General features: G+C 63.1%; 55 protein-coding genes (1 of these 55 running past the window's edge). 23 read left to right on the top strand and 32 right to left on the bottom strand.

Annotated elements, in window-relative coordinates; all coding sequences use genetic code 11:
* Positions 1-192: the beginning of an NAD(P)H-dependent oxidoreductase gene (locus BN1121_RS15920; RefSeq protein WP_005353460.1), read on the bottom strand. It extends 477 nt beyond the left edge of the window; the window shows 192 of its 669 coding nt (coding positions 1-192); the start codon lies at positions 190-192; its stop codon lies beyond the left edge, outside the window.
* Between the two features lie 407 nt (positions 193-599).
* Between BN1121_RS15920 and BN1121_RS15915 the strand changes: the two genes are divergently transcribed.
* Positions 600-1,913, top strand: a complete 1,314-nt coding sequence (locus BN1121_RS15915) for a sodium-dependent transporter (protein WP_043598058.1) — start codon at positions 600-602, stop codon at positions 1,911-1,913.
* A 31-nt stretch (positions 1,914-1,944) separates the two neighbouring features.
* Here the strand turns inward: BN1121_RS15915 and BN1121_RS15910 are convergent, their stop codons facing one another.
* From BN1121_RS15910 to BN1121_RS15875, 8 genes are read right to left on the bottom strand one after another with little or no spacing between them, the layout of a single operon-like run.
* Positions 1,945-2,703, bottom strand: coding sequence for a DUF3379 family protein (locus BN1121_RS15910; RefSeq protein WP_005353474.1), 759 nt, complete (start codon positions 2,701-2,703; stop codon positions 1,945-1,947).
* Positions 2,696-3,208, bottom strand: a complete 513-nt coding sequence (locus BN1121_RS15905) for a sigma-70 family RNA polymerase sigma factor (RefSeq protein WP_043157579.1) — start codon at positions 3,206-3,208, stop codon at positions 2,696-2,698. Before BN1121_RS15905 ends, BN1121_RS15910 begins: the two co-directional genes overlap by 8 nt.
* A 56-nt stretch (positions 3,209-3,264) precedes the next feature.
* On the bottom strand, positions 3,265-4,692 hold the full coding sequence (locus BN1121_RS15900; RefSeq protein WP_052450259.1) for a BatD family protein: 1,428 nt from the start codon (positions 4,690-4,692) through the stop codon (positions 3,265-3,267).
* Positions 4,686-6,089 (bottom strand): tetratricopeptide repeat protein, encoded by a 1,404-nt coding sequence (locus BN1121_RS15895; RefSeq protein ID WP_005353485.1) that lies wholly within the window; start codon positions 6,087-6,089, stop codon positions 4,686-4,688. Before BN1121_RS15895 ends, BN1121_RS15900 begins: the two co-directional genes overlap by 7 nt.
* Positions 6,086-7,024 carry a VWA domain-containing protein gene (locus tag BN1121_RS15890; RefSeq protein WP_005353487.1) on the bottom strand — a complete coding sequence of 313 codons (939 nt, stop codon included), beginning with the start codon at positions 7,022-7,024 and terminating at the stop codon, positions 6,086-6,088. Before BN1121_RS15890 ends, BN1121_RS15895 begins: the two co-directional genes overlap by 4 nt.
* Positions 7,021-7,467, bottom strand: a complete 447-nt coding sequence (locus BN1121_RS19055) for a hypothetical protein (protein ID WP_005353489.1) — start codon at positions 7,465-7,467, stop codon at positions 7,021-7,023. The genes BN1121_RS15890 and BN1121_RS19055 overlap by 4 nt, the downstream gene beginning before the upstream one ends.
* The gene (locus BN1121_RS15880) at positions 7,452-8,291 is read right to left on the bottom strand and encodes a DUF58 domain-containing protein (protein ID WP_043598095.1); all 840 of its coding nucleotides are present in this window, start codon (positions 8,289-8,291) and stop codon (positions 7,452-7,454) included. The genes BN1121_RS19055 and BN1121_RS15880 overlap by 16 nt, the downstream gene beginning before the upstream one ends.
* A gap of 11 nt (positions 8,292-8,302) precedes the next feature.
* Positions 8,303-9,235, bottom strand: a complete 933-nt coding sequence (locus BN1121_RS15875; RefSeq protein ID WP_005353491.1) for an AAA family ATPase — start codon at positions 9,233-9,235, stop codon at positions 8,303-8,305.
* A 186-nt stretch (positions 9,236-9,421) separates the two neighbouring features.
* Here BN1121_RS15875 and fadI point away from each other — a divergent pair, with 186 nt between their 5' ends.
* From fadI to BN1121_RS15855, 5 genes are all read left to right on the top strand, one after another.
* A complete protein-coding gene (gene fadI / locus BN1121_RS15870) occupies positions 9,422-10,732 on the top strand; it encodes an acetyl-CoA C-acyltransferase FadI (protein ID WP_005353492.1) in 1,311 nt (436 codons plus the stop codon).
* A gap of 19 nt (positions 10,733-10,751) precedes the next feature.
* Positions 10,752-12,878, top strand: a complete 2,127-nt coding sequence (gene fadJ, locus BN1121_RS15865; protein ID WP_005353493.1) for a fatty acid oxidation complex subunit alpha FadJ — start codon at positions 10,752-10,754, stop codon at positions 12,876-12,878.
* A 160-nt stretch (positions 12,879-13,038) separates the two neighbouring features.
* Positions 13,039-13,179 (top strand): TIGR02808 family protein, encoded by a 141-nt coding sequence (locus tag BN1121_RS19545; RefSeq protein ID WP_005353494.1) that lies wholly within the window; start codon positions 13,039-13,041, stop codon positions 13,177-13,179.
* A gap of 82 nt (positions 13,180-13,261) precedes the next feature.
* Positions 13,262-13,816 (top strand): YaeQ family protein, encoded by a 555-nt coding sequence (locus BN1121_RS15860; RefSeq protein WP_005353496.1) that lies wholly within the window; start codon positions 13,262-13,264, stop codon positions 13,814-13,816.
* 1 nt (position 13,817) lies between these two features.
* Complete coding sequence (locus BN1121_RS15855; RefSeq protein ID WP_005353499.1) at positions 13,818-14,705, top strand: AEC family transporter; 888 nt, start codon at positions 13,818-13,820, stop codon at positions 14,703-14,705.
* A 62-nt stretch (positions 14,706-14,767) separates the two neighbouring features.
* Here the strand turns inward: BN1121_RS15855 and BN1121_RS15850 are convergent, their stop codons facing one another.
* A complete protein-coding gene (locus tag BN1121_RS15850) occupies positions 14,768-15,040 on the bottom strand; it encodes a hypothetical protein (protein WP_005353501.1) in 273 nt (90 codons plus the stop codon).
* Positions 15,041-15,192: 152 nt separating this feature from the next.
* Between BN1121_RS15850 and BN1121_RS15845 the strand changes: the two genes are divergently transcribed.
* Entirely contained in the window at positions 15,193-15,840 is a 648-nt protein-coding gene (locus BN1121_RS15845; RefSeq protein ID WP_005353504.1) for a DedA family protein, read from the top strand.
* A 58-nt stretch (positions 15,841-15,898) separates the two neighbouring features.
* On the opposite strand, the gene BN1121_RS15840 is transcribed toward BN1121_RS15845, so the two are convergent.
* Positions 15,899-17,188, bottom strand: coding sequence for a D-amino acid dehydrogenase (locus BN1121_RS15840; protein ID WP_081606437.1), 1,290 nt, complete (start codon positions 17,186-17,188; stop codon positions 15,899-15,901).
* A 72-nt stretch (positions 17,189-17,260) separates the two neighbouring features.
* On the bottom strand, positions 17,261-18,154 hold the full coding sequence (locus BN1121_RS15835; protein ID WP_043157568.1) for a LysR substrate-binding domain-containing protein: 894 nt from the start codon (positions 18,152-18,154) through the stop codon (positions 17,261-17,263).
* Positions 18,155-18,305: 151 nt separating this feature from the next.
* Here BN1121_RS15835 and metE point away from each other — a divergent pair, with 151 nt between their 5' ends.
* The 3 genes from metE to glgC all read left to right on the top strand — a co-directional run bounded on the left by metE (position 18,306) and on the right by glgC (position 22,704).
* The gene (gene metE / locus BN1121_RS15830) at positions 18,306-20,588 is read left to right on the top strand and encodes a 5-methyltetrahydropteroyltriglutamate--homocysteine S-methyltransferase (RefSeq protein WP_005353518.1); all 2,283 of its coding nucleotides are present in this window, start codon (positions 18,306-18,308) and stop codon (positions 20,586-20,588) included.
* A 137-nt stretch (positions 20,589-20,725) separates the two neighbouring features.
* Complete coding sequence (locus BN1121_RS15825; protein WP_005353521.1) at positions 20,726-21,238, top strand: hypothetical protein; 513 nt, start codon at positions 20,726-20,728, stop codon at positions 21,236-21,238.
* A 152-nt stretch (positions 21,239-21,390) separates the two neighbouring features.
* Positions 21,391-22,704, top strand: coding sequence for a glucose-1-phosphate adenylyltransferase (gene glgC, locus BN1121_RS15820; protein WP_043157571.1), 1,314 nt, complete (start codon positions 21,391-21,393; stop codon positions 22,702-22,704).
* A gap of 60 nt (positions 22,705-22,764) precedes the next feature.
* Here glgC and BN1121_RS15815 read toward each other — a convergent pair whose 3' ends face one another.
* Both BN1121_RS15815 and BN1121_RS15810 read right to left on the bottom strand, forming a co-directional pair.
* Positions 22,765-23,328 (bottom strand): lipoprotein, encoded by a 564-nt coding sequence (locus BN1121_RS15815; RefSeq protein ID WP_005353524.1) that lies wholly within the window; start codon positions 23,326-23,328, stop codon positions 22,765-22,767.
* Positions 23,329-23,406: 78 nt separating this feature from the next.
* Entirely contained in the window at positions 23,407-24,297 is an 891-nt protein-coding gene (locus BN1121_RS15810; RefSeq protein WP_005353526.1) for a LysR substrate-binding domain-containing protein, read from the bottom strand.
* A gap of 117 nt (positions 24,298-24,414) precedes the next feature.
* Here BN1121_RS15810 and BN1121_RS15805 point away from each other — a divergent pair, with 117 nt between their 5' ends.
* Positions 24,415-25,380 carry a TDT family transporter gene (locus BN1121_RS15805; RefSeq protein ID WP_005353528.1) on the top strand — a complete coding sequence of 322 codons (966 nt, stop codon included), beginning with the start codon at positions 24,415-24,417 and terminating at the stop codon, positions 25,378-25,380.
* Between the two features lie 85 nt (positions 25,381-25,465).
* Here the strand turns inward: BN1121_RS15805 and BN1121_RS15800 are convergent, their stop codons facing one another.
* Positions 25,466-26,842 carry an amino acid permease gene (locus BN1121_RS15800; protein ID WP_005353530.1) on the bottom strand — a complete coding sequence of 459 codons (1,377 nt, stop codon included), beginning with the start codon at positions 26,840-26,842 and terminating at the stop codon, positions 25,466-25,468.
* A 352-nt stretch (positions 26,843-27,194) separates the two neighbouring features.
* Here BN1121_RS15800 and BN1121_RS15795 point away from each other — a divergent pair, with 352 nt between their 5' ends.
* A complete protein-coding gene (locus tag BN1121_RS15795; RefSeq protein WP_043157583.1) occupies positions 27,195-27,464 on the top strand; it encodes a hypothetical protein in 270 nt (89 codons plus the stop codon).
* Between the two features lie 115 nt (positions 27,465-27,579).
* On the opposite strand, the gene ppsR is transcribed toward BN1121_RS15795, so the two are convergent.
* Positions 27,580-28,392, bottom strand: coding sequence for a posphoenolpyruvate synthetase regulatory kinase/phosphorylase PpsR (gene ppsR, locus BN1121_RS15790; RefSeq protein ID WP_005353536.1), 813 nt, complete (start codon positions 28,390-28,392; stop codon positions 27,580-27,582).
* 268 nt (positions 28,393-28,660) lie between these two features.
* Here ppsR and ppsA point away from each other — a divergent pair, with 268 nt between their 5' ends.
* Complete coding sequence (ppsA, locus tag BN1121_RS15785) at positions 28,661-31,033, top strand: phosphoenolpyruvate synthase (protein ID WP_043157573.1); 2,373 nt, start codon at positions 28,661-28,663, stop codon at positions 31,031-31,033.
* A 63-nt stretch (positions 31,034-31,096) separates the two neighbouring features.
* Here ppsA and BN1121_RS15780 read toward each other — a convergent pair whose 3' ends face one another.
* The 3 genes from BN1121_RS15780 to BN1121_RS15770 all read right to left on the bottom strand — a co-directional run bounded on the left by BN1121_RS15780 (position 31,097) and on the right by BN1121_RS15770 (position 35,268).
* Positions 31,097-32,446, bottom strand: coding sequence for a S8 family peptidase (locus tag BN1121_RS15780; RefSeq protein ID WP_043598056.1), 1,350 nt, complete (start codon positions 32,444-32,446; stop codon positions 31,097-31,099).
* Between the two features lie 120 nt (positions 32,447-32,566).
* On the bottom strand, positions 32,567-33,145 hold the full coding sequence (locus BN1121_RS15775; RefSeq protein ID WP_005353558.1) for a PhnA domain-containing protein: 579 nt from the start codon (positions 33,143-33,145) through the stop codon (positions 32,567-32,569).
* Between the two features lie 122 nt (positions 33,146-33,267).
* Entirely contained in the window at positions 33,268-35,268 is a 2,001-nt protein-coding gene (locus BN1121_RS15770) for a methyl-accepting chemotaxis protein (RefSeq protein ID WP_005353561.1), read from the bottom strand.
* A 254-nt stretch (positions 35,269-35,522) separates the two neighbouring features.
* Here BN1121_RS15770 and BN1121_RS15765 point away from each other — a divergent pair, with 254 nt between their 5' ends.
* Positions 35,523-35,711 carry a hypothetical protein gene (locus tag BN1121_RS15765; protein WP_005353564.1) on the top strand — a complete coding sequence of 63 codons (189 nt, stop codon included), beginning with the start codon at positions 35,523-35,525 and terminating at the stop codon, positions 35,709-35,711.
* A gap of 5 nt (positions 35,712-35,716) precedes the next feature.
* Here BN1121_RS15765 and lpxH read toward each other — a convergent pair whose 3' ends face one another.
* Genes lpxH through BN1121_RS15750 form a run of 3 tightly spaced genes read right to left on the bottom strand, consistent with a single transcriptional unit; the run spans position 35,717 to position 37,550 of the window.
* Positions 35,717-36,448, bottom strand: a complete 732-nt coding sequence (lpxH, locus tag BN1121_RS15760) for a UDP-2,3-diacylglucosamine diphosphatase (RefSeq protein ID WP_005353565.1) — start codon at positions 36,446-36,448, stop codon at positions 35,717-35,719.
* On the bottom strand, positions 36,445-37,053 hold the full coding sequence (locus tag BN1121_RS15755; protein ID WP_005353566.1) for a DUF4269 domain-containing protein: 609 nt from the start codon (positions 37,051-37,053) through the stop codon (positions 36,445-36,447). Before BN1121_RS15755 ends, lpxH begins: the two co-directional genes overlap by 4 nt.
* The gene (locus BN1121_RS15750) at positions 37,053-37,550 is read right to left on the bottom strand and encodes a peptidylprolyl isomerase (protein ID WP_005353568.1); all 498 of its coding nucleotides are present in this window, start codon (positions 37,548-37,550) and stop codon (positions 37,053-37,055) included. The genes BN1121_RS15755 and BN1121_RS15750 overlap by 1 nt, the downstream gene beginning before the upstream one ends.
* A gap of 200 nt (positions 37,551-37,750) precedes the next feature.
* Between BN1121_RS15750 and cysS the strand changes: the two genes are divergently transcribed.
* Positions 37,751-39,127 (top strand): cysteine--tRNA ligase, encoded by a 1,377-nt coding sequence (cysS, locus tag BN1121_RS15745; RefSeq protein WP_005353569.1) that lies wholly within the window; start codon positions 37,751-37,753, stop codon positions 39,125-39,127.
* 102 nt (positions 39,128-39,229) lie between these two features.
* Here cysS and BN1121_RS15740 read toward each other — a convergent pair whose 3' ends face one another.
* Entirely contained in the window at positions 39,230-39,628 is a 399-nt protein-coding gene (locus BN1121_RS15740; protein ID WP_005353571.1) for a sulfocyanin-like copper-binding protein, read from the bottom strand.
* A gap of 262 nt (positions 39,629-39,890) precedes the next feature.
* Here BN1121_RS15740 and BN1121_RS15735 point away from each other — a divergent pair, with 262 nt between their 5' ends.
* A complete protein-coding gene (locus BN1121_RS15735) occupies positions 39,891-40,451 on the top strand; it encodes a hypothetical protein (protein WP_005353572.1) in 561 nt (186 codons plus the stop codon).
* A gap of 62 nt (positions 40,452-40,513) precedes the next feature.
* Here the strand turns inward: BN1121_RS15735 and BN1121_RS15730 are convergent, their stop codons facing one another.
* From BN1121_RS15730 to BN1121_RS15715, 6 genes are all read right to left on the bottom strand, one after another.
* A complete protein-coding gene (locus tag BN1121_RS15730) occupies positions 40,514-40,873 on the bottom strand; it encodes a lysozyme inhibitor LprI family protein (protein WP_005353584.1) in 360 nt (119 codons plus the stop codon).
* 542 nt (positions 40,874-41,415) lie between these two features.
* Complete coding sequence (locus BN1121_RS19540) at positions 41,416-43,143, bottom strand: ATP-binding protein (protein WP_082038250.1); 1,728 nt, start codon at positions 43,141-43,143, stop codon at positions 41,416-41,418.
* 8 nt (positions 43,144-43,151) lie between these two features.
* Positions 43,152-44,174, bottom strand: a complete 1,023-nt coding sequence (locus BN1121_RS19535) for an SIR2 family protein (RefSeq protein WP_082038249.1) — start codon at positions 44,172-44,174, stop codon at positions 43,152-43,154.
* 309 nt (positions 44,175-44,483) lie between these two features.
* A complete protein-coding gene (locus BN1121_RS15725) occupies positions 44,484-44,894 on the bottom strand; it encodes a YkvA family protein (protein ID WP_005353590.1) in 411 nt (136 codons plus the stop codon).
* 282 nt (positions 44,895-45,176) lie between these two features.
* Entirely contained in the window at positions 45,177-45,464 is a 288-nt protein-coding gene (locus tag BN1121_RS15720; protein ID WP_005353593.1) for a hypothetical protein, read from the bottom strand.
* A gap of 471 nt (positions 45,465-45,935) precedes the next feature.
* On the bottom strand, positions 45,936-46,658 hold the full coding sequence (locus BN1121_RS15715) for a TerC family protein (protein ID WP_005353601.1): 723 nt from the start codon (positions 46,656-46,658) through the stop codon (positions 45,936-45,938).
* 317 nt (positions 46,659-46,975) lie between these two features.
* On the opposite strand from BN1121_RS15715, the gene glnK reads away from it, so the two are divergent.
* The 3 genes from glnK to BN1121_RS15700 all read left to right on the top strand — a co-directional run bounded on the left by glnK (position 46,976) and on the right by BN1121_RS15700 (position 49,292).
* Positions 46,976-47,314 carry a P-II family nitrogen regulator gene (gene glnK, locus BN1121_RS15710; protein WP_005353604.1) on the top strand — a complete coding sequence of 113 codons (339 nt, stop codon included), beginning with the start codon at positions 46,976-46,978 and terminating at the stop codon, positions 47,312-47,314.
* Between the two features lie 18 nt (positions 47,315-47,332).
* Complete coding sequence (locus BN1121_RS15705; protein WP_005353614.1) at positions 47,333-48,574, top strand: ammonium transporter AmtB; 1,242 nt, start codon at positions 47,333-47,335, stop codon at positions 48,572-48,574.
* Between the two features lie 106 nt (positions 48,575-48,680).
* Complete coding sequence (locus BN1121_RS15700) at positions 48,681-49,292, top strand: START domain-containing protein (protein ID WP_005353616.1); 612 nt, start codon at positions 48,681-48,683, stop codon at positions 49,290-49,292.
* On the opposite strand, the gene BN1121_RS15695 is transcribed toward BN1121_RS15700, so the two are convergent.
* The 3 genes from BN1121_RS15695 to BN1121_RS15685 form a co-directional block, all read right to left on the bottom strand.
* On the bottom strand, positions 49,283-49,795 hold the full coding sequence (locus tag BN1121_RS15695) for a macro domain-containing protein (protein WP_005353622.1): 513 nt from the start codon (positions 49,793-49,795) through the stop codon (positions 49,283-49,285). The two genes, BN1121_RS15700 and BN1121_RS15695, sit on opposite strands and share 10 nt — an antisense overlap.
* A gap of 46 nt (positions 49,796-49,841) precedes the next feature.
* On the bottom strand, positions 49,842-50,324 hold the full coding sequence (locus BN1121_RS15690; RefSeq protein WP_005353628.1) for a tetratricopeptide repeat protein: 483 nt from the start codon (positions 50,322-50,324) through the stop codon (positions 49,842-49,844).
* Between the two features lie 69 nt (positions 50,325-50,393).
* Complete coding sequence (locus BN1121_RS15685) at positions 50,394-51,263, bottom strand: LysR family transcriptional regulator (RefSeq protein ID WP_043157576.1); 870 nt, start codon at positions 51,261-51,263, stop codon at positions 50,394-50,396.
* Positions 51,264-51,362: 99 nt separating this feature from the next.
* Between BN1121_RS15685 and BN1121_RS15680 the strand changes: the two genes are divergently transcribed.
* From BN1121_RS15680 to BN1121_RS15665, 4 genes are all read left to right on the top strand, one after another.
* Complete coding sequence (locus BN1121_RS15680) at positions 51,363-52,811, top strand: glycoside hydrolase family 1 protein (RefSeq protein WP_043598051.1); 1,449 nt, start codon at positions 51,363-51,365, stop codon at positions 52,809-52,811.
* A gap of 44 nt (positions 52,812-52,855) precedes the next feature.
* The gene (locus tag BN1121_RS19530) at positions 52,856-53,056 is read left to right on the top strand and encodes a hypothetical protein (protein ID WP_005353638.1); all 201 of its coding nucleotides are present in this window, start codon (positions 52,856-52,858) and stop codon (positions 53,054-53,056) included.
* A gap of 86 nt (positions 53,057-53,142) precedes the next feature.
* Entirely contained in the window at positions 53,143-53,349 is a 207-nt protein-coding gene (locus BN1121_RS15670) for a hypothetical protein (protein ID WP_005353640.1), read from the top strand.
* A gap of 207 nt (positions 53,350-53,556) precedes the next feature.
* Positions 53,557-54,078, top strand: a 522-nt coding sequence (locus BN1121_RS15665) for a PAS domain-containing protein (RefSeq protein ID WP_043598049.1), incomplete at its 3' end; no start/stop codon positions are given.

The raw sequence follows: 54,078 nt of genomic DNA, 5'->3' as shown, positions 1-54,078 counted from the left end.
GAGCTTGAGAAAGTCCGGGTCCTTGGCGAGTTGAAAGTTACGCCTGTCTGATACCGGTTCAAAGCCCATGGCATAGAGATCGCTGGTCATCACTGTGTGGCCGGCGGCTTCCAGCGTCTCGATGGCGGTCTCGAACAGCGCGCCGTTGAAGCTCTGGGGCTCGGGATGGGCATAGACGATCAGTACTCTCATGACACTCTCCTGGGATGCTTTGGCTCAGCATACCGACAGGGCGTGATGAACCCAACGTTGCCGGTGACAAGCTGGGCGCCGGATCACAAGGGAGTGGGGCAGGGGAGGATAGGGTCTGGCCTGGTGCAACTGGACAAAAGTGCTACAAGAATTGATCTTTTTCGTTATTCAACCTGCCATTTCAAAAAAAATAAGAAATTTGTGTCAATTAATCTTTCCGTGGTTTAGTCTGATGGCCGATATCATCAGGAGTGTTCCCATGTCGCTGTTTACGCTGTCGTTTGGTCGATTTTTTAACCGCTTCTTCGCGGTGGCCTGACGCATACGCTGCATGTGGAGCAAACAGGGTCGCCAAGAGCGGCCCTTTTTATTGGAGTCGATGTGATGAAGTGTTCCCCGGAGGTTGTATGAGCCAGGTACAGTGGTCTTCCCGTGTCGGGCATGTGTTGGCGGCGGCGGGCTCGGCCATCGGTTTGGGGGCTATCTGGAAGTTCCCCTATGTGACGGCCACCAATGGCGGCGGCGCCTTCCTGCTGGTGTTCCTGCTGTTCAGCTTCACCCTGGGGGTGGCGGTACAGGTGGGGGAGACCCTGCTCGGCAGCCATAGCCGGCGCGGAGTGCTGGGGGCCTTTCGTACCCTGGCGGGATCGCACTGGCGCTGGATGGGTTACATGGGGATCCTGTGCGGCTTCTTCATCTACAGCTTCTATAGCGTGGTGGGGGGCTGGACCGTGGGTTATGCGGCCCTGGCGGTGGGCGGTGAGCTCAACCTGGGGGAGGCCAGTGCCCTCACGGCCCTGTTCAACGGTTACGTGAGTCATCCCCTCTGGCCCGTACTGACCCATCTGGTCTTCGCCGGCCTCACCTGGTGGTTCGTGCAGGGAGGGCTACAGCAGGGGGTGGAGCGGGCGCTGCGCTGGATGATGCCGGCCCTGTTCGTGATGATGCTGCTGCTGGTGGTGACCGGTCTCTCCATGCCCGGTGCCATGGCCGGGGTGCGCCAGTTCCTGCTGCCCGATTTCAGCCAGCTGACCGGCCAGGGGGTGCTCGACGCCCTGGGGCTCGCCTTCTTCTCCCTCTCCATCGGGCTTGGGGTACACACCACCTATGGCGCCTACCTGCCAAACAGTGATGGTGTGCTGCGCTCCGGCGTCTGGGTGGTGACCCTGGCAAGCCTCATCTCGGTGCTGGCGGGCTTGATGATCTTCCCGGTGCTCGCCTCCACCGGCATCGATCCCACCGCCGGTCCCGGGCTGACCTTCATGACCATGCCGGCGGTGTTTAATCATCTGCCGTTTGGCCAGGGGCTGGCGGTGCTCTTCTTCCTGCTGCTGCTGGTGGCGGCGCTCTCCTCTTCCATCTCCATGCTCGAGCATCTGGTGCGCTTCGCCACCGAGGAGTGGGGCTGGAGCCGGCGCGGCGCCTGCCGGGCAGTGACCCTGCTCATCATGGCCTGCGGCATTCCGGTGAGCCTGTCGTTCGGCCCCTGGGCCGAGTACACCCTCTATGGCAAGACCATTTTCGACCTGCTCGACTACCTCACCTCCAACCTGATGATGCCCCTGTTTGGTCTGGTGCTGACCCTGCTGCTCGGCTGGCGTCTCGGGGAGCACATGGTTCCGGCCGATCTGACGCCGGCGCTGCGCCTGGCCCTGCTCTGGTGCTGGCGGCTGGTGGCGCCGCTGCTGATTGCCGGCATCCTGGTGCGCGGCCTGCTGTAAGAAAGACCCCGGCTAATGCCGGGGTCTTTGTTTATATATTCCAGTGCATCTCTTTTTGCAGCTGGTCGGCGAGGGGTTTCAAGGGCTCTCCCATGGGGCCTATCAGCACCAGGTTGGCGCCCTTGAGCTCCATGATCTCCCCTTGCAGGCGACCGTCGGAGAAGTCATCCCGACCGATCTCGAGGGGCACATGGCGCGGAACCAGGAAGAGGGTGATGGGTCCCTTGCTGCCCTGGATCTCCATGTGCAGCGCCGGCCCCTGATAGAAGGAGCAGTGGTTCACATAGGTGATGTGGCCAAGCCCCGCCATGGAGGTCAGCCGCGCCCCGTACTTCTCCATCTTGGCGTTGACGCTATCGAGGCTGACTCGCTCATCGACGCCCTGGGTGAAGGACTGCTCCCCGTAGACGTGGGCCAGGGCGACGGCCGAGAGATCGGGCCGGCTCTCGCCCAAGGGCAGCCAGCGAGTCGACAGCCCCAGCAGGAAGGCCACCGAGGCGGCGATCGCCAGCTGGCGCCACCTGCCCTGGGGGGCGGGAGGGGCGAGCGGGGGGATGAGGCGTGCTGCGGCCTCTTCGTCACTGCGATCCAGGGCCTGGCGTAACAGGATCCGCTGCGCCAGCCCATCGGGCAGTGGCACCTTGAGCGCTTGCACCAGCTCCTGCTCGCCCGCCTTGAGCTCTTCTACCCACTTGCGCCGGGCCGCAGAGGCCTGCATCGCGGCAAGAAACGCCGGATTGCTCTCATACGGGTTGGCCAGAGCCTGGCGCCGGAATTCGAGTTCATCCATTGCCTTGTCCTCGCTGTTCATTGCTCTGGCTGAGTGCCTCGCGCAGTTGGTTGCGGGCACGAAACAGCCGGGTGTTGACCGTGTTCTTGTTGATGCCGAGCTGCTCGGCGATCTCGTCGCCGCTCATGCCGAGCATGACCTGCATGACAAGGGGCTCGCGATACTCATCGGGCAGCTTGTCTATCTGGCGCCTGAGCCACTCTCCCTCCTGCTCCCGCTCTCCGGCGGGGGTGGGATCGGCCAACACCACGCTCTCGAGATCCACCAGCTCGGGTGAGATGCGCTCGAAGCGGCGCGCGTTCTCACGCCGCACTATGGTGATGAGCCAGGACTTGGCCGCCTTCTCGTCGTGCAGTGAGTCGAGGCTGCGCCAGGCGCGCAAGAAGGTCTCCTGCACCAGATCTTCCGCCACATGCGGGTCACGGCACAGCCAGTAGGCATAGCGATAGATGTCGCCATGCAGGGCGTTCACCAACGCCTCGTATCGTGTTTGTTTGTCTGCCATATCCCCATAGACCGGGGGGGCGCCGCTTTTCTTTCCGAACCAGCGTGTGAAAAGAGTCATGGCTCTTCCTTTTTGTTGGATGGCGTTGGGGCGAGCAACCAGCGCCAGTGACGCCAGAGAGCCAGCCTGAACTCGTGTGCGCTGCCAGCCCTGGGTCGGCCGAAGCAGGCCTGATCGAGCCGTGAGGTCGCCTCATGCAGACCGGGAGGCAGGGCGTGCCTAGGGTAGCCTCGTTGGCGCAGCCAGTCACGCCAGTCTTGACGCAGTCGATCCGGCTCGTCCCGCAAACGGATCCCCAGTTGCAGGGCGTGCAGCAGGGGGGGAAGCCTGCGCCGCAGAGGGGGGATCAGCACGATGAGCAGCAGCAGATCGAGCTGGGTAGGCTGCGGGGAGTGAGGCTGGGCCGCCGCAGGCAGCACCTTGAGGGTGAGGGAGGGAAGACGGACCACCTCCTCACGCTCGGTCAGGGTGTTAAACCAGCCCAGTTCGATGGGGGGGAGCCGATACTCGCCGGCGCGCTCCGGCGTGATGGCCTGGCGTACGGTGCGCTGGCCGAGCAGGCGACCGCTCTCGAGATACCGCTCGTGAAACTGTTCGCCATCGGGCTGGATCTTGAGTCCAGCCAGCTCGGGGGCGGGCAGGGGCAGCCGGCCCAGCTCCCCGTCCTCCCACTCCAGGAAGAGGGTTCGCACCACGGGCTCGCCGACGCGCAGTTGAGCCGGTCCCAGCAGGCGCTGCGTCAGGCGCAGGGTGCGGGCGGCCGGCTGCGGCGGATCCGAGATGAGCAGACGCACCGGATTGGCCCGGCCCGAGAGGGGCAGCACGCCGCCCCCGCCGGGCAGGGGCAGGGTGGCGGTAAAGCGCGGTGCCTCCAACCAGCTGGCGCCACTGGCGCGCGCCTGCAAGAGCCAGCGCCGCTCCAGCCGTCCCGAGCCTCCTGGGGTGGCCGGCGCCGTCCAGCGATCCTCGCCGAGGCGGCGTATGCGAAATCCTGGTGCCTGGGGCTCCTCGAGGCTCGGGGATTGCACCTCCTCGGGGAGCCAGAGGGTGAGGCGATAGACGAAAGGCTGTCCGACCCAGTAGCGCCCGTCCCCCTCCAACGCGGCCTGCTGCTCGATGAAGAGATGGGGCTCAGGCTGTGAGGGGGCCTCGCCCAAGGGGGGCAGGGTCAATGGTGCTGTCTGCTCGGTACCGACCCGCAATGCGGGCACCGAGGGGGGCGGCCCCTGGTGCTGGGGCTTGAGGCTCAAGGGGATGGTCCAGCGGGTCAACTCGCGCGAAGGCGTGCTTAGACGAGCCTGGGTGATCCGCCCGACCACGAAGAGGCGCAGCAGTGGGGTGACATCCAGCGCATCGGGCAGGGCGATCCCCTCCTGCTCGATCTGCAGGGTCCAGCCCGCGCTGCCGGCCAGGACTTCGCCGCGCGGCGCCCCGAGTACGCCGGTAGCCAGCAGAAGCAGCAGTAGTGACCAGCCTCTTACCATGGCTCCCCCACAGGCGGCGTGGGCGCGCGCTCGGCGAGTTTGCGCAGTCGCTCCTTGAGCAGCACGACCGGCGGCGCCGTAGCGGGCTCTTGCCGGGCCTGTGGCGCCTGCTTTGGCGCCTCCCCGGAGGGGGTGGGTGCGTCGGCCTGCTGGCGGCGCAGCAGCGCCAGGTTGTAGCTGGCGTCCTCGTGGTTAGGCTCCAGGGCCAGCGTCGCCTCATAGGCCTCTTGCGCCTCCTTCAGCTGCCCCAGATGAGCCAGGGCATTACCCCGGTTGTAGTGAGCGGTGGCGCTGCTCACCTCGGCATAGGCCTCGGCGGCCCTGAGGTACTCGCCGGCCCGATACCAGGCGTTGCCACGCCAGATGGGATCGTCGAAGGCCTGCGCGGCCGCAGCGTACTCCCCCTGGCGATAGAGGCGAAGGGCCGTCTCTGAGGGGGCGGCATGCAGGGGCGGCGGTTGCAGCAGCGCCACCAGCAACAGGCCCCACAGGGTGCCGCGACGGGCCAGCAGAGCGAACGGGAGCAGCAGCAGTAGCAGATAGGGGCCGAGTTCGAGCCAGCCCGAGTCGTGCTGGCGCCGGGGGCCTGGGCCCAGGGGGGAGAGCAGCTCGGGATCGCGGTCCGAGCTCATCAGCACGCCTCCCGTCGACTCGGCCAGGGCGGCGATGGCTGCCCGATCCGGCGGAGGGAGGGCGAGCCGCCCCTGATTGGCCGGAAGCTGCGCCACGCGGTCGCCGGCCAGTAGCACGATATCGAGACGCGGCGCGTCGCAGCGGGGTGAGAGGGCTCCGCGCTGGCAGGGCCAGTCCTGTCTGATCGACGCCTGCTGCGCCGCGTTGATCTGATCCGTTATCAGCAGCAGGCGCACCGGCGTCTCCGCGCCGAGACGCGTGAGAGCCAGCCGCACCGCCCGATCCGGGGCGCTCCCCTGGATGGGCATCACATCCGGGGTGAGGTCGGGCAACAGGCGACCGACGGCCTCTTTATCCTGAGTCGGCGGCATGGCCAGGTAGGCATCGGCGGCAAACAGGATGAGGGCCACCCGCCGGCCATCGTCGAGGGCCAGCAGATCTTGCAGCAGCAAACGGGCCCGGGTGGCGCGATCCGGCGCCGGATCGGTGGCCAGCATGGAGCTGGAGAGATCGAGCAGCCACACGTCCAGCGGGGGACCGCTGACCGACATCTCGGCGCGGGGCAGGGCCGGGCCGCTCAGGGCGGCGATCATCAGGAGCGTCGCCAGCGGACGCCAGGGACGGGGGCCAGGCTGGGCGGCATAGAGGTAGTGGGCTAGCGGGGCGGCCAGCAGGGGCTGGCGGCGTCGCCCTTGCCACCACCAGAGTAACCAGGGGATCAGCGCCAACAGCCAGGCGGGGCGCAGCAGGGTGAGCTCGGTCATGATGATGTGCGCCTTGGCCAGGAGAGCAGCAGCAGGGCCAGCGCCAGCGGCCAGGGGTAGAGCTCGCGCTCGGCGCTCATCTGGTGCTGGGGGCGAGCGGTGGGCTCGAGCCGGTCGAGCGATTGCTGCATGTCGGCCAGATCGGCCATGGAGCGGACACGAAAATAGCGGCCATCGCCGAGGCGGGCAAGCTCGCGTAGCAGCGGCTCGTCGAGCTCGGCACTGGGATCGCGCTGGCTGGCCGGCAACAGCGGCGCGTCGGGATCGGCCCCCACCCCCAGGGTGTAGATCACCATGCCCTCGGCGGCGGCCAGACCAGCCTGCTCCCTGGGCTCGGCCTCGCCCGAGGTATTGCGTCCGTCGGTGATAAGCAGCAGGGCGGCGGGGTGGGCGCGGTCTTGATGGGCGCGGGCCAGGGCGATCGCCTCCCCAAGGGCCGTGGTGCGGCCGACCAGATCGAAGTCGAGCTCCTCGCCGAAGGCCAGCAGCGCCTGATGATCCCGGGTCAGGGGGGAGAGCAGGTAGGCGTGATCGGCGAAGACGACCAGGCCGATGCGATCCCCGGGGCGCGCGCGGATGAGCTGGGCGATGCGCAGCTTGACTGCGGCGAGGCGGCTCATCTGACGGCCCTCGTCGAGCATGTCCTCGGCCCGCATGCTGTCGGAGAGATCGACGGCGATCAGCAGATCGCGGCTCGGTTGCCAGGCGATGATCGGCGGCTCACGCCACAGGGGCCGGCACAGGGCCAGGATGAAGGCACACCAGATGAGGGCGGCCTGCCAGTCGCTGTGACGGGGGGCGCTAAAGAGTCTGGCGAAGCCCTCGTGCGCCAGGGCTCGAGCCGGTACCAGGGGAGGGAGCCCGAAGCGGATCAGCAGAGGCAGCGCCAGCGCCAGCAACGCCCAGGGCCAGGCCAGAGTGAGGGTGCCGCTCATGGGCGCCTCCGCGGCAACAGCGGATAACAGGCGGCGAGCAGGCGTCTTAGCTCCTGCTCGAGCTGCCGGCGTTGCAGCAGGGAGAGGGGGTGGCGGCCATAGACCCCGGCCTCCCACTCCCCCTGCCACTGGCGCAGGTGCGCGCCACTTCGCTCATCGAGGGCGTCGAGCCAGGGCCGGGTCGGGTGGCGGGAGAGCTCGGGCCACCGGCGGCAGGTGAGCCGGCGCAGAGCGTCGTGCAACTGGGGCAGTTCCCCCTTGCCATGTGCCTGCCACCAGCGCTGGCGCTGCCACAACCGGTACATAGCGAAGGCCAGCAGCGACAGGGCGGGCAGCAAGAGGGCGAGCAGCAGGAGCGCCGAGAGGCGGCTGTCTTCGGCCGCGGGCAGTGTCCCTGGATGAATGTCGCGCAGGGCCGAGAGCCAACTCAGATCAGCCGCCATGGTCCCTCCCGCCACTGCTCGGCCAGGGGGCGGCCGTTGTCGAGTCGATAGAGGCGGTGCACCAGAGGGAGCAGGGCCTGGGTGACCCGCTCCTGCTGCAAGGTGGCGGCCTGCTTATAGGCATGGGCCCGCTCGCCGTCGAGCCAGCCTCCGCCCTGGCGCGAGCGTGCCGCCATCAGGGCATGGGGAGGCAGACTGAGCTCGAGCGGGTCGACAATCTGCCACAGGTGCAGGTGGCAGCGGCCCTTGAGGCGGGCGAGCTGCTGGCAGAGCTGGGTGTCCGGCTCCCTGTGATCCGTGATGAGGTGGAGCGTCGCCCCGTGGGGCAGGGGCAGGTGCGCCAGTTGCTCGGCCAGGGGGGCGCTATCGCCCCGCTCGCTCAGCCAGTGCAGATAGGTGTCGCACAGCAGGCCGAGCAGGGGCTCGGGGTGGCGTGATGAGCGCCGGGGGAGGGCATCCCCCACCTTGAGCCAGAGCGGCTTGCCGATCCCTTGCCAGAGCAGGGCCGAGGCGAGCTCACAGGCGAGCCGCCCCTTGAGTTGCAGGGTCGAGCCAAAGCGCATGGGGGCGCCGAGATCCACCACCACGGCGCGCGCCTCTTCGCGCTCCTCCTGATAGAGGCGGGTGTGGGGGCGCCCGAGGCGGGCGGTGACCCGCCAGTCGATGTGGCGCACCTCATCCCCGGCCTGATAGAGGCGCAGCTCCCGAAAGGTGAGGCCGGGCTGGCGACCGAGCCGGCCGTGATGCAGGGGGGCTCGCCGCTCCTGGGGCAGGGGAGGCAGCGCCCGGGTGGCCAGTAGCCGCGCCAGGGGGAGTGCCAGCATGGGGTGATCGATCACGGGGCAGGCACCCGGTCGAGCAGCAGGGCGACCAGGGCGTCCCCGTCCAGATCCCGCGCCAGGGCCTGATAGCTCGGTAGCAGGCGGTGGCGCAGTATGGCCGGCGCCAGACGCTCTATGTCCTCGGGCAACACATAGTCACGCCCCTCCAGCCAGGCGCGGGCGCGGGCGGCGCGGGCCAGCCCCAGGGTGGCGCGGGGGCTGGCGCCGATCTGGATAAGCCCCTCGGGGTCCTGGCGACTGGCGCACACCAGCTGGACTATGTAGTGCTCGAGACGCGGCTGCATCTCCACCGCCAGCAAGGCCTCGCGGCCCGCCTGTACCTCGCTCTGGGTGAGCAGAGGCTGGCTGCCGGTGGGGGACTCCCCCTTGCGATGCAGCTGCAAGATGGCGAGCTCCAGCGCCGGACTCGGGTATTCCACCTTGAGCTTGAAGAGGAAGCGGTCGAGCTGGGCCTCCGGCAGGGGGTAGGTGCCCTCCTGCTCGATGGGGTTTTGGGTCGCCACCACCATGAAGAGAGGGGGCAGCTTCCAGCTCTTCTTGCCCACGGTGATCTGCTGCTCGGCCATCGCCTCGAGCAGGGCCGACTGCACCTTGGCCGGGGCGCGGTTGATCTCGTCGGCCAGGATCAGGTGGTTAAAGAGGGGGCCGGGCTGGAAGGCGAAGCTGCCATCCTGAGGGTGGAACACTTCGGAGCCGGTGAGATCTGCCGGCAGCAGATCCGGGGTGAACTGGATACGGGAGAAACGCCCCTCGACGGCGCCCCCGAGCGCCTTGACCGCCCGGGTCTTGGCCAGTCCCGGCGCCCCCTCGATGAGGACGTGCCCCTCGCAGAGCAGGGCGATGATCAGCCCCTCGATCAGCTCGGGTTGCCCCAGCACTTGCTCATTGAGGGCGGATTTTAACTGTTGGAATTGGGCCTGGGACATGAGGGGAACTCGTTGTTTTTTATCGGGGTTGCTCTTTTTATACTCCAGGGCGTGACGCTTCTCCACTCTGCCGGTTGCCACCCAGTGCCAGATGGAGAAAATAGTTTCAATCAGCTGTATGAAACTTGTGATTGGATTGTTAAGATGCGTGCCATGAGGTCAGACCTCTTCCAACAAGGAGCCAGGATGAACAAGCCATTGAAACTGACCACCCGCCAGGGCGAACGGATTGCCGTCGTGGCGGGGTTGCGTACCCCCTTCGCGAAGCAGGCGAGCGCCTATCACGGCGTGCCGGCGGTGGATCTCGGCAAGCTGGTGGTGGGCGAGATGCTCGCCCGCATGGAGCTCGATCCCGCCCTGATCGAACAGGTGGTGTTTGGCCAGGTCGTGCAGATGCCCGAAGCCCCCAACATCGCCCGCGAGATCGTGCTCGGCACCGGCATGAGCGTCTCGACCGATGCCTATAGCGTGTCGCGTGCCTGCGCCACCAGCTTCCAGGCGGTGGCCAACGTGACCGAGTCCATCATGGCCGGCACCATCGACATCGGCATCGCCGGCGGGGCCGACTCCTCCTCCGTGCTCCCCATCGGGGTGAGCAAGACCCTGGCCCGCGCCCTGGTCGATCTCAACAAGGCCCGCAACCTGCAGCAGCGTTTCAACATCCTGCGTCGTCTGCGTTTGAAAGATCTGCTGCCGGTACCGCCTGCGGTGGCCGAGTATTCCACCGGCCTCTCCATGGGCCAGACTGCCGAGCAGATGGCCAAGACCCACGGCATCAGCCGCGCCGCCCAGGATGAGCTGGCCCACCGCTCCCACACCCTGGCCGCCCAGGCCTGGGCCGAGGGCAAGCTGGCCGGTGAGGTGTTTGCCGCCCACGTGCCTCCCTATCGCGCCGCCATCGAGCGTGACAACAACATCCGCGAGAGCTCTGATCTGGCGAGCTATGCCAAGCTCAAGCCGGTGTTTGACCGGGTGCACGGCACCGTGACCGCCGCCAACGCCACCCCGCTCACCGACGGCGCCGCCGCCGTCATGCTGATGCGCGAGGGACGCGCCCGCGAGCTCGGCTTCGAACCGCTTGGCTATATTCGCAGCTTCGCCTTCTCCGCCATCGACGTGTGGCAAGACATGCTGATGGGGCCCTCTTACGCCACCCCGATCGCCCTGGATCGCGCTGGCATCACCTTAAGCGATCTCACCCTCATCGACATGCACGAGGCGTTCGCCGCCCAGACCCTGGCCAACCTCAAGATGTTTGCGAGCAAAGAGTTTGCACAGAGCAAGCTGGGCCGTGACAAGGCCATCGGCGAGGTCGACATGGACAAGTTCAACGTGCTGGGGGGGTCGCTTGCCTATGGTCACCCCTTCGCCGCCACCGGCGCGCGCATGATCACCCAGACCCTCAACGAGCTGCGTCGCCGCGGTGGCGGGGTCGCCCTCAACACCGCCTGTGCGGCGGGTGGGCTGGGTGCCGCCATGGTGCTGGAAGTGGAATAAGGGCAGGAGAATCGAACAGATGGAACAGAAAAGCTTTACCCTAGAGATCCGCAAAGACGGCATCGGCCTGCTCACCATGGACGTGCCGGGCGAGACCATGAATACCCTCAAGGCCGCCTTCGTCGACGAAGTGCGCGCCGTGCTGGCCCAGATCCGCGATAACAAAGACTTGATCGGTCTGGTGATCCGCTCCGGCAAGAAGGACTCCTTCATCGCCGGCGCCGACATCGGCATGCTGGCCGCCTGTCAGAGCGCGGCAGACGCCGAGAAGCTGGCCCGTGACGGCCAGACTCTGTTTGCCGAGATCGAGGCGCTGCCCATTCCGGTGATCGCCGCCATCCACGGCCCCTGCCTCGGTGGCGGGCTGGAGCTGGCGCTGGCCTGCCACGGCCGGGTCGCCACCGATCACGGCAAGACGGTGCTGGGGCTGCCCGAGGTGCAACTCGGTCTGCTGCCGGGCTCCGGCGGTACCCAACGCCTGCCGCGCCTCATCGGCGTGGCCAAGGCGCTCGATCTCATCCTCACCGGCAAGCAGGTGCGCGGCAAGCAGGCCAAGAAACTCGGCCTCATCGACGATCTGGTGCCGCCGAGCATCTTGCTCGAGGCCGCCATCAAGCTGGTCAAGCAGGGTAAGCCCAAGCACGAGCTCAAGCGCGATCTGCAAGGCAAACTGCTCGAGACCAACAAGCTGGGTCGCAAGGTACTGTTCGATCAGGCCCGTAAAGGGGTGAAAGCCAAGACCCGCGGCAACTATCCGGCGCCGGAGCGCATCCTCGAGGTGATCCGCATCGGTGTGGAAGAGGGGATGCAGGCAGGCCTTGCCGCCGAGGCGCGCCACTTCGGCGAGCTGGTGATGACGCCGGAATCGGCCGCCCTGCGCTCGATCTTCTTCGCCACCACGGAGATGAAGAAAGAGGTGAGCTACCAGGGCGCCGAGCCGCGCAAGGTGGGTCACGTGGGTGTGCTGGGCGGCGGCCTGATGGGGGGCGGCATCGCCTACGTCACCGCCACCAAGGCGGGACTGCCGGCGCGGATCAAGGACGTGAGCCAGGCCGGGATCAGCAACGCCCTGCGCTACAGCTACGAGCTGCTGGCCAAGAAGCTCAAGCGTCGTCACATACTGCGCAGCGAGCTCGAGAAGCAGATGAGCATGCTCTCCGGCACCCTGGACTACTCGGGCTTCCACCGGGTCGATCTGGTGGTCGAGGCGGTGTTCGAGGATCTCTCCCTCAAGCAGAAGATGGTGGCAGACGTGGAGCGCGAGGCCCAGGGCCACGCCATCTTCGCCTCCAACACCTCTTCTCTGCCGATTGGCCAGATTGCGGCGCAGGCGGCCCGTCCCGAGCTGGTGGTGGGGCTGCACTACTTCAGCCCGGTCGACAAGATGCCGCTGGCCGAGATCATTCCCCACGCCGGCACCAGTGCCGAGACGGTCGCCACCACCCTGGCCTTCGCCCGTGCCCAGGGCAAGACTCCCATCGTGGTCAAGGATGAGGCGGGCTTCTATGTGAACCGCATCCTCGCCCCCTACATGAACGAGGCGGCGCGCATCCTGCTTGAGGGTGAGCCCATCGAGGTGCTCGACGGCGCCCTGCTCGACGCCGGTTTCCCGGTCGGCCCCATCACCTTGCTCGACGAGGTGGGGATCGACGTGGGGGCCAAGATCTCCCCGATCCTCGAGAAAGAGCTCGGCGGCGAGCGCTTCCTGGCACCGGCGGCGTTTGACAAGCTGCTCCAGGCCGATCGCAAGGGTCGCAAGAACGGCAAGGGCTTCTACCTCTACGGCAAGGCGGCCAAGAAGGGCAAGAAGCAGGTGGACGAGAGCGTCTACGATCTGCTCGGTCTCAAGCCGGTGGCCAAGTTACCCAAGGCGGAGATCGCCGAGCGCTGCATGCTGATGATGCTCAACGAAGCCGCCATCGCCCTGGATGCCGGGGTGATCGCCTCGGCCCGTGACGGCGATATCGGCGCCATCTTCGGCATCGGCTTCCCGCCCTTCCTCGGCGGCCCGTTCCGCTACATGGACCGAGTCGGCATCGCGCATCTGGTGGGTCGTCTCGAGCACTACCAGAAGCGTTACGGGGATCGTTTCGCCCCGAGCGAGCGCCTCAAGGCGATGGCAGCCGAAGGCCTCAGCTTCTATTGATTGTTCAACTGCCTATTGAATCGGCGGCCTTCGGGCCGCTTTTTTCATCTCATCTCTTTGATCCAGCGCAAACTGGCATGGTGTTTACTCCTTTGGTGGCATGGTGAGGGGAGGAGCGCTAGGGTCAAATAAGCGGGTAATTCTTCAAGGAGTGTCGAACATGAGCATGTTGGAGCAGACCATCTGGACCGTGCTGGGTTACAGCGTGATGCCCTTTATCTTTTTAAGCGGCTTCGTGGCCGTCGCCGTTGTCAGCTGCTGGCTGCTCAACGTCTTCGGGGTGGAGCCGGCCAAGCGCTAAACGCCCCTATTTGCCGGCGGTGCATCGTCACCGCCGCCGCAATGGAGTACACTGCCCGGCGTATCAACAGACAAGGTGCGCTATGGCCCTCAAGGCAACCGTATTCAAGGCCCATCTCTCCCTCTCCGACATGGACAGGGGCCTCTATCAGGATTTCTCTCTCACGCTGGCCCGTCACCCCTCCGAGACCGATGAGCGGATGATGATCCGTCTCGCCGCCTATGCCTGGCATGCGGCCGAGCGACTCGAATTTACCAAAGGGCTGTGCGCCGACGACGAGCCTGAGCTCTGGATCAAGAACTACAGCGACGAGATCGATCTCTGGCTCGATCTCGGGCTGCCCGATGAACGCCGCCTCAAGAAGGCATGCAACCGCTCCCGCGAAGTGATCCTCTACGCCTATGGCGGTCGCGGCGTCAGCGTATGGTGGAAGCAAAATCACGGCAAGCTGACCCAACACGACAACCTGACGGTGATCGAGCTGGCCGAGGAGCAGACCCAGGCGCTGGCGGCGCTGGCCGAGCGAACCATGCAGCTCACCTGCACCATCAGCGAGGGGCAGCTGTGGATGAGCAACGGCAAGGCCGAAGTGACCCTGGACCCCATCACGCTGATGAGCCAGCATAGCCACGCCTGATATGTTGTCCGCCCTGCTCGATATTGTGGTGCCTGTGTTCGCCGTGGTGGCACTCGGCGCCCTCTATGGCAGCCGCCGGCCCGGGGCCGAGCTGGCCTTCGTCAACCGCGCCAATATCGAGCTCTTCACCCCGGCCCTGGTCTTCTCGGCCCTGGTGAAGTACCCCCTGGCTCTTGGCGAGCACCTGCCTCTGCTGCTCGCCGGCGCCCTGGTTATCCTGCTGCCCGGGCTCTTGCTGGCTCTTTGCCCCATTCGGGGGCTTTCGCGCCCGGCCCGGGTGCTGCCCGCCATGTTTCGCAACACCGGCAACCTCGGCATACCGCTGATGCTGCTCGCCTTCGGGGAGCAGCAGCTCGGCGCCATCGTGATCCTCTTCGTGCTCTCCAACCTGCTCCACTTCTCGGTGGGGTTGGCAATCCTGGCTCGCGGAGAAGGGGAGGCGCGCTGGCAGTGGCTGCGTAGCCCCATGCTGTGGGCCGCGGCGGCCGGCTTGCTGGTGGCCAACCTTGGGCTCCATCTGCCCGGGTTCGTGATCACCAGTGCCTCGCTGCTCGGGCAGATCTCGGTGCCCCTGATGCTGTTTGCACTCGGGATCCGGTTGCTGGATGGGGAGTGGGATGATCTCGGAATGGCCCTTTGGCTCAACCTGCTTTATCTGCTGGCGGGGGCCTTGTCACTGCTGCTGGTTTGGTGGCTGCTGCCCCTCAAGGCGCAGTGGTTACCGCTGCTGCTGGTCACGGTCGCCCTGCCGCCGGCGGTGCTTAATTATATGCTGTGTGAGCAATTCGACTGCCAGCCGCGCAAGGTAGCGAGCATAGTGTTGGGGGGCAACGCCCTGTCGGTGGTGACCATACCGCTGGCGGTCTGGCTGGCACTGCACGTGATGTAAGACGACGGCACGACGTGTCGCTCGTCGTGCCGTCCTTGACCAGCCATGGCTTGCCCCGGTGCTTAGATGATCTGCATCATGTGGCGGTGAATGGGGCGCAATTCGTCGTGCATCGAGCGGGCCAGCCAGTGCCAGTCGAGCTCGGGTTGCCCGTGTTTGAAGCGCTGAAAGACGCGCCCGCTCTGTACCATGAGGAACAGGGTGCAGGACTGGCCCAAGCGATTGATATAACGCACCATTACCTCACCTTCTCTTCCCATGACCTGATTGCGAAGCGCATTGAGATCGTGCGCCCAGCACTGTCCATCCTGATTGAACACTTCGAAGCGAAACATGGCTTGTTTCCTCTACACGTATTGTTTCATACGATGCCTAACCATTAAGCAGGGGTCACTGTCAAAAATGACAGGTGATCCCACTTACCGTCGTTTGCAGTGACCATGGCGCAGGAGTAGACTCATCGCCGTTTTTCATCGAGAGCCACGTTATGGATCTGCTTCTCTTTCTGGTCGACTTCATCCTGCACGTCGATGTGCACCTCAAGGAGCTGTTCGACAACTACGGTATCTGGGTCTACGGCATCCTGTTTCTCATCATCTTCTGTGAGACCGGCCTGGTCGTGACCCCCTTCCTGCCCGGGGACTCCCTGCTCTTTGCCGCCGGCGCGTTGACAGTGGACAGCGCCCTCGACGTCAATATGTTGGCAGGGGTACTGGTGGCCGCCGCTGTGCTCGGCAATGTGGTCAACTACACCATCGGCCACTTCTTCGGCGAGAAGCTGTTCCAGCGGCCTGACTCCCGGATCTTCCGCCGCGACTACCTGGACAAGACTCACGCCTTCTACGATCGCCACGGGGGAAAGACCATCATCATCACCCGCTTCCTGCCGATCGTGCGTACCTTCGCCCCCTTCGTGGCGGGCATGGGCGCCATGACCTACCCGCGCTTCCTCGCCTTTAACCTGGTGGGAGGTGTGCTGTGGGTGGCAAGTTTTGCCTATGCCGGCCACTTCTTTGGCAACCTGCCGGTGGTGCGCCACAACTTTACCCTGCTTATCTTCGGCATCATCGGCATCTCGCTGCTGCCCATGGTGATAGGCATGGTGCGTGCCAAGCTGGCAAGTCGTCGCGCCTGAATCCCAGAGTAATAAAAAACGCGCCTTCGGGCGCGTTTTTTGTGGGGCAGGGCGGCGCTCAGGCGGCGTAGCGCGCCAGGGTGAGTCCCTCGCTGTCGATGGGGAGGGGGTCACCGCTAATCCAGTCTGCCAGCAGTTGGCCTGAGCCGGCTGCCATGGTCCAGCCCAGGGTGCCGTGGCCTGTGTTGAGCCACAGCCCCAGAATGGGGCTCGGGCCCACCAGGGGCGTGCCATCCGGGGTCATGGGGCGCAGCCCGGTCCAGAACTCGGCGCGGGCGAGATCGCCCCCCTGCGGGAAGAGATCGCCCACCACCATGGCAAGGGTCTCCCGTCGTCTCGGGTTGAGCCGCAGATCGAAACCCGCCAGCTCGGCCATGCCGCCGACCCGAATGCGCTGGTCGAAGCGGGTGAGCGCCACCTTGTAGGTCTCGTCGAGCACGGTGCTTTGCGGGGCACCACCGGCGTCGGTGATGGGCAGGGTGAGGGAGTAGCCCTTGACCGGATAGACCGGCAAGTCGAGATCGTATTGGCGCAAGAAACCGGTGCTGTAGCTGCCAAAGGCGCACACCACGGCGTCGGCACGCCAGCGCTGCTCGCCGGCGCGAACCCCGACGACCTTGCCGGCTACCTGGATCAGGCTGTCGACGGCGCAATCGAAGACGAAGGTGACGCCGAGTCTTTGCGCCTCGTCGGACAGGGCGCGGGTGAAGCGCAGGCAATCGCCGGTTTCGTCACCGGGCAGACGCAATCCTCCCTTGATGACGCCGCGCACCCGGGCAAGAGCCGGCTCGGCGGCCTCGCAGCCGGTGGCGTCGAGCGCCTCGAACGGCACGCCGGCGGCGGCGAGTACCTCCATGTCCCGCTTGCTCGCCTCAATCTGGGCGCGGCTGCGAAACAGCTGCAGGGTGCCGAGCTGGCGCCCTTCGTAGTCGATGCCGGTCTCATGGCGCAGGCGGATCATGCAGTCGCGGCTGAACTCGGCCAGGCGCACCATGCGCCCCTTGTTGCGGGCGTAGGAGGCCTCGTTGCAGTTGGCCAGCATCTTGAGCATCCAGCGCAGCTGGAAAGGGTCCGAGGTGGGGCGGATGGCCAGCGGCGCGTGGCGCTCGAGCATCCACTTGGCGGCCTTGAAGGGGATGCCGGGGGCGGCCCAGGGGGCGGCATAACCCGGCGAGATCTGACCCGCGTTGGCGTGGCTGGTCTCCAGTGCCACCTCGGCGCGTCGCTCGAGCAGGGTCACCTTGTGGCCTGCCTTCGCCAGATACCAGGCCGTACTGACACCGACCACGCCACCACCGAGCACCACGATATCCATATCACTCTCCTCCCTGGAACAGGGCTCCACCATAATCGGGGCGCGGGGGATCTTCAACTGGAGGCGGCGGAAATGAGATCCGTCTCCGGCTTACTCCACGGGGTGTCATCCCCGGCCACCCGAGTGCTGCTCCCGGATCAGGGCGAAGAGCCCGAGCAGGGGGCTCTGGTGGCGCTCGGGCGCCCGCACAGCACCGTACATGTGGCGTTTGATACCCTCGCCCAGGGGGCGGGCCGCCAGCAATCCCTGACGAACGAACTCGCTGCTGGCCCAGTCGGGCAGCGCCGCGACCCCGAGCCCGGCCGCCGCCATCTGCAGCATCACAGAGGTGTTGTCGACCACCTTGCAGCGGCCCGGCTCCACCCCGGCGGGTTGCAGGAAGCGGCTGAAGATATCCATGCGGGCGCGCTCCACCGGGTAGGTGAGCAGCACCTCGCCGGTGAGATCGGCCGGCGTTATGGTGTGCTGGCAGGCCAGCGGGTGATCCGGCGCCATCACCAGCTCCAAGGAGAAGTCGAACAGGGGCTCGAAGTGCAGATCGCCGCGGGTCTGTACGTCGGAGGTGAGCAAGAGATCGAGCCGACCCGCGAGTAGGGCCGCCACCGCGTCGAACCCTGGCACCGATTCCACCTCCAGCTCCACCCCTGGCCAGCCCTGGCGAAAGGCGGGCAGCAGGGGCAGCAGCCAGTGAATACAGCTGTGACAGTCGAGCGCCAGGTGCAGGCGACCGTGCTGGCCGCTGTGCAGGGCGGTCAGCTGCTTCTCGGTGCTGGCCAGTTGGGGCAGCACGCTGCGGGCCAGGCGCAGCACCAGCTCGCCCCCTGCGGTAAAGGCCAGCGGGCGGCTCTTGCGCAGGTAGAGCTCGAGACCCAGGCGCCCCTCCAGCTCCTTGATCTGGTGAGAGAGGGCCGACTGGGTCAGGTTGAGGGCCACGGCAGCGGCGGCGAGGGAGCCGTGATCGGCCAGGGCGGCCACTGTCCTTAGGTGTTTAATCTCCATCCTTGCTCCTGCTTGAGAGATCCTTGAGAGCCACTTGAAGAGGATTCAATAGTCAGGCTCACCTTATCTCGTCATTCTGGATGTGTAAACATCTGGACGGCTAAATGAATCGCGTCCGGTCACATTCGAATCAACGACGAGAGAGAAGGCGATGACTCAAGCACACACCCTGGGGTTCCCCCGCATCGGCGCCAAGCGCGAACTGAAATTTGCCCTCGAGGCCTACTGGCGTGGCGAGATCCCGCAGACCGAACTGCTGGCGGTGGGCAAGAGCCTGCGTGAGCGCCACTGGCAGGCCCAGCGTCAGGCTGGCGTGAGCATGCTGCCGGTGGGCGACTTCGCCTGGTACGATCAGGTGCTCGGTACCAGCCTGCTGGTGGATGCGGTGCCGGCGCGTCATCGCGACGGCGAGACCACCCTCGACACCCTGTTCCGGGTCGCCCGTGGCCGTGCCCCGACTGGCCAGCCCGCCGCCGCCGCCGAGATGACCAAGTGGTTCAACACTAACTACCACTACCTGGTGCCCGAGTTCCATCAGGATCAACGCTTCCGCCTCGGCTGGTCCCAGCTGTTTGATGAAGTGGAAGAGGCCAAGGCCCTCGGCCTGCCGGTCAAGGCGGTGCTGCTCGGCCCCGTCTCCTACCTCTGGCTCGGCAAAGAGAAAGAGAGCGGCTTCTCCCGCCTCGAGCTGCTCGACCGGCTGCTCGTCGTCTATCAGGAGATCCTGGCCAAACTGGCCGCCCAGGGCGTGGAGTGGGTGCAAATTGACGAGCCGGCGCTGACCCTGGATCTGCCGGACGAGTGGCGCGTCGCCTACCTGCGTGCCTATGAGCGCCTGGCCGGCCCCTGCAAGCTCCTGCTCACCACCTATTTCGGCTCGGTGGCACACCAGCGCGATCTCATCACCAGCCTGAAGGTCGACGGCCTGCACCTGGATCTGGTGGCGGCCCCCGAGCAGGTCGAGAGCGTGATCCCCAAGCTGCCGGCCCACTGGGTAGTCTCGGCCGGGGTCATCAACGGTCGCAACGTGTGGCGTGCCAACCTGCTGGCGGTGGGTGAGCGCCTCAAGGATCTCAAGGCGCGCCTCGGCGAGCGCCTGTGGATTGGCTCCTCCTGCTCCCTGCTGCACAGCCCGGTGGATCTCTCCCTCGAGCACGAGCTGAGCCCCCAGGTGAAAAGCTGGTTCGCCTTCGCCTTGCAAAAAAGCTACGAGCTGGGGCTGCTGGCCGATTACCTCGATGGCGGCGAGCCGTCGCGGGTGGCCGCCTACAGCCAGCCCATCATCGATAGGGCCCGCGACGGCAAGGTGCACAAGAGCGCGGTGCAGTCGCGTCTGGCGGCCCTGACCGAGCAGGCGTTCCACCGTGCCAGCGCCTACCCGGTGCGTGCCCAGCATCAGCGCGAGATCCTGCGTTTGCCGCTGTTGCCGACCACCACCATCGGCTCCTTCCCGCAGACCAGCGAAATTCGTGCCCTGCGCCAGGAGTGGCGCGCCGGTCGCGTCGATGACAGCACTTACCAGGCGGGGATCCGCGCCCAGATCAAGGATGCCATCCTGCGCCAGGAGGCCATCGGGCTGGACGTGCTGGTGCACGGCGAGGCCGAGCGCAACGACATGGTCGAGTACTTCGGTGAGCTGCTGGACGGTTTTGCCATCACCCGCTTCGGCTGGGTACAGAGCTACGGCTCGCGCTGCGTCAAGCCGCCGGTGATCACCGGTGATATCGACCGCCCGACCCCCATGACACTCGAATGGATCAACTACGCCCAAAGCCTGACCGACAAGCCGGTCAAGGGGATGCTGACTGGTCCCGTGACCATCCTCTGCTGGTCCTTCCCGCGCGAAGACGTGAGCCGCGAGCAGTCGGCCCTGCAGATTGCCCTGGCGATCCGTGACGAGGTGGCAGACCTGGAGGCGGCCGGAGTCAAGGTCATCCAGATCGACGAGCCGGCCATTCGCGAGGGGCTGCCCCTGCGTGCCGGGGATCACCAGGCCTACCTTGACTGGGCGGTGCGCAGTTTCCGCCTGAGCGCCAGCCCGGTGGCGGACAGCACCCAGATCCACACCCACATGTGCTACAGCGACTTCAACCTCATCATAGAGGCGGTGGCGGCACTCGATGCGGATGTCATCACCATCGAGACCAGCCGTAGCCAGATGCAGTTGCTCGAGGCGTTCGAGCGCTTCAACTACCCCAACGAGATTGGCCCTGGCGTCTACGACATTCACTCCCCCAACGTGCCGAGCCAGCACTGGATCGAGGCCCTGCTTCGCAAGGCGGCGCGTAAGATCCCCGCCGAGCGGCTGTGGGTCAACCCGGATTGCGGCCTCAAGACCCGCGGTTGGGCCGAGACCGAGGCGGCCCTCGGGGTGATGGTGGCCGCCACCCGCGCCCTGCGTGAGGAGCTGGCTCGGGTGCCCGAGTCGGTCTAACCCGTGAGCAAGGAGGGGAGGCTGAGCCTCCCCTCCTTGCCAGTGAAACCTCAAGACCGGGAGAGGCGTGGTTCGCTTACCTTTACAGGGGCGTCGGGGTCGCCCATGATGGTGATTTTGTGCTGTGGAGCGAGACGATGTTCCTGTTTGACGTAACGGACGAGCAGGGGGCCCATGCCCGGATCCGGGTGCAGGCGCTGGACTGGGTGCAGTGTGGCCCCGTCACCCTGGAGTGCACCGACGACACCCTGGCATTAACACTGCTGAGCGGTTGCCGCTGCGATGCGGTGGGTTTTTTCAATCTACTGGCAGGCAGCAAGCCTCTGCATGTGGAGCAGTGGCTGGAGTATCTGCGTGAGCAGGGAAAACTGGTCTCACTCAAGAGCCACCACCTCGCCCCCGATGGTCCCCATTACTTGCACGAAGCGGGCATCGATGATGAAGAGTGCGCCACCCTGCTCAGTAATCTCTACAAGGTGGCCGGTTTTAACCGGTTGCAGCTCAATCGTTATCTCAAGCACAGGAGCAATCCCGCCATGCTCGCCACCCGCTACGATCAGGGGGAGCTGGAGCGCTATCGGTTGCTGAACGAGGTGATCCGGGGGCTATTGCGGCTCAAGGGGAAGGCAAAAGCAGAAGGAAACGAATGACACCCATTGTGTGGCTTGTTAGAGTCCATCAAGCAAAGTGATAAAAATATCATCCACATCCATTAAATCGTAATAAATGTGAGTGAAAACACTTTCATGCCTCGGTAAAGTGGGCAATATGGATCTGTAATAGCTACAAAGGGGTACATTGGATGTTGTTAGAGCCTGTTAACACGGCAAAGGCCAGACAGTTACTGAATCAGACCATGGCACTGGTGCTTGCGGGAGGGAGGGGAAGCCGCCTCAAGCAGTTGACCGATAACCGGGCCAAGCCGGCGGTTCATTTCGGCGGTAAGTTTCGCATCATCGATTTTGTGCTCTCCAACTGTGTCAACTCGGGGATCCGCCGCATCGGCGTGGTGACCCAATACAAGTCCCATAGCCTGCTGCGACATCTTCAGTCCGGCTGGTCCTTCCTGCGCTATCAGATGAACGAGTTTATCGATCTGCTGCCGGCTCAGCAGCGGGTCGACGAGGTACACTGGTACCGCGGCACGGCCGATGCCGTCTACCAGAACATGGATATTATCCGCGACCACGGGCCCAAATACATAGTGGTGCTGGCCGGGGATCACGTCTACAAGATGGACTACGCCAGCATGCTGCTCGACCATGTGCGGCTCGGTGCCAAGGTGACGGTCGCCTGCATCGAGGTGCCGCGGGCAGAGGCCACCGCCTTCGGGGTCATGGCGGTGGACGAGTCGCGCAAGATCAGCGCCTTCGTCGAGAAACCGACCAACCCGCCCCCCATGCCGGGCAAGCCCGATACGGCGCTCGCCTCCATGGGGATTTACATCTTCGAGGCGGAGTTCCTCTATCAGCTGCTGGAAGAGGATATCCGCGACGAGAGCTCCCATCACGACTTTGGCATGAACGTGATCCCGCGGGTGGTGAGCGAGGGCGTCGCCTATGCACACCCCTTCAGCATGTCCTGTGTCGGCTGCTGTCCGGACCAGCGCCCCTACTGGCGTGATGTGGGTACGGTGGAGTCGTTCTGGGAGGCCAACATGGATCTTGCCTCCGTGCTGCCCGAGCTGGACGTATACGATCAAAACTGGCCCATTTGGACCAGCCAGCTGATGACCCCGCCGGCCAAGTTCGTGCAAGACCGTAACGGCCAGCACGGGATGACCATCAACTCCCTGTTCGCCGGTGGCACCATAGTGAGCGGCTCTTTCGTGATGAGCTCTGTGCTCTTTACCAATGTGCGGGTCCACTCCTTCTGCACCCTGGATCAGGCGGTGATCTTCCCGGGTGTCGAGGTCGGTGCTGGCTGCCGTCTGCGCCGTGTGGTGGTCGACAAGGGGTGCAAGCTGCCCGAGGGGTTGGTGGTCGGGGAGAATGCCGATGAGGATGCCCGCCGCTTCTACCGCTCCGAGCAGGGCATAGTACTGGTGACGCGAGACATGCTGGAGCGTCTGGGCGAGGTGCAGCCGAGCCTGGAGCCGGAGCTGAGTGTCGAGTAAGAGCGATTGCTGACAAAGAGGGGGAGCCAATGGCTCCCCCTTTTCATTGCGATGACATGGCTATAGCAGGGTCAGCGGGATCTCGAGGCGACCGGGTCGTACCTCGAGCCCACCGACGTGCTCCTTGGCCATGGCCTCTTTCTCGTTCTTCTCGTTCAGGCGATAGACGGGGGTCTGTTCGAGGAACTGGCTCAAGGAGAGGCTGATCATGGGGAGCAGGGGAGTGAGGGCTGCGCCGACATCGTCCGGCTCTGTGGCGACGGAGATCAGCTCCAGATCCTGAAGGTAGATGGCGCCCTGCTTGGGTTGATAGTCGGGGCGGGCGCGCAGGGCGAGGCGCACCGACATGGCCTGGCGTCCGGACGGCGTGGTAATGGTGAGATCGCCCGCGCCGTCGAGATCGATCTTGTCCGGCGCACTGCGTCCGATATGGCTCTTGAGATCCCCAAGGCGGATCTTTGCCGACATGATACCCGGGATCCCCAGGCTCTTTTCGAAGCCAGCCTTGCTGGCCAGGTAGTCGTTGATCTGCTGCTCGCTGACGCTGGTGCTGGTGAGCGAGGCGCAAGCGCCCAGCAGCAGGGCGAGGGATGACGCCAGGAGGCGACGAGAGAGAGGGGACATGGAAACTCCGCTAACCGTGATGTTGGCGCGATCTTAGCGGCTCTGTGCCCCCTTGCCTAGGGCTCGCCTGCTCCTGGCCTATGGCTGCGCCTGCTCCCGCTGGGCCTGGCAGAAGGCGATGAAGCGCTGCATGGCGCGGGAGAGGTATTTTTGTCGATGCCAGACCAGCGTGAGACGGCGGGGGAAGCGCTGGGAGAGATCGATCCTGACCAGACGCCCACTGTGCAGGCGATCCCGGGCGGCCAGCTCCGAGATGAAGGAGAGGCCGAGCCCCCGCTCCACCGAGAGCATGACGGCCTCCAGGGTGTTGAGCTCGAGCCCCTGATCGAGCCGCTCCAGATGGGGGCGGATCTGCAGATCGAAGCGCTCGCGGCTACCCGAATAGCTCTCCCTGAGCACCCAACGCTCCCCGTTAAGTGCCGTGATGTCGAGCCCTCGCCGGGTCGCCAGCGGGTGCGCCGGCGGGGCGATGACGACCATCTCATCCTCCAGCCAGGGCTCGGTGACCAGCTCATCGTGCAGGCACTCCCCCTCGATGAGGGCCAGATCCAGCTCGAAGTTGGCCAGCAGTTGGCACAGATTGTGGCTATTGGTAATCACCACCTCGAGCCGCCCCGCCTCATGGTGCAGGGGGGCGATCAGGGTGGGGAGCAGGTAGTTACCTATGGTCTGGCTCGCCCCCAGTCGCAGTAGCCCCGCCTCGCTTCCCTCCTGGCCGAAGAGGCCCTCGATGTCGTGCAGGCGTGCCAGCAGATCCTCGGCCAGCGGGTGTAGCAGGCGTCCCTCGCTGTTGAGCTGCAGCCTGGGATGCACCCGGTCAAACAGCGGGGTGCCGAGTTGGCGCTCGAGCTCCTGCAGGGCTTGGGAGATGGCACCACGGCTGAGGAACAGGGCCTCGGCGGCCGCGCCCAGATTGCCGTGGCGCGCCACGGCGCAGAAGCTTCGCAGTTGCTTGAGGGTGATGTTCATTTATCTTTTCTATATGACGCGTTTAATTCATTTAGATATCGTAAATATCTGCCGGGAATTATGCTAGCCCCATTCCCGGATCCCCTGCGGATCCGCCCGATTGAAGAGGTGTTGCAGATGATAGCGCGTACCCGTAAGAGACTGGCCGCCGCCCCGACCCCCATGGCGGGACTGGCGCTGGGCATTGCCAGCCTGGGCTGGAGTTGTGAAAACCTGGGTGGGCTCGATGGCCGGGCCCAGCTCGGCGGGGCGGCCATCGGTGCCGTGCTGCTGCTCATCCTCACCGTCAAGTTTATCGTCCACCCCCGCCTGCTCTGGCAGGATCTGGCCCACCCCGTGGTGGGCAGCGTCGCCCCCACCTACGCCATGGCGACCATGGTGGTCTCCAAGGCGCTCGAGCCCTTTGCGCCCGGGTGGGGGGAGGGGCTCTGGCTCTTCGCCGTGGTGCTGCACCTGATGTTTCTGGCCACCTTCTGCTGGCACCGTGCCCGGGAGTTTGAGCTGCACCACATGGTGCCGAGCTGGTTTGTGCCCCCGGTCGGCATCATAGTGGCGGCGGTCGCCTGCCCGGAGGGTCGTATGTTGCCCCTGGCCCAGCTGCTGCAGGGGTTTGGCATGGCCTGTTATGCGGTCATGTTGCCCCTGATGCTCTATCGACTCATCTTCAGCCACGAGGTGCCCGACGCCGCCAAACCGACCATCGCCATTCTGGCGGCTCCCGCCAGCCTGTCACTGGCCGGCTATCTGACCGTCTACGAGGCGCCGTCTCCCGTGCTGGTGGCCCTGCTCTTTGGCATTGCGGTGCTGATGACCGGCATCATCTGGCTGGCCTTCTTTCGCCTGCTGCGCCTGCCCTTTAGCCCGGGTTACGCCGCCTTTACCTTCCCCATGGTGATCGGCGCCACCGCCCTGTTCAAGCTGGCCAAGCTGATGGGGAGCCAGGGCGTCGCCGAGGCCTATGTCGCTCAGGTGTACTCCCTGGCCGTTATCGAACTGGTGGTGGCCTTCGTCATCGTGAGCTATGTGGCGCTGCGCTACCTCTTCTTCTTCAAACCCTATCGTGTGCTGCGTACCCATTCCTGACGATAGCGACGTCCTTTTAACCCGGCCTGGCCGGGTTTTTTTATGCTCGGGAATAAAAAAACCGGCCGTTCGGCCGGTTTGGAGGTCAGGCTTGGGCGGCCTGGGTCTGGCGGGATCCCCGCCGCTTGAGCTGGTAACCGACGGCCAGTACCACCAGCCAGGCCGGGATCAGCTCCACCGAGATGCGGGTCCCTTCGGTCAGGTACATGATGACCAGGATGCCAGCCATGAAGGCGAGGCAGAGGTAGTTACCCAGCGGGTACCAGAGTGCCTGGAAGCGGGTGGTGACCCCTTCGGCGGCCTTCTGACGGCGAAACTTCAGGTGGGCCAGGCTGATCATGGCCCAGTTGATCACCAGCGCCGAGACCACCAGCGCCATCAGCAGACCAAAGGCCTGACCCGGCATCAGGTAGTTGATGAGCACGCACAGCAAGGTGGCCGCGGCCGAGACCGAGATGGCGACCAGGGGAACGCCGCGCCGATTGGTCTTGAGCAGCGCCTTGGGGCCATTGCCCTGTTTGGCCAGACCGAACAGCATGCGGCTGTTGCAGTAGACGCAGCTGTTATAGACGGAGAGGGCTGCGGTCAGCACCACCAGGTTGAGCACGTTGGCCACCAGGTTGCTGTCCAGAGCGTGGAAGATCATCACGAACGGACTGCCCCCCTCGCTCACCTTGCCCCAGGGGTAGAGGGAGAGCAGCACGGTCAGGGCGCCGATGTAGAAGATGAGGATGCGATAGATCACCTGATTGGTGGCGCGCGGAATGCTCTTCTCCGGGTTGTCGGCCTCGGCTGCGGTGATCCCCACCAGCTCCAGACCGCCAAACGAGAACATGATGAAGGCCATGGCCATCACCAGACCGCTGACCCCGTTGGGGAAGAAACCACCCTGAGCCCACAGGTTGCTGACCGATGCCTCGGGGCCACCACTGCCGGAGATCAGCATCCAGCCACCGAAGCCGATCATGCCGAGGATGGCCACTACCTTGATGATGGCAAACCAGAACTCCATCTCGCCGAAGGCCTTGACGTTGGAGAGGTTGATGGCGTTGATAAGCACGAAGAAGAAGGCGGCCGACATCCAGGTCGGGATCTCCGGCCACCAGTACTGCACATAGATGCCGACCGCGGTCAGTTCGGCCATGCTCACCAGCACATAGAGCACCCAGTAGTTCCAGCCGGAGGCAAAACCGGCGAAATCCCCCCAGTACTTGTAAGCAAAGTGGCTGAAGGAGCCGGCAACCGGCTCTTCCACCACCATCTCACCGAGCTGGCGCATGATGAGAAACGCGATAAAGCCGCCAATGGCATAGCCCAGCAGCACCGCTGGCCCCGCCATCTTGATGGTATCGGCGATACCGAGAAACAGGCCGGTGCCTATGGCCCCACCCAGCGCAATCAGCTGGATATGGCGATTTTTAAGGCCCCGTTTGAGCTCTCCGCCCTCTTGTGTCAAATCCATGGTTTTTCCTTAACGTCGCTGTTGTCTCTGTGCAGGTGATTGGTGGCAAAAACCTGACGAAATCCGTATTTATTTCGTTACGCTGCCTTTTTTATGGTCTTTTGTGTTTTGTGGTAACGACGAAAGAATAATGATAAAGCGCCATGGATGCACCCACTTTCATCTCGATTGGTCGTGTTTTATCCGTATTGCTGCGATTTTGTGATCGTAATGAGATCGTTTTTTAGTGGCCGGATGATTTATGCGCTATCGGTGTTTGTTCGGTTGACCTGTCGCGTCGTTTGTGGTTTTTGAGGGTTTTGGCTCAGGAGTCGTGACGTTGTTACTCAAACCCGACGCTCAGGATGGCGGGCTGGTGGGGGCGGGGGCCTGCACTCTGCAGATAACCCTCTGGCTGACCATTGCGGCCAGCCCCCTGCTGCTCATCCTGGCCCTGACGCTCTCGCTGGGCTGGCTCTGGCTGGGGCAGATCGCCTGGCTGCACTACTGGCCCTGGCTGTTACTGGTGGCAGGCGCAGCGGGTAGCCTTGCCGGTGCCTGGTTGGCAGAGCGTGTGCGCCGGCGCTACGGACTGCTCGCCTTCTATGCTCGGCTGCTGAATAACCCTGAGCTCACTCGCTAGGGGGCTGGTCCGAGAGACCGGATGCAAACAGATGCAAAGAAGCCGCCTATTTCGGGCGGCTTCTTTTTTCTTGTGAGCAGCGCCATCGTGCACCCTCATCATCTTTTTTATGCCCTTAATAGAGCTGACGGCGCAGTCCGGTGGCCTCCAGGATCTTGGCGCAGATCTCCTCGACCGAGTGGGAGGTGGTGTCGAGATAGTGGATAGCCTCCTGGCGAAACAGCCGCTCGACCCGGGATAGCTCCTGTTGGCACTGCTCCAGGGCGGCGTAGCGGCTGTTGGCACGCCGCTGGTTACGGATCTCGTGCAGCCGCTTGGGGTCTATGGTCAGCCCGAACAGCTTGTGGCGATTGGCCTTGAGGGGGGCAGGCAATTCGAGCATCCCCATGTCCTGCTCGATAAAGGGGTAATTGGCGGCACGCAGACCAAATTGCAGGGCCAGGTAGAGGCTGGTGGGGGTCTTGCCGCAGCGGGAGACGCCGATGAGGATGATATCGGCCTCGTCATACTCTCGGGTCGAGATGCCATCGTCGTTGGCCAGGGCGAAGTTGACTGCTTCGATGCGATCGTCGTAGAGCTTGCGATTCTCCATGCCGTGGGTGCGGTGGACCCTGGGCTCGGCCTTGACCCCCAGCTCGCTCTCGAGGGGGGCGACGAAGGTGTTGAGAAAGTCGTGGGCAGTGGCGTTGGCGCGCAGCACCTCCTCGCGCACGTCGGGGTCCACTATGGTGTGAAACAGCAGAGGGCGAACCCCGGTGTGGGCAAAGCAGTCGTCGATCCGTTGGCGCACCTGATGCGCCTTCTCCCGGGTCTCGACGAAGGGGATGGTTACCTGCTCGAAGGGGAGGGGAAACTGGCTCAAGACGGCGTGGCCGAAGACCTCGGCCGTGATGGCGGTGCCGTCGGAGACGTAGAAGACGGTGCGCAAGGGCGACTCCTTTCTATGGGAAACGAATAAAGTTTCGTGGGATACCAAGACAGATTGTCAACCGGTCTGCCGCATTCAACTTGTGATGGTGACGACAAACCGGAGTCGTTATTTTTTTGTTCGCTATTGTAAAATGGCTTCGCACAACCGCCATCCCCATCCTCAGGGGATTTTTTTGAAGTGAGCAGGAAAACGTTTTCTTGCTGCGGTTGGCTGCAATAATAACGCAAAGGGCGGGGAATCACGCCTCGCTCACCAACAAGGAGACATGCAAGTGCAACAGTACGTACTCTGGTACGAGCAGCTCGGTATGCAGGATGTGGATCGGGTCGGCGGCAAGAATGCTTCGCTTGGAGAGATGATAAGCAACCTCTCCGAGGCGGGCGTCTCGGTACCCGGGGGCTTTGCCACCACGGCGTTTGCGTTTAACCAGTTTCTCGAGGAGAGCGGTCTCAACCACAGGATCCACGATCTGCTCGACAGCCTGAATGTGGACGATGTGGCCGCCCTGGCCCGCGCGGGCCAGCAGATCCGCGACTGGGTGGTGGCCGCGCCGCTGCAGCCGGCACTGGAGCAGGCGATCCGCTTGGCTTATGCCAAGCTGGCCGAGGGGGAGGCCTCCTTTGCGGTGCGCTCGTCGGCCACCGCCGAGGACATGCCCGATGCCTCCTTCGCCGGCCAGCAGGAGACCTTCCTCAACGTGCGCGGTATCGACGCCGTGCTCACCGCCATCAAGCATGTCTTTGCGTCACTCTTCAATGACAGGGCCATCTCCTATCGGGTGCATCAGGGCTATGACCACAAGGGGGTCGCCCTCTCGGCCGGGGTGCAGCGCATGGTGCGCTCGGATCTCTCCTCCTCCGGCGTCATGTTCACCCTGGATACCGAGTCCGGTTTCCAGGACGTGGTCTTCATCACCGGCTCCTACGGTCTGGGCGAGATGGTGGTGCAGGGCGCCGTCAACCCGGACGAGTTCTACGTCCACAAGCCGACCCTCAAGGCCGGTCGCCCCGCCGTGGTGCGCAAGACGCTGGGCTCCAAGCTTATCAAGATGACCTACTCCGCCGACGAGGAGCATGGGCGTCAGGTGCAGACCCTCGACACCGACGAGCAGGAGCGTGGCCGCTTCTGTATCACCGACGAAGAGGTGATGGAGCTGGCCCGCCAGGCCCTCATCATCGAGCGCCACTATGGCCGCCCGATGGACATCGAGTGGGCCAAGGATGGTCAGGATGGCCGGCTCTACATAGTGCAGGCGCGTCCCGAGACGGTACGCAGCCGCCAGGAAGCCAACACCCTGGAGCGTTTCGCCCTCAAGCAGTCGGGCAGCGTCATCGCCGAAGGGCGCGCCATCGGCCACAAGATTGGTCGTGGCCCGGCCAAGGTGGTGAACTCCATTCGCGACATGGATCTGGTCCAGCCGGGGGACGTGCTGGTCACCGACATGACGGATCCGGACTGGGAGCCCATCATGAAACGGGCCTCGGCCATCGTCACCAACCGGGGTGGGCGCACCTGCCACGCCGCCATCATCGCCCGTGAGCTCGGCATTCCGGCTGTGGTCGGGTGTGGCGATGCCACCTCGCGCATCGGCGATGGCCAGCGGGTGACCGTCTCTTGCGCCGAAGGGGATACCGGCTTTATCTACGAGGGAGAGCTCGACTTCGAGGTGGCGGTGACCCAGGTGGGCAACATGCCGCGACTGCCGGTCAAGATCATGATGAACGTGGGTAACCCGGACAGAGCCTTCGACTTTGCCCAGCTACCCCATGCCGGGGTGGGGTTGGCGCGTCTGGAGTTCATCATCAACCGCATGATAGGCGTACACCCCAAGGCGTTGCTCGAGTTTGACGCCCTGAGCCCCGAGTTGCAGGGGACCATTCGCCCCATGATGGCCGGTTACGAGAGCCCGCGCGAGTTCTATGTGGCCAAGCTGACCGAGGGGATCGCCACCCTGGCCGCCGCCTTCTGGCCGGAGCGGGTCATAGTGCGGATGTCGGACTTCAAGTCCAACGAGTACGCCAACCTGGTGGGGGGGAGCGCCTATGAGCCGCACGAAGAGAACCCCATGATCGGTTTTCGTGGTGCATCGCGCTACATCGACGAGAGCTTCCGCCCCTGCTTCGCCCTCGAGTGCGAGGCCATCAAGCGGGTACGCGATGTGATGGGGCTGACCAACGTCGAGGTGATGATCCCCTTCGTGCGCACCGTGGGCGAGATAGTGAGGGTCAACGAGATCCTGGCCGAGAACGGTCTGCGCCGTGGCGAGCGGGGCCTCAAGGTGATCATGATGTGCGAGATCCCGAGCAACGCCCTGCTGGCGGATCAGTTCCTCCAGCACGTGGATGGCTTCTCGATAGGCTCGAACGACATGACCCAGCTCACCCTGGGACTGGATCGGGATTCCGGGATCATCGCCGAGCTGTTTGATGAGCGTAACGATGCGGTCAAGGCACTGCTCTCCATGGCGATCAAGGCGGCCCGCCGCTCCGGTAAGTACGTGGGGATCTGCGGTCAGGGCCCCTCTGATCACGCGGACTTTGCCGCCTGGCTGCTCGAGGAGGGGATAGATTCGCTCTCCCTCAACCCCGACACCGTCGTCAACACCTGGCTCTATCTGGCCGAGAACCACCCGGTCTGATGCCAAGGGTTAGGCATAAGAAGAGGGCCCCGCCGTTGCGGGGCCCTCTCTATTGATGAGCGATCAGAAGCCGCTGACGTTGAGGCGGCCGTTGCTGCTCACCTTGCCGTTACAGGCGGCGGTCGGGGTGGCGCTATCGAGCAGTGCGGCTTTCACTTGAAGATGGGTGGCCAGTGGATGATATGCCTTGTAGAGGGCCGCGGCGCCGCTCACGTGGGGGGTGGCCATGGAGGTGCCGCTATAGCTGGCATAACCCGATACTATCCGGCGCTTGACGCTCTTGGGCACGGTAGAGACTATGTTTGATCCCGGCGCGCAGAGGTCGATGGTGTTGGCACCGAAGTTGGAAAACGAGCTCATGGCGCCGCTGCTGGTGATGGAGGCGACGGCGATGAGGTTAGCATTCGGGTATTCAGCCGGATAACAGTTTGAGGCCGTGTCGCAGTCCAGGGTGCTGTTGCCGGCGGCGGCGATAAAGAGGATCCCCGCACTGTTGGCCCTCTCTATGGCATCTTGCAGTCCCTTGGAGAAGCCACCGCCCCCCCAGCTGTTGCTGGTGGCGATGAGGTTGAGCCCCTTTTTCTTGAGTTCGGTGAAGTAGTCGACCGCCTTGATGGCGTTGGCCGTGGTGCCGCCGCGATTGCCGAGGAACTTGGCGTCCATCAGGCGCACGTGCCAGCAGACGCCGGCGACCCCGATACCGTTGCCGCCGACCCCCCCTATGGTGCCGGCCACATGGGTGCCGTGATCGTCATTGACACCGTCGAAGACGCTGTTGTTGTTGCCGTCGAAATCCCAGCCGTAAACGTCGTCCACATAGCCGTTGTGGTCGTCATCGATGCCGTTGCCGGCTATCTCGCCGGGATTCTGGTAGGCATTGGCGGCGAGATCCTCGTGAGTGTACATGTACCCCTCGTCGATGATCCCCACCACCACGTTGCTACAGTCGGTACTCCCCCCATTCCACGCCTCGCCGGCGCGGCTGCCCCAGGCGTTGGCGGGGGACGTCGCAGACCCATACATGCCCCAGAGGCTCCCACTCATGTAGTAGGTATCGTCTGCGGCATCGCTGTGTTGGTAAATCCAGTTGGGCTCGACAAACTCGACGTCGGGAGCGGCGGCGAGCTGGCTCAGGGCGCTTTGCAGGCTCTGGCCTGCGGGAATGCGCACCCGCTGCAGCTCACCCTGGCCGGGGGCGGCGGCGCGCACCGTCTCCAGGCGACTGGCGCCCATGCCCTTGAGCAGGCTCATCTTGCGGTTGGCCGAAGTGCCGGTCTGATACTGCACCAGCAGCTCGTCGGCCACATGGGGGACACCGGCTTTGAGTCCGGCCAGCACCCGTGGCTCGGGGGCGGCCTGGGCGGCTGCACTGGTGATCGCCAGCAGCAGTGCCAAAGAAAGTGGGTGGTTCATCTGCTCTCCTCCCTGAAAGAAGACAAAGTGCAGCGCAGCGGACATCAATATCCGCTGCGATGCGCCTGACTAGAAGTATAGAAGGGGAGGAGAGAGATGGGCGGCGAAGCCGCCCCGGCATTACGCCTTTTTCAGGTAGGCGGCGACCAGCACGATCTGGATGCCGTTGACCTTGCCTTCGATGTGCAGAGGGTTGTTGGTGAGGTGGATGTTCTTGACCAGGGTGCCGCGCTTGGCGGTGAAGCCGGCGCCCTTGACGTCGAGATCCTTGATCAGGGTGACCGAGTCGCCCTCCTGAAGGCGAGTACCGTTGGAGTCGACGGTCGGCACTTGATCCTCGTCGGCCTCTTGCTGGCCGGCTTCGGCCCAAGCGCGGGTCTCGTCGTCCAGATAGAGCATGTCGAGGTTGTCACGTGCCCACACCTCGCCGCGATCGGCCAGGGTCTTGAGCTGGCGCCAGGCCATCACCTGCACCGCCGGAACCTGGCTCCACATGGAGTCACCCAGGCAGCGCCAGTGGTTGACTTCCAGGGTATCGGGGGCGCTGATCTGCCCCTCACAGGTGGCGCACAGCACCAGGCTGTGATCCGCATCCTGGACCGGGGAGTGGGGAATGGCGTACTGGTTCAGCCCTTCCTGGGCACAACACAGCTCGCACTGTCCGTTGGCGCGCTCAAGCAGAGTGGATTCGATGGTCATGGTGTTGCTCCCCGTGGTAGTGCCGGGTGAACCGGCGCGTTGTCGATGAAAGGGGGCGGATCTTAGCAGAAACCGCCCCCTCTTGGCAGGGAAATCTGTCATATGCCAACAATGGCCCTTCCCTAGAGGATGAAGCGCTCCACCATGGCCTTGAGCTCGCCGCTCTGGTGATGGATGTGGCGGGCCCCATCGCGGGCCGCGTTGGCCACGCTCAGGGCCTCGTCGCTGCCATCCGAGATGCGCACCACGTTACGCTCCAGCTCGCCGACCACGGCGCCCTGCTCCTCGATGGCGCTGGCGATGACGGTGTTGCTCTCGACCATCTGATCCACCTTGCTGGTGATGGCCGAGAAGGCCTGCTGCACCTCGCGGGTGAGGGAGACGCCGCTGCCGGCCTGATCGCTGACCGACGCCATGGTCTCGACAGAGGCGCGAGCCCCCTGTTGCAGCTGCTCGATCATCTGCTGGATCTCGACGGTCGAGGCCTGGGTGCGATTGGCAAGGGAGCGCACCTCGTCGGCCACCACCGCAAAGCCGCGTCCCTGCTCGCCGGCCCGGGCCGCCTCGATGGCGGCGTTGAGGGCCAGCAGGTTGGTCTGATCGGCGATGCCGCGGATCACCCCGATCACGCTGCCTATCTGCTCGCAGCGGTTGTCGAGCTCGTTGATGGTGGCTGCTGCCTGGCCCACCTGCCGGTCGATCTGCTCGATGCTCACCATGGTGCGCCCCAGCATCCGCTCTCCCTGGCCCACCACCTGCTGAGTCTCCTCGGTCATGCGGGCCGCCTGCTGGGCATTGTTGGCCATCTCGCAGGAGGTGGCCGCCAGCTCCTTGATGGCGGTGGCCACCTGATGGGTCTCCCCCTGCTGGGCGGCGATCACCTGCTGGGAGTGGCGGGTCTGCTCCTCGATGGCATTGGCGCTCTGCTCCACCGCCAGGCCACTCTCGCGCACCTGTGCCATCAGGGCACGCAGGGTCTCAAGGGTGACGTTGTAGTCGCGGCTGATGGCCGCCAGCTCGTCGCTACCCACCACGGGGATCTGCTGGCTGAGATCCTGGGCGTTGACCCGGGCCGCCACCCCGCGTACCCGGCCAACCGTCTCGCGCAGCGAGAGGTAGGCGCCGGTCATCAGGTAGAGATAGAGCAGCAGAACCAGCACCAGGGGGGCGACGGTCCACCAGAAGAGGTGCTGATTGGCCGCCAGACGCTGGGTCAGATCCTCTGCCAGCCGCTCGCGCACCGTCTGCTCGAGGGCGGCGATCTGTTTGTCGAGGCCGTCGCCGAGCGCCAGCACCTCCTTGGCGGTGAGCTGGATCAGCTGATCCTTCATCATCTTGCTCTCGAACGTCGCGAGGGCGGCGTGCACCTGGTCGAGCAGGGCATCGGTCTGGGCACCCAGCGCGTCCCGGTAGGCAGGCTGCATCTGATAGAGCAGGGCGAGATCTTCTTCGAGCTCGCGGGTGGTGGCCTGGATCAGATCGAGTCGAAAGCGCAGGCTGCCATAGCCTTCGGCCTGGAACAGGCCGAAATCGGCGATGGCACCGCCCCGATCGCGCACCTGTCCCAGCAGATCGCGCAGCTGGGGCAGGCGATCGGTACTCAAGATCACCATGTAGTAGGTACCGAGGGACGGATCCTGGGTGAGGCTGCCGGCCGCCGCCAGACTCTTGTAGAGGCGGCGCAGATCGGCCAGCAGGCGATCGTGGCGCAGATCGCTTTGCAGCGGCTCTATGTTGGCCAGACTCTCCTTGAGCTCTTGCCACCCCTGCTGCAAGGAGGCAAAGGCACCGTTACCCGGATCGCCAAAGCGGGCCAGCCCCTGATCCACGGCGCGGGCGGCGGCGGCGAGCTGATCGGCGCTGACCTCTGGCTTGTCGTAGAAACGCTGGCTGCTCTGGTTGCGATGGGCGAGCAGGGCCGACTCTATTTCGGGCAGGGGGGCAAGGCGGGCCACGGCCGAGAGCTCGGTGCGCGCCAGCTCGCTCTCTGTCTGGAGCCGGCCGAGCAGGTTGGTCATGCCATAGGCGAGCGGCAGCAGCATCAGGCAAGACCAGAGCAGAAACTTGTATTTGAAAGAGAGCCGGTTACCCAGTTGGATGGCCGGCGTAAAAATCCATTTCATAGCGACTCCTTGTGCCTGTCTTGGCAGGCAGCTCGTTTTAGTGAGGATAGTACTCTGCTCCCGGGCGTCTGTTGCCTTTGACGAGGGCGGCGTGTGATCCGCCTCCGGTTTGCACCCGGCGTGGCCGAGAAAAGGGTTTCGTACGGCTATTTTTAACCGGCATCGGGGAGGGAATTGATCGGGATCAATCCCGAGGAGGGGGGCCTGTACTAGGGTCGAAGAGGATGTTGCCAGGTTGTAAAGGGAGAAGCGAGATGGAACTCGAACGCGATCCGCGCTGCTATACCGATCTCTGTATCGACGGCAAGTGGTACCACTATGACCACTGCACCACCCGGGTCTATATGCTGATGGGCGGGGCCTCGCCTCGTCTCGAGCTGCCCCGTGAGCCGCACGACGAAGAGGAGTTGCTGCTCCTGCTCAAGGCCCTTATCGCGCGCTGATCAGGTCACAGGCTCGGCAGAGGGCGGCGCTCCAGGTGCGCCTCGCCGGGCCGGCACACCAGCACAGATCCCTGCTCGAACCAGTCCCCCAGCACGATGCGCCGCACCGCCTGCCCATCCAGGGTGAAGTCATGGGTGGCGGGCCTGTGGGTGTGGCCGTGGATAAGCAAGGTTGCGCCCTGCTCGCGCATCAGCGCCTCGACGGCGTCCTGGGTCACGTCCATGATGGCCTGGCTCTTGTAGGCGCTCTCTTTTTGGCTGTTGCCGCGCAGCTTTTTGGCGATGCGCTGGCGCCGGGTCAGCGGCAGGCGCAGGAACAACCAGCGCAGCCAGGGCCAGCCGGTGATGCGGCGAAAGCGCTGGTAGGCGGCATCCAGGGTGCACAGGCTGTCGCCGTGCATCACCAGGGTGCGCTCGCCGTAGAGATTGATGAGGGTCGGGTCGCTTAGCAGGGTCATGCCGGCGCGGCGGGCATAGGCCTGGCCTAACAGAAAGTCGCGGTTGCCGTGCACAAAATAGAGGGGCACGCCGGCGCGGGGCAGGGCGGCAAAGGCCTCGGCCAGCTCCTGATGGAGCGGGTTGGGGTCGTCGTCCCCAATCCAGAATTCGAACAGATCCCCCAGCACATAGAGGGCATCGGCCTGTCTGGCCTCCCCTTGCAAGAAGGCAAGCAGGGCGGCGGTCATGTCGGGGCGCTCGGCCGTCAGATGGATATCGCTGATAAAGAGGGTCGTCATGGGGTCCAGAGGGCGAGCAGGGCCGGGTCGGAGTAAGGTTCGAGGGTCAGCATGGCCTGATAGGGATCGCCGTCGAGTCCCAGGGCGCGGGCCATGGCGGCCTCACCCTTGAGCCCGTCTTGCTGGCGGGCCGCCAGGATCTGCGCGGCGAATGGGTCACCCAGCAGGTGCAGCAGGCGTCCCATGATGGCCAGGTGGCGCCACCCATTGCAGGAGGGCAGGGGCTGCGCTGTGGCGAACACTTCGATGGGCCACCTGTGCCCCTCACCATCACCCAGCTCGAGGTGCAGCACGCTGGCGCCACTGGCGTGGGGCGTCAGGGTCAGGGGGCCAAAGGGGGCGAGGGCGCGGGCCAGGGTCTCGGGGTCGGCGCCACTCAATAGATCGAGATCCGAGCCGGGTCTGTCGAGGCCAATGGCCACCGTGCTGATAAAGGCGCACTCGCCACACCCTTGCAGGGCAGGCCAGAAACCAGAGCGGGTGAGGGCGCGAAAGGCGCTCTGCTGGCGCGCATTGCCGAGCGCGAGGTAGTCGATGCGACGCCAGTTGGCATCGGAGGGAAAAACCGCGGCCGAGGCCGCGGTCTTGAGGGGCGTGGCGATCATTACTCGCTCACGGTCACCTTGGTGATCAGCACTTCTTCAACCGGTACGTCCTGGTGGATGCGGCCGTAGTTGCCGGTCTTGACGCCCTTGATCTTGTTGACCACGTCCATCCCTTCGCTCACCTCGCCAAACACGCAGTAGCCATAGCCCTGGGTGGTGGCAGACTTGAAGTCCAGGAAGTCGTTGTGGTTGACGTTGATGAAGAACTGGGCGGTGGCGGAGTGCGGATCCATGGTGCGCGCCATGGCGACGGTGCCGACCTTGTTGGAGATGCCGTTGTCAGCCTCGTTCTTGATCGGGGCGCGGGTATCTTTCTCTTCGAAGCCCGGGGCATAGCCGCCGCCCTGGATCATGAAGCCGTCGATGACACGGTGGAATACGGTGCCTTCGTAGTGGCCGTCACGGCAGTATTGCAGGAAGTTGGCGACGGTCTCCGGGGCCTTGTCGGCGAACAGGGTCAGGGTGATGTCCCCGAAATTGGTGTGCAAAGTGACCATTACGGCGTCCTTTTGAATTGATGGGATGGGTTATCGAGTGCCGGCAATTCTAGCCCATGGCAGGCCACGGGCAAAGGCTTGAACCGTCGACTGATTAAGGCGTGGGCAACGGGGCGCCGCTGGGGCGGGGAGATGGCTCGTTTTATCCCCCCGATGGGGTTAGAATGGCAGACCATTTCCCTCGAAGGACAGCGATCGCGATGTTGAAGATCTACAACACACTCACTCGTCAAAAAGAAGAATTCAAACCCATCCACCCGGGCAAGGTGGGCATGTATGTGTGTGGCGTCACCATCTATGATCACTGTCACATCGGCCACGGCCGCACCTTCGTCGCCTTCGACGTGGTGGCCCGCTATCTGCGTTACGCCGGCTTCGAGCTCACCTATGCCCGTAACATCACCGACGTGGACGACAAGATCATCAAGCGCGCTGCCGAAACCGGCGTCACCTGTGACGATCTGACCGAGCGCCTCATCGGTGACATGCACGCCGACTTCGACGCCCTCGGCATGCTGCGCCCGGACATCGAGCCGCGCGCCACCGCCCACATCGGCGAGATCATCGCCATGGTGCAGCTGCTGCTGGATCGCGGTCACGCCTACGTGGCCGACAACGGCGATGTGATGTTCATCGTCGACTCCTACGCCGACTACGGCCGCCTCTCGGGTCAGGATCTCGAGCAGCTGCAAGCCGGTGCCCGGGTCGATGTGGTCGATGCCAAGCGCAACCCCCTGGACTTCGTGCTGTGGAAGATGTCCAAGCCCGGCGAGCCGACCTGGGATAGCCCCTGGGGTCCGGGTCGTCCCGGCTGGCACATCGAGTGCTCGGCCATGAACTCCAAGCACCTGGGCAACCACTTCGACATCCACGGCGGCGGCTCGGATCTGCAGTTCCCGCACCACGAGAACGAGATTGCCCAGTCCTGCTGCGCCCACGGCGGCGAGTACGTCAACACCTGGATGCACAGCGGCATGGTGATGGTGGATAAAGAGAAGATGTCCAAGTCTCTGGGCAACTTCTTCACCATCCGCGACGTCTTGGCCCACTATGACGCCGAAACCGTGCGCTACTTCCTGATGTCGGGCCACTACCGCAGCCAGCTCAACTACTCGGAAGAGAACCTCAAGCAATCGCGCGCGGCGCTCGAGCGCATGTACACCGCCCTGCGCGGCCTGCCGCAGGTGGCGCCGGCCGGTGGTGAAGAGGCCGTGGCCCGCTTCAAGGCGGCCATGGACGACGACTTCAACACCCCGGAAGCCTACTCTGTGCTGTTCGATCTGGTGCGCGACATCAACCGCCAGAAGGGTGAGGACATGGCCGTCGCCGCCGCGCTGGGCGCCCGCCTGCGTGAGCTCGGTGCCGTGCTCGGCATCTTGCAGCAAGACGCCGACGCCTTCCTCAAGGGGGATGACGCCGGTGACGAGGTCGCCGAGATCGAGCGCCTGATCGCAGAGCGTAACCAGGCCCGTGCCGACAAGAACTGGGCCACCGCCGACGCGGCGCGCAACCGCCTGACCGAGATGGGTATAGTGCTGGAAGACAGCGCCGGCCAGACCACCTGGCGCCGCGCCTAAGGCCTCTTTGACCCGTATAAAAAGCGCAGCCTTGGCTGCGCTTTTTTTATGCCTTGCTCTGACGGGCGGCGTTGACGCGCCCCGGCCGGATCGGCGTTTGGCTCAGTTCACGACAAAGGCGGTATGCATCCCCATCTTGTAGTGGCCCACCTTGTTGCAGATGAGGTCATAGTTTCCGGCGGCCATGGTGAAGTGTTGGGCTCTGGATTGGCCAACGGGGATCGCCTCAATTTCGCCTATGCTGGCCTTGCCCTCGACGACCTTGTCACCCCGCTTGTTCATCGGCAGCTGGTCCTCGGGCACGTCACTCTTGAGCACGACCAGCTCATGCAGCACTGTGCCCTCATTGCTGACGACGAACTCGACGGAGCCGGCCTTGGCGAAGGCCTTATCGAGCAGGATCTGATCATCCTTGAGTGTGACCTTGACCGTTTCCGATGCCACTGCGCCAGTGCTTGCGAGGCCTAACAGCACGGCAGTGACCCATGCAGCGTGTTTCATTACGGCTCTCCTTGATGCGGCGAGAACGCTCGTCTCGTGTGTCCAACTATAGCCAACCGCCTCTGGGGCGCGGGTGCGGCTTGTCTGTGCCAAGGCGGGCGCCGTGCCATTAATGCTTACAATTCTACCGGGCCAGATCCGATCTGACTCCGCCTCACCGCGGCGGCGAGTGGTTAGAATGGGGGGCGCGGCCGGTGGGCTGCGTGTGTCGCCGTGGCGGGCCCCTGGTGGCGAGTCAGGCAAGGATCGGTGAGGAGCCAGCATGAGAAGAGTGATAAGCGCAGCCCTGCTGCTTGGTTGTGGCCTGAGTGTGACGGCGCAGGCCGCGCAGGAAGCGGCGGCGCGCGAGACGGTGGCGACGTTGCTGCGTTGGGAGCAGAGCGTCAAGCCCAGTGGCTTCTATCGGGAGCAGCTAGGGGCCGAGCTGGCGGCCCTCATCTCGGATGAGCTGCTCTGCCTCTTGCAGGAGGCCTCGGATCTGCGAGAGCGTGAGACCCGCGCCTCTCCCGATGAAAAGCCCTCTTATGTCGAGGGGCGGCTGTGGATGCCCAACCCCTGGGATCCCGTGCTCGGCACCGAGATCGCCTCGGTGCACCCAGTGCCGGGCCATCCGGCCCGGCTGCGGGTCGATGTGAGCGTCGATTACGGGGAAGGGGGGCATGAGGTGGGCCACTATCTGGTCGAAGGGGGGCGCATCCTCGATGTCGATGCGGGCGGCAACTGCCCCTTCTGCCAAGAGAGCAGCCTTCGCAGCGACATCTATCGCTCCCTGCGTGGCAGCGGCGATCCGGCGGCGCAGCGCTGTCAGGCGCTGGCCAGATAGAGCAGGCATGCCTTGCCCAGGGCACCCCGCAGTAGGGCACGGCGTCTGGGCCTGCGCGTCGGTTACGGCATGTCGAGCAGCGCCGTCAGCGCCTTGGTACGCTGCTCGGTCAAGGTGCTGAGGCAGCCGCTGTGGATCAGGGGCGCGATAGATCCCCCTTCGTAGGCGCCGGCCTCGTAGTCGCACTGGGCATCGCGAAAGCCAATCCAGGCGCGCTGCGCCGTCTTCAGCCGGCCCAGTTGCGCCTTATCCAGCGTCGACACCAGCTTCTTGTAGGCGGCGTTCAGCGCCGCATCGGCCCTGGCGTAATCCTGCATGGCGCAGATATTCATCGCCGCCTGGGTGGTGGGCTCGTTGCAATCGTCACCGGCCTGGGCGGCCGTCGTTGCCAGCAGGAGCAACAGGGCTGGGTAGCATTTCAAGATGGTGTTCCTCTGTGGTGGAGTGGGGGCCACTATACGGCAGAAACGGGCTTGGCGAGTGACTTTGGCAAGACCCGCGCTCTTTGGCAGTTAACACCAAAGGTCTTATCCCCCGGCAAACCGCCCGCTTCGCGGGTTCCCTCGTCTCGTCCAACGGATCGGACGGAGCGCCGCAGACGGCACGTTGGCCTACGCCATCCTTGGCTTTGGCCAACGTCCGCTTCGAACATCCTTGTCCTCGCGCCAAATCGGGGTCGAGCAGTGCTCGCCCTGATCCGATTTGGTCCCTATGCCGGCTGCGGCTGCGCCATCATCCCTGATGGCGCTCCTGACCCGTTGAACTCGACTCGACGGTTTGCAGGGGGACCAATACCGTGCCTGCCCGTGGCTTTATCTTTCTGGTCGACCGTTTATTACGCCGCAGGGGGAGAGCAGTGCAAGGGGTTGGCTAAATATTCTCTAATTGGGGCAAAGAGTGTTTGGGAAATAGAAATAAAAACCGCAGCTCAAGGCTGCGGTTTTTAGTGGTTGGATGACAGAGGTTAATTTAATTTCTGTTTGCGCCAGTTATCAACGGCAGTTTCGAGGCGTGAAGGGGAAACATCTTTTTGCCATTCTTGCCAAAATGCTATTGTACCACTATTCGGTTTGTTAATAGGTTCATCTATGCGAATTCGGCTAGGTAACAAGCTCGCATCACCGACAACTAAAGCCTCACCAGTATCTAATGTAGGCAAAATATCACTAAATCCACCGAGACTATCAGGAAGTGATTTTCTAATTACAGACTGGTCATCTGAATTCGTTAGTCGCATTGCTACGAAATTACTACATTGACTAAGAATTGTTTTGTTTACTTCTGATGGTCGTTGGCTAATTACGACAAGGCTTAGTCCATACTTTCTCCCTTCTTTTGCAATTCGCTCAAATATCTTAATGGATATTTCATCAGCAGAGTCAGCAATGTTTCTGTTCGGTATATATAGGTGAGCCTCATCGCACATTAACGCTATTGGATGTCTTTTTTCTGACGAGGTCCATTGCTGAATGGAAAATGCTAATCTTGCTACTAATGATACTATTAGCGGTAGGACGTCAGATGGGACTTCAGAGAAATCAATGATTTTCACTCCGCCATGCCCATTTTCTACAGTGCTCCCTAATAAGCATGTAGCCAATCGTTCAAGATAATTGAATTGCAATGTATCGGAATTTCCTTGGAAGAGGAATCCTAACCGTCTATCAGAGGTTTTGTTCTCTAACCTAGAGATCATTCGGCTTAACTTCCCATTAAACTCACCTGCTTTAGTGGTTCCTGCTCTTGCTCCTTCAACTTGCTCAACGTTAATTTCATTAAGGTTATCAAGTAATGATGACAGATCAAATGGAACTGGGCTATCGATTGTGAAATTGTTTAATACATCGTTGTAATTGCCAGCTTTTAAATACCTTGCCTTTGCAGCATTTATTTCCCTTGATATTATCATTGCTTGGTTCGGCGCATTCTGATCACTCCTGTCAACGAATAATGATACCAGTGCTTCGTAAGACAGGAGCCAATATGGTAGATATATAGCTCCATCAGATATAGTTTTCCCTAAATCTACATCACTTGGTCCTGCAATTTTATAATGCTTTATCCCATTGTGTTTTAGCGGCGAGTATTCACCATGCAAATCAAAAATTATTGCGTTTGCACTTTTTAATTCAGCAACTTGCTCGATTATTTTTGCAGTTGTCCAAGACTTTCCTGCTCCCGTACTACCACCTATGAAAGCATGGCGTTGGAAAAATTTATTTCCATTAAGTAAAGCGACAGCATGTTCATCTAGAGTATATTTGCCTAAAACTAAAGAGTTCCCATCAACTTCGGCATGGGAAATAACTCGCATGAATGCAGTTAAGTGCTCACCCTCAAGAGCAAAGCAATTTGCATCAATTTCAGGAACGCTTTCCAGAGTCCTTCGGAATACATTTCTTTTAACGCCTTCAGCGTCTAGTAATGAACCAATTAGTGCAACCTTACAAAGGTTTTGTTCATTATGCTCATCTTCGCTTTCATCATGGTTTGTAATTAATTTTTTCCTAGTCACTTGGCTAATAAGGCCTATAAGGTGCTGCCCTGGCTTACTGCTTTGTAAGACGGCTAACCTATTAACCTGTAGTCTTTTTAATTTTTCGCAATCGTCAATGTCAATTATAACAGTTGACGTATCTACGGAAGATACCTTACCCAAGGCATCACTATCAGAGAAGTTAAAAATAATCACTGAAACTCCTACATAATTAATTTAATGAAACCACCCAGAGACCAGAAATCACCATCAATTACTACTGGTTCTTTAAGCTCTGAACTGAACACTTTGCTGTTAATGTTGTCATCACTTGATTCTATGGCTAAGTATCGCCCACAATTTCCTTCAAATAAGAATCTCTTTGCCTGGTCAGATAATTTATATGTGACTACAATAATTGATGCATCGTTTTTAGAGCATCGATTTATTAATTTCTCCTGAATATGTATGTCATTAAATCCAAAGCCAACACATAAGTAGGAAGATGCTTGTTCTATGATGTCATCTGCCTCGTGGATTGTTGTTTTATATGGTTCTTTGTGTGTGCTTCTATATTTTTCTATGCCGGGTGTAACAATTAATGGAGTCAAGCCATCCGGAATCTCTTTCACATTAGTTAGGGCACATATAACTTGACTATGATTAGTAAACCATCCGAGAGAACCATGAACTTTCCATATGTTCACTTGCCTTGTACACTTTAGATAATCTTTTTTAACTAAGCTTCCACGATAGCCATGTGAGAAGCCAGTATAGTGGTGAAGATATTCTTGTTCGCAGGCATACTCTGCAAGTCGATCGTAATTAGGTGTGATTATATTTACATGTGGTATTGTGCTTCTCAACATGTGTTTTAATAGTTTCCCTAGCGGGAAAAGATTTGCATTATTAAGTGATCTTTCGAAGATAGCTAAATCTTGTGGTACGAGAAGTGACCATGTAGCTAAAACTACTTTTTTAGTTAATGCATCAGATAAGGTGACCTGATGTAATGCACTTTCAAGATCCGTACCCCCGTTTAATAGTTTACAAAAAGCCTCCCATGATGATAATTCATCAGATGATAAGTCATCCTTTGGGACTGTATTAATTAAATGCTGAGACAACTCCCACATGCCAGCCATACCATATGCAGCTGATGCACCACTACCTAGAATAATAACAGGTGTTGCCTTATAATATTCTTGTGCCTGTTTTGAAATGGTATCTAATATCTTGTCGCCCATTGTTAGTCCTTAATTATTATTTTAAACAAATTAGTTTGAATATGATGCTAGTTAAATGAATTAACATGGACACCCATCGTTACTTGGAATTATTGGGAGTCCGGATTTAAAGCTTATTTGTGTAAGTTGAAGAGGGAGGCATGTGATGCCTCTGCCTCGTCGTAGCCAGGTGCGTGTATTTGCGTGGTTTCGCTGCTCAGGAAGATCCATGTCCGCTGCGGCGCGCGCGCCAATATTCGTTTAGAGATCGGGTCGCGGCTCACGCTGTCAGCCCATCTCATGGCGACGGGGTCGCTGCGCCGCAGGCGGTCAGGCCGCCGCCTCTTCTTCCCATTCGACAAAGGCCTCGATATCGGATTCAAAGGCCTTCATCGTCCAGCCGAGCAGCGCCGCATCATCCAGGTGGCCGATGCCGACGATAAAGTCGGGGATAAGATCGATGGGCATCACGAAGTAGATGATGGAGGCCACCAACATGACCAGGGTGGACCAAGGGATCTCTCTGTATGTCCCCTTCGCATAGGCCCTGAGCAGGCGAAAGCAGGCGCTGAGTTGTCCCCAGATGGCGAAGAGCGGCCCCTTCTTGCCGTGGGCCTTCTTCGACGCCTTGTCGATCAGGTCGTTTAACTTCTCCGGGTCTTTGGCGTATTCGGCGGCCTGGCTCCTGGCCTTTTGGTAAGACTTGCTGCCCTTGGCCCGCTCGGCCTTGCTCTTGCTCATGGCGTTCCCCAGTCCTTGGTGATGCGGCCTGACGCAGCCAACATCGGCGCGTTCAGTGGTGCCCGACTGAGTCTAGCTGAGCGCCGCATGAGAGCAAGAGGCTGCCCTCCATCCGGGTTGCCGAGCGCCTCGGATGGCCCGGTGCCGCGCAGAGAAGGGGGCTGCCGGGGCTCGATGCTCATTGCCTCGGCGCTATCCCGACTGCACAAGGAAAGACCCTGCCTGGCAGGGTCTTTTTCGCGCTGGCCAAGGATGGCCGGCGCTGAAGGCCAGGGGGGCGCCTCAAGGTTGCAGGTTATACACCTCGAAGGCCTGCTCCTGGGGCGGCGTCTCGAACCCGCCGGGCACACCCTGTTGCAGGCGGGGCAGCAGGATCTCATCGCGAAATCGCTCCCAGCTCTCCTGACTGTCGTGAATGGCGATGATGGTCCAGCCGCCGGCCGAGGGGCCTGCCGCGTGGTAGCGTTGCCCCTCGGGCAGGGTGGCGCGATTCGGGTGAACCGCGGCGAGCGACGCCTCGTACTGCGCCTGGGTGCCACCGGGGAAGAAATGCACTATGCCATAGGCCATGACGGGTCTCCTTGTCTTGCCAATTTGGGCACTTACAGCCTAGGGCAGGGGAGGCGTCTTGGCCGCTATTTTGTAGCGTTCGGCCCACGGCTAACGGGGCGCCACTCAGGCGCCGGGCGCAGCACGATCAGGCCGGCCGATTGCGGCGAGCGAGGCCAGCATGAGCGCTCGATATCCCTCATCTTTCGATGGCAACCGCGCTGGCTACCGCCCCTGGGTTACAGCCCCCAGTGCGCTGCCGTTAACCAATGCTGTCGCGATGCCTGACCCATGGGTGACTCTGATGAGACGCTGTCGCCAAACGAGGATGTTACCCTTTGAGGCCGAACGGGAAAGCGGCGAGTGATAGATTTCTGTGCGGGATCAATAAATTAATTACTAAAACGGCGTGCGGATAAGCGGTGATGGTCGGTGGGATAAAGAGGGATGCACAGAGGGGGAAAGAGGGCGGGCCCTTGCGGGCCCGACCTGTCAGTGCTTGGCGAGGTGACTTCGCAGGCGAATATTGATCATCTCCACCGTCATGGAGAAGGCCATGGCGAAGTAGATGTAGCCCTTGGGTATGTGCAGATCGAGCCCTTCTGCCATCAACGCGAAGCCCACCAGCACCAGGAAGGAGAGGGCCAGCATCTTGAGGGTGGGATGCTGGTCGACAAAGTCGCCGATAGGCTTGGCCGCCACCATCATGATGCCGACGGCGATGATGATGGCTATCACCATGACCGGGACATGATCGGCCATGCCGACCGCCGTAATGACGGAGTCGAGGCTAAAGACAATGTCGAGGATGGCGATCTGGATCAGGGTGGCGGCAAAGCTGGCGCTGGCTCGCGCCATACCGCTCTCTCCCTCCTGGGCCCCCTCCATGGTGTGGTGGATCTCGTGGGTGCTCTTGGCAATCAGGAACAAGCCCCCCAGCAACAGGATCAGATCCCGACCCGAGATGGCTTCACCCAGCACGGTGAAGATAGGTGCGGTAAGGCGCATGACCCAGGCCAGGGAGAGCAACAGCAGGATGCGGGTACCCATGGCAAGCCCCAACCCCAGGACGCGGGCGCGTTGGCGCTGGGCCTCGGGCAGACGGCCAACCAGAATGGAGATGAAAATGATGTTGTCGATACCGAGGACGATCTCGAGCAGGGTCAGGGTCGCCAATGCGACCCAGGCGGAAGGATCAAGAATCCATTCAAACATAGTGTGACCTGGTGATGATGGGTGAAGAAAAACGGCGGTGATTCTAGCTCTCTCTACCGGGTGCTACCACAGATATCCTTTGCTGTTGGGGCAGGCGTGGGCCGCGTCTGTTGCTCGTGGTCGTGCCCGATTTGGGGGCAGAGCCCGGATTGCACCAAGAGGGTGCATCTTGATGGTGCCGCTGCGCCGTGATTGGGAATCGGCGGCAGGCTGGTCGAGCCGAACGCATATATAACACTGATTTTTAATCAGAAAATGTTTTGGCACGGGATTTGATTGATTGCATCCGGGAACACCTAAGGATTGGGAGAAACCAGATGAAGCTAATTACCGCCATTATCAAACCCTTCAAACTCGACGACGTGCGCGAGGCCATTGCGGATCTCGGGGTCGAGGGGCTGACCGTCTCCGAGGTGAAGGGGTTCGGACGCCAGAAGGGGCACACCGAGCTCTATCGCGGGGCCGAGTATCAGGTCGACTTTCTGCCCAAGGTCAAGCTGGAGATCGCCACCGTCGCCGAGAACGTGGAGCGCATCATCGAGGCCATCTGTGCGGCGGCCTACACCGGCAAGATCGGCGACGGCAAGATCTTCGTCTATGACCTGCAGCACGCCGTGCGGATCCGCACCGGCGAAAGCGACGCCGAAGCCCTGTAATCCACGAGGAGACGTGACATGGACGAGTTGACCAAATCCGTAACCGAGCTGCGCTTTGCGCTCGATACCTTCTATCTGCTGATGTCCGGCGCCCTGGTGATGTGGATGGCCGCCGGGTTCGCCATGCTCGAGGCCGGCCTGGTGCGGGCCAAGAACACCACCGAGATCCTGACCAAGAACGTGCTGCTCTATGCCATCGCCTGCGTCATGTATCTGGTGGTGGGTTACAACCTGATGTACGTGGACAACACGGCCGGCGGCTGGCTGCCGAGCCTGGGGGCCCTGTTGGGCAGCCAGGCCGAGGGGGCGGGCCATTCGCTCGAATCGGACTTCTTCTTCCAGGTGGTGTTTGTGGCGACCGCCACCTCCATCGTCTCGGGCGCCGTGGCCGAGCGGATGAAGCTCTGGTCCTTCTTGCTCTTTTGCGTGGTGATGACCGGCGTTATCTACCCCATGGAGGGCTACTGGACCTGGGGTGGCGGCTTCTTGAAAGAGGCGGGCTTTAGCGACTTCGCGGGCTCGGGGATCGTCCATCTGGCCGGTGCGGCGGCCGCCCTCTCCGGCGTGATGCTGCTGGGCGCGCGCCGTGGCAAGTACGGCAAGGATGGGGCCATCTACCCGATCCCCGGCTCCAACCTGCCCCTGGCGACCCTGGGCACCCTGATCCTCTGGATGGGTTGGTTTGGCTTCAACGGCGGCTCCCAGCTGGTGCTCTCGAGCGCCGCCGACGCGACCGCCATCGGCAAGGTGTTCGTCAACACCAATGCCGCCGCCGCCACCGGTGCCCTGGGGGCGCTGCTGGTGACCAAGCTCACCTGGGGCAAGGCCGATCTGACCATGGTGCTTAACGGCGCCCTGGCCGGGTTGGTGGCCATCACCGCCGATCCGGCCTCGCCGGCGCCGCTGTTTGCCTCCCTGATCGGGGTGCTGGCGGGGGCCCTGGTGGTCTATGCCATCGTCTGCTTCGACAAGCTTAAGATCGACGATCCGGTCGGGGCGCTCTCGGTGCACGGGGTGTGCGGCCTGTTTGGCCTGCTGGTGGTGCCCCTCTCCAACGAGGCGGCCAGCTTCAGCGGCCAGCTGCTCGGGGCCGCCGTCATCTTCGGCTGGGTCTTCCTCTCCTCCTTGCTGGTGTGGGGTCTGCTCAAGGCCACCCTGGGCCTGCGGGTCTCCGAAGAGGAGGAGCTGATGGGGGTCGACGTGCACGAGTGCGGTATCGATGCCTATCCCGAGTTTGTGACCGTCAAGTCCAGCCTCTGAGAATGTGGCGTGACCGCGGGCCGGGGCTTTCCCCGGCCCGCGCTTTTTTGGGCGACACTCAGTGGCATGGTGTGGCGCACGGTAAGGCGGGGAAACGATGAGAGTGATGGTCATGCTGCTCTGGCTGGCGGCGGCGCCGCTCTGGGGGGCCCAGTGGCGGCTGGAGCGCTCGGTCGACGGCGTGACGCTCTGGAGCCAACCCCGGCCGCCCGGGGGCTATCTGGCCCTGCGTCTGGAGATGCGGGTGCGGGCCGCCCCCGGGGCTCTGCTCGGGGTGCTGCGCGACACCGTCCGGCACAAGCTCTGGCTGCCCCAGAGCCGAGAGGTGCGCCTGCTGGCGCGCCCGTCACCGGGCACCGATCTGGTTTACACCCTGCTGGCGGCCCCCTGGCCGGCGGCGGATCGCGAGCTCATCACCCGATCGCACCTGAGCTGGGGCGCGGATTGTCGCCTCATCCTGGTGGCCCGCGCCGAGCCCGATGCGCTGCCAGCAAACCCGCCGCGGGTGCGGATCCGGCAGAGCAGCGGCCGCTGGGAGGCGCTCCCCATGGGCGATGGCACCACGCTCGTGCGGCTCGAGAGTTACACCCATCCGGGGGGCTCGCTGCCGGCCTGGCTGGTCAACCCCATCGCCATGAGCGCCGCCCTGGAGGGATTTAGCGCCATCCGGGCGCTGATGCAGGCCGCCCCGCCGGGCGCCCCTGGGTGTCAGCCTTGAGCGAGGGCGTGCTGCCAGAGGGCCAGCATGGGCTCACCCAGCAGATAGAAGTGAAGCGCCAACCCGGAAAAGGCGGGCTCGCGGCAGGTGGCCAGCGCGATGGCGGCGGCCTCGGCCGGCGGGTAACCGTAGGCGCCGCAGGAGAGGGCGGGCAGTGCCACCGAGTGGCAACCGTGAGCAAGGGCCAGGATCAGCGCGCTGCGATAGGCTCGCGCCAGGGTCGCGGCGGGGGCGGGATCATGCCCATAGACGGGCCCCACGGCATGAATGACGTAACGCGCCGCCAGCAGGCCGCCCGGTGTGATGCGCGCCTCGCCCGAGGGACAGCGGATCCCGTTGTGCACCGGCAGGGCCTGACAGGCCGCGAGCAGGGCCGGGCCCGCGGCCCTGTGGATGGCGCCATCCACGCCGCCGCCTCCCAGCAGAGCGGGATTGGCGGCATTGACGAGGGCATCGACCCGGGCCTGGGTGATGTCCCCCTGATGCAGGCTGATCTGTCCCATCCTTGACCCTCTGCCGGTGTCTGTCAGGGGCGCCTGGTCGCGCCTGTCACCAGGTGCGGTCAAGGTCGTCGGCATAGAGCTCGATGGCGCGTCGATAGGCGCGGATCGTCTCATCGTTGGTGGTGGAGACCAGCAGGCGCAGCAGCAGGGAGACCGCCTCCTTGTGCTGGCCAAGGTTATAGAGGCACATGGCGTAGAAGGGGTCTATCTCTCGCGCCTTGGGGAACTCGTGACGCGCCTGCTCGAAGTACTGGCGCGCCGAGGCGTAATCCCCCAGGGTGCGTAGTGTGCTGGCCAGCCCCAGCAGGGCGTCGAGACGCTCGGTGGGGGAGAGGGCCCCGTCAAGCGCCTGCCGGTAGTGGGGCACGGCCTCCTGCTCGGCGCCCTGATTGTCGTACGACCAGGCGATATGCAGATGGGCCCGGGCCGCCAGCTCGGCGCGCGCCAGCAGGGGGGTGAGCAGGGCCCGGCTCGCCTCGTAATGCCCCGCCTGGCGCAGGGCGATGGCCTCGTCGATGGTGGCGGTCATCCTTCACTCCTTGTCGGCAAATGAAGCTCCATCATGATGGCTCGCGCCGGCACAGGCAAGGGCGCCCCCTCAAGGCCGGGCGCTCGCCTGCTCTAGCAGGGTGTCACAGAAGGCCGCGAGAGCCGGCGTGTCGGGGGCGGTCGGTCGCATCAGCCCGATGGGCCAGCTGGCGGCGGGCTCGGTCAGCGCCAGGGTTCGGACCCCGGGGTGATCGACGGGAATGGAGGCGGGGAGCAGGGTCCAGGCTATCCCGGCCGCCGCCGTGGCGATGCCGGCGGCAAAATCACTCAGGGGCTCGAGGTGGGCAAACGGGGTGCCCAGTTGCGCCAGGTAGTGGATCAGATGATCGTGAAAGACGGGGGCCTTCTCCCGGCGCAGTATGGCAAGCGGGTAGGTGGCCAGCTCGCCGAGGTGGGCGCACGGGGGATAGTCGGCCGGCAGCACGGCCACCAGGTGATCGCGCAGCAAGGGGCGGGAGAACCAGCCGCGCGGGGCGGGCAGGCGGCAGCACCCCAGATCCAGCTCGCCCTCCAGCAGGGCCCGCAGCTGGTGGTGGGTGGAGAGATCGTGCAAGGTGATCTTCACCTCTGGGCTGTGGGCCCGAAAGCGGGCGATGGCGCCGGGCAGCAGCAGGCGCACCGGGGCACCAAAGCCGATGCGAAGCGTCCCCCGGGTGCCGGCCAATACCTCCTGCGCCAATCTGGGCAGGCGCTCGCTGCGCTCGACCAGCTCGCGGGCCTCGTCCAGCAGGGCCAGCCCCAGCGCGGTGAGCCGGGTCGCCCCCGGGCCGCGCTCGAAGAGGGGCGCGCCCAGCTGCGCCTCCAGGCGTTTGAGCTGCTTGCTTAAGGCCGACTGGGTCAGATGCAGCCGCTGCGCCGCCTGACCAAAGTGCAGCTGTTCGCTTAAGGTCACGAAGGCACGCAGGTCCCGATACTCCATCATTCCTCCGGGGAATCATTTAACGTCCACAATATCATTGGACGGAATCATCAGGAATGGCAATGCTCTGGGGGCAACATCGCAACCGAGGAGTTGATCATGCACCATGCGCGCCTTTCCCCCTTCCCCGACGGCTTTCTCTGGGGGGCCGCCTCGGCCGCCTATCAGGTAGAGGGAGCCTGGGACAGCGATGGCAAGGGGCCATCGGTCTGGGATACCTTCAGCCGAGTCCCGGGCACCACCTTCATGGGCAGCAATGGGGACGTGGCCGTGGATCACTACCATCGGCTGGAAGAGGATCTCGACCTGATGAAGCAGATGGGGCTCACCGCCTACCGCTTCTCGGTCAGTTGGCCCCGGCTGTTTCCCACGGGGCGGGCGCCGCTTAACCCGGCGGGCCTCGCCTTCTATGACCGCTTGGTCGACGGCCTGCTGGCGCGCGGCATCGAGCCCGTGCTGACCCTCTATCACTGGGATCTGCCCCAGGCCCTGCAAGAGGAGTACGGCGGCTGGGAGGACAGGCGGATCCTCGATGACTTCGAACACTACTGCGTGACCCTCTATCGTCACTTCGCGGATCGGGTCACCTACTGGGTCTCTCTCAACGAGCAGAACTTCAACCTGACCAACGCCTACCTGTTGGGGGCGCATCCCCCCGCGGTGCAGGACAGGCGCCGCTTCTTCAACGCCAACCATATCGCCTCCCTGGCCAATGCCAGGGCGATCCGGGCCTTTCGGCGCCATGTGCCCAAGGGGCAGATAGGCCCGAGCTTTGCCTATTCGCCGGCGTACCCGCTCACCTGTGCCCCGGCGGATCTGCTCGCCTTCGACAACGCCGAAGAGTTTTGCAACCACTGGTGGCTCGATGTCTACTGCCATGGCCGCTATCCCAGGGTGGCCCTGCGCTGGCTTGAGCAGCAGGGCGAGGCGCCGGTGATCCTGCCCGGTGACATGGCGCTGCTGGCCGAGGCCAGGCCGGATTTTGTGGGGGTCAACTACTACTACACCCTGACGTATACCGATAACCCCTTGGGGGGAGAGACGCTGCATCGGATCAACCACTCGGGGCAGAAGGGCACCACCCCGGCGAGCGGGGTGCCCGGCCTCTACAAGACGGCGGCCAATCCCCATCTTGAGACCAGCAACTGGGACTGGGCCATCGATCCCAGCGGCCTGCGCCTGGCCCTGCGTCGCCTCACCTCCCGCTACGATCTGCCACTGATGATCACCGAGAACGGTCTGGGGGAGTTCGACACCCTGACCGCTGAGAGGGTCGTGGATGAGTACCGGATCGCCTACCTCAAGGCCCACCTCATCGCCTGTCAGCAGGCGATGGCCGATGGGGTCAGGCTGCTCGGTTATTGCGCCTGGTCGTTCACCGACCTGCTCAGCTGGCTCAACGGCTACCAGAAGCGCTATGGCTTCGTCTATGTGGAGCGTGACGAGCAAGGGGGCACGCTAAGGCGTATCCCCAAGGCCAGCTTCCATTGGTATCGGCAGGTGATCGCAAGCCAGGGGGAGAGCCTCGGCGACACCCCCTTGTCATAAAAACCGGCTAGGCTTGAAGCCTCCCGGCGGATCCGGAGGCATCCATGGATACGATGAGACTCTATCGGGCGGCATGCAGGTTGGCAGAGCGCGATCCCTTTACCCTCGACAATGCCCGCGCCCTGGCGCGCCTCGAGGCGTGGGCCGAAGGGGAGGAGCGGCTGCTCATCGCCGCCCTCTGGTTGGGATTGCTGGAGCGGGGGGATGAGGCGCTGACCCGCTACATCCATCGCGAGGATAACTGAGCCGGACTCCCTGTCGGCGGGGATCTTTTCTATCCTGTTGGTGATGACTCCGTGCCACCCCCGGATCGGGGCCAAATCAGGAGGAGATGAAGATGGTGCGTCATTCCACCTTGCTGAGTCGGGCCGAGGAGCTGCTCACTCACGATCCCTTCACCCTGGCCGATGCCAAGGCCCTCGAAGAGCTCGAGGAGCTGGCCTCGGGCGAAGAGGGGCTGTTGATTGCCGAGATCTGGGAATCCGCCCAGGGGATCGCCGACGATGAGGCCAGGCTCTATATGAGTGGTCTCAGATAATGACCACTGGGGCTCGGCCCTGTACCACCCCCCGTGTCGATAGACGGTCGCTCAATGCGACCGTTTTCTTTTTGTCGCCGCAATTTGCAATGCCGGATCGCAATCTGGCACGGGTAAGGCGTGCCGGGAGGCCGAATCGCGCCAGGATGGCGCTATGGCACGGGCTATGCCTGTGCGCTTCTTACCGATGACGACAGGGAGTGGGTCATGAGAAACAATCAACCGGTCACCCAGAAAGAGGTGCTCTTTGGCGAGGAGGAGAGCCTCATCTCCACCACGGATCTGGAGAGCCGTATCACCTATGCCAACGAGGCCTTCTGCCAGGTCGCCGGCTTCACCGCAGAGGAGCTACAGGGGCAGCACCACAACATGGTGCGCCACCCCGACATGCCCAAGCAGGCGTTTGCCGATCTGTGGGAGCATATCAAGGCGGGCAAGAGTTGGATGGGGCTGGTCAAGAACCGCTGCAAGAATGGCGATCACTACTGGGTGAGCGCCTTCGTGACCCCGATCCGCGATGGCAGCGGCAAGGTGGTCGAGTACCAGTCGGTGCGAAGCGCGCCTCGCCCAGAGTGGAAGAGCCGGGCCGAGCAGGTCTATGCGGGCCTGCGCGAAGGAAAGATGCCGCGCCTGCTGTGCCTCTCGTGCAGTGCCATGGCGCTCGGGGTGACGGGGGCCGGCTCGCTGGTGCTGCTGGCGGCGCTGCTGGCGGGGGGGATGCACTGGGGC

The organism is Aeromonas diversa CDC 2478-85, assembly GCF_000819805.1.
GTDB classification, from domain to species: Bacteria; Pseudomonadota; Gammaproteobacteria; order Enterobacterales; family Aeromonadaceae; genus Aeromonas; species Aeromonas diversa.
The sequence above is the reverse complement of the archived record's forward strand: the minus strand, read 5'-3'. Positions and strand labels throughout refer to the sequence as shown.

What these genes read in the sequence shown, in the direction of transcription:
- BN1121_RS15915 (WP_043598058.1), top strand. Translation starts at nt 600, where the DNA reads ATGAGCCAGGTACAGTGGTCTTCCCGTGTCGGGCATGTGTTGGCGGCG.
- BN1121_RS15910 (WP_005353474.1), bottom strand. Translation starts at nt 2,703, where the DNA reads ATGGATGAACTCGAATTCCGGCGCCAGGCTCTGGCCAACCCGTATGAG.
- BN1121_RS15905 (WP_043157579.1), bottom strand. Translation starts at nt 3,208, where the DNA reads ATGGCAGACAAACAAACACGATACGAGGCGTTGGTGAACGCCCTGCAT.
- BN1121_RS15900 (WP_052450259.1), bottom strand. Translation starts at nt 4,692, where the DNA reads ATGGTAAGAGGCTGGTCACTACTGCTGCTTCTGCTGGCTACCGGCGTA.
- BN1121_RS15895 (WP_005353485.1), bottom strand. Translation starts at nt 6,089, where the DNA reads ATGACCGAGCTCACCCTGCTGCGCCCCGCCTGGCTGTTGGCGCTGATC.
- BN1121_RS15890 (WP_005353487.1), bottom strand. Translation starts at nt 7,024, where the DNA reads ATGAGCGGCACCCTCACTCTGGCCTGGCCCTGGGCGTTGCTGGCGCTG.
- BN1121_RS19055 (WP_005353489.1), bottom strand. Translation starts at nt 7,467, where the DNA reads ATGGCGGCTGATCTGAGTTGGCTCTCGGCCCTGCGCGACATTCATCCA.
- BN1121_RS15880 (WP_043598095.1), bottom strand. Translation starts at nt 8,291, where the DNA reads ATGCTGGCACTCCCCCTGGCGCGGCTACTGGCCACCCGGGCGCTGCCT.
- BN1121_RS15875 (WP_005353491.1), bottom strand. Translation starts at nt 9,235, where the DNA reads ATGTCCCAGGCCCAATTCCAACAGTTAAAATCCGCCCTCAATGAGCAA.
- fadI (WP_005353492.1), top strand. Translation starts at nt 9,422, where the DNA reads ATGAACAAGCCATTGAAACTGACCACCCGCCAGGGCGAACGGATTGCC.
- fadJ (WP_005353493.1), top strand. Translation starts at nt 10,752, where the DNA reads ATGGAACAGAAAAGCTTTACCCTAGAGATCCGCAAAGACGGCATCGGC.
- BN1121_RS19545 (WP_005353494.1), top strand. Translation starts at nt 13,039, where the DNA reads ATGAGCATGTTGGAGCAGACCATCTGGACCGTGCTGGGTTACAGCGTG.
- BN1121_RS15860 (WP_005353496.1), top strand. Translation starts at nt 13,262, where the DNA reads ATGGCCCTCAAGGCAACCGTATTCAAGGCCCATCTCTCCCTCTCCGAC.
- BN1121_RS15855 (WP_005353499.1), top strand. Translation starts at nt 13,818, where the DNA reads ATGTTGTCCGCCCTGCTCGATATTGTGGTGCCTGTGTTCGCCGTGGTG.
- BN1121_RS15850 (WP_005353501.1), bottom strand. Translation starts at nt 15,040, where the DNA reads ATGTTTCGCTTCGAAGTGTTCAATCAGGATGGACAGTGCTGGGCGCAC.
- BN1121_RS15845 (WP_005353504.1), top strand. Translation starts at nt 15,193, where the DNA reads ATGGATCTGCTTCTCTTTCTGGTCGACTTCATCCTGCACGTCGATGTG.
- BN1121_RS15840 (WP_081606437.1), bottom strand. Translation starts at nt 17,188, where the DNA reads ATGGTGGAGCCCTGTTCCAGGGAGGAGAGTGATATGGATATCGTGGTG.
- BN1121_RS15835 (WP_043157568.1), bottom strand. Translation starts at nt 18,154, where the DNA reads ATGGAGATTAAACACCTAAGGACAGTGGCCGCCCTGGCCGATCACGGC.
- metE (WP_005353518.1), top strand. Translation starts at nt 18,306, where the DNA reads ATGACTCAAGCACACACCCTGGGGTTCCCCCGCATCGGCGCCAAGCGC.
- BN1121_RS15825 (WP_005353521.1), top strand. Translation starts at nt 20,726, where the DNA reads ATGTTCCTGTTTGACGTAACGGACGAGCAGGGGGCCCATGCCCGGATC.
- glgC (WP_043157571.1), top strand. Translation starts at nt 21,391, where the DNA reads ATGTTGTTAGAGCCTGTTAACACGGCAAAGGCCAGACAGTTACTGAAT.
- BN1121_RS15815 (WP_005353524.1), bottom strand. Translation starts at nt 23,328, where the DNA reads ATGTCCCCTCTCTCTCGTCGCCTCCTGGCGTCATCCCTCGCCCTGCTG.
- BN1121_RS15810 (WP_005353526.1), bottom strand. Translation starts at nt 24,297, where the DNA reads ATGAACATCACCCTCAAGCAACTGCGAAGCTTCTGCGCCGTGGCGCGC.
- BN1121_RS15805 (WP_005353528.1), top strand. Translation starts at nt 24,415, where the DNA reads ATGATAGCGCGTACCCGTAAGAGACTGGCCGCCGCCCCGACCCCCATG.
- BN1121_RS15800 (WP_005353530.1), bottom strand. Translation starts at nt 26,842, where the DNA reads ATGGATTTGACACAAGAGGGCGGAGAGCTCAAACGGGGCCTTAAAAAT.
- ppsA (WP_043157573.1), top strand. Translation starts at nt 28,661, where the DNA reads ATGCAAGTGCAACAGTACGTACTCTGGTACGAGCAGCTCGGTATGCAG.
- BN1121_RS15780 (WP_043598056.1), bottom strand. Translation starts at nt 32,446, where the DNA reads ATGAACCACCCACTTTCTTTGGCACTGCTGCTGGCGATCACCAGTGCA.
- BN1121_RS15775 (WP_005353558.1), bottom strand. Translation starts at nt 33,145, where the DNA reads ATGACCATCGAATCCACTCTGCTTGAGCGCGCCAACGGACAGTGCGAG.
- BN1121_RS15770 (WP_005353561.1), bottom strand. Translation starts at nt 35,268, where the DNA reads ATGAAATGGATTTTTACGCCGGCCATCCAACTGGGTAACCGGCTCTCT.
- BN1121_RS15765 (WP_005353564.1), top strand. Translation starts at nt 35,523, where the DNA reads ATGGAACTCGAACGCGATCCGCGCTGCTATACCGATCTCTGTATCGAC.
- lpxH (WP_005353565.1), bottom strand. Translation starts at nt 36,448, where the DNA reads ATGACGACCCTCTTTATCAGCGATATCCATCTGACGGCCGAGCGCCCC.
- BN1121_RS15755 (WP_005353566.1), bottom strand. Translation starts at nt 37,053, where the DNA reads ATGATCGCCACGCCCCTCAAGACCGCGGCCTCGGCCGCGGTTTTTCCC.
- BN1121_RS15750 (WP_005353568.1), bottom strand. Translation starts at nt 37,550, where the DNA reads ATGGTCACTTTGCACACCAATTTCGGGGACATCACCCTGACCCTGTTC.
- cysS (WP_005353569.1), top strand. Translation starts at nt 37,751, where the DNA reads ATGTTGAAGATCTACAACACACTCACTCGTCAAAAAGAAGAATTCAAA.
- BN1121_RS15740 (WP_005353571.1), bottom strand. Translation starts at nt 39,628, where the DNA reads ATGAAACACGCTGCATGGGTCACTGCCGTGCTGTTAGGCCTCGCAAGC.
- BN1121_RS15735 (WP_005353572.1), top strand. Translation starts at nt 39,891, where the DNA reads ATGAGAAGAGTGATAAGCGCAGCCCTGCTGCTTGGTTGTGGCCTGAGT.
- BN1121_RS19535 (WP_082038249.1), bottom strand. Translation starts at nt 44,174, where the DNA reads ATGGGCGACAAGATATTAGATACCATTTCAAAACAGGCACAAGAATAT.
- BN1121_RS15725 (WP_005353590.1), bottom strand. Translation starts at nt 44,894, where the DNA reads ATGAGCAAGAGCAAGGCCGAGCGGGCCAAGGGCAGCAAGTCTTACCAA.
- BN1121_RS15720 (WP_005353593.1), bottom strand. Translation starts at nt 45,464, where the DNA reads ATGGCCTATGGCATAGTGCATTTCTTCCCCGGTGGCACCCAGGCGCAG.
- BN1121_RS15715 (WP_005353601.1), bottom strand. Translation starts at nt 46,658, where the DNA reads ATGTTTGAATGGATTCTTGATCCTTCCGCCTGGGTCGCATTGGCGACC.
- glnK (WP_005353604.1), top strand. Translation starts at nt 46,976, where the DNA reads ATGAAGCTAATTACCGCCATTATCAAACCCTTCAAACTCGACGACGTG.
- BN1121_RS15705 (WP_005353614.1), top strand. Translation starts at nt 47,333, where the DNA reads ATGGACGAGTTGACCAAATCCGTAACCGAGCTGCGCTTTGCGCTCGAT.
- BN1121_RS15700 (WP_005353616.1), top strand. Translation starts at nt 48,681, where the DNA reads ATGGTCATGCTGCTCTGGCTGGCGGCGGCGCCGCTCTGGGGGGCCCAG.
- BN1121_RS15695 (WP_005353622.1), bottom strand. Translation starts at nt 49,795, where the DNA reads ATGGGACAGATCAGCCTGCATCAGGGGGACATCACCCAGGCCCGGGTC.
- BN1121_RS15690 (WP_005353628.1), bottom strand. Translation starts at nt 50,324, where the DNA reads ATGACCGCCACCATCGACGAGGCCATCGCCCTGCGCCAGGCGGGGCAT.
- BN1121_RS15685 (WP_043157576.1), bottom strand. Translation starts at nt 51,263, where the DNA reads ATGGAGTATCGGGACCTGCGTGCCTTCGTGACCTTAAGCGAACAGCTG.
- BN1121_RS15680 (WP_043598051.1), top strand. Translation starts at nt 51,363, where the DNA reads ATGCACCATGCGCGCCTTTCCCCCTTCCCCGACGGCTTTCTCTGGGGG.
- BN1121_RS19530 (WP_005353638.1), top strand. Translation starts at nt 52,856, where the DNA reads ATGGATACGATGAGACTCTATCGGGCGGCATGCAGGTTGGCAGAGCGC.
- BN1121_RS15670 (WP_005353640.1), top strand. Translation starts at nt 53,143, where the DNA reads ATGAAGATGGTGCGTCATTCCACCTTGCTGAGTCGGGCCGAGGAGCTG.